The 47,086-nt window shown below is 66.4% G+C and carries 41 protein-coding genes and 2 pseudogenes; 18 read left to right on the top strand and 25 right to left on the bottom strand.

The genetic code is table 11. The annotated features are described in order from the left end of the window. Nucleotides 1-310: 310 nt before the first annotated feature. Nucleotides 311-748: a hypothetical protein gene (locus tag P7D22_RS11645; RefSeq protein WP_319934405.1), complete on the top strand. Its 438-nt coding sequence runs from the start codon at nt 311-313 to the stop codon at nt 746-748. A 573-nt stretch (nt 749-1,321) separates the two neighbouring features. Beyond that, a complete protein-coding gene (locus tag P7D22_RS11650; RefSeq protein ID WP_319934406.1) occupies nt 1,322-3,247 on the top strand; it encodes a mechanosensitive ion channel family protein in 1,926 nt (641 codons plus the stop codon). 222 nt (nt 3,248-3,469) lie between these two features. Here the strand turns inward: P7D22_RS11650 and P7D22_RS11655 are convergent, their stop codons facing one another. Continuing rightward, nucleotides 3,470-4,129 carry a sensor histidine kinase gene (locus tag P7D22_RS11655; protein ID WP_319934407.1) on the bottom strand — a complete coding sequence of 220 codons (660 nt, stop codon included), beginning with the start codon at nt 4,127-4,129 and terminating at the stop codon, nt 3,470-3,472. 786 nt (nt 4,130-4,915) lie between these two features. Between P7D22_RS11655 and P7D22_RS11660 the strand changes: the two genes are divergently transcribed. Genes P7D22_RS11660 through P7D22_RS11670 form a run of 3 tightly spaced genes read left to right on the top strand, consistent with a single transcriptional unit; the run spans nt 4,916 to nt 7,612 of the window. Further along, entirely contained in the window at nt 4,916-6,340 is a 1,425-nt protein-coding gene (locus tag P7D22_RS11660) for an alginate export family protein (protein ID WP_442916075.1), read from the top strand. Between the two features lie 10 nt (nt 6,341-6,350). Beyond that, a complete protein-coding gene (locus tag P7D22_RS11665; protein ID WP_319934409.1) occupies nt 6,351-7,037 on the top strand; it encodes a YoaK family protein in 687 nt (228 codons plus the stop codon). Beyond that, nucleotides 7,034-7,612: a hypothetical protein gene (locus P7D22_RS11670; protein WP_319934410.1), complete on the top strand. Its 579-nt coding sequence runs from the start codon at nt 7,034-7,036 to the stop codon at nt 7,610-7,612. Before P7D22_RS11665 ends, P7D22_RS11670 begins: the two co-directional genes overlap by 4 nt. On the opposite strand, the gene P7D22_RS11675 is transcribed toward P7D22_RS11670, so the two are convergent. The 8 genes and pseudogenes from P7D22_RS11675 to P7D22_RS11710 all read right to left on the bottom strand — a co-directional run bounded on the left by P7D22_RS11675 (nt 7,595) and on the right by P7D22_RS11710 (nt 14,721). Beyond that, nucleotides 7,595-8,080, bottom strand: a complete 486-nt coding sequence (locus P7D22_RS11675; RefSeq protein WP_319934411.1) for an alpha/beta hydrolase — start codon at nt 8,078-8,080, stop codon at nt 7,595-7,597. The two genes, P7D22_RS11670 and P7D22_RS11675, sit on opposite strands and share 18 nt — an antisense overlap. Before the next feature lie 173 nt (nt 8,081-8,253). Then, complete coding sequence (locus P7D22_RS11680) at nt 8,254-9,186, bottom strand: ring-cleaving dioxygenase (protein ID WP_319934443.1); 933 nt, start codon at nt 9,184-9,186, stop codon at nt 8,254-8,256. A gap of 129 nt (nt 9,187-9,315) precedes the next feature. After that, nucleotides 9,316-10,395: an alkene reductase gene (locus P7D22_RS11685; RefSeq protein ID WP_319934444.1), complete on the bottom strand. Its 1,080-nt coding sequence runs from the start codon at nt 10,393-10,395 to the stop codon at nt 9,316-9,318. Between the two features lie 34 nt (nt 10,396-10,429). Then, nucleotides 10,430-11,293: an alpha/beta fold hydrolase gene (locus P7D22_RS11690; protein ID WP_319934412.1), complete on the bottom strand. Its 864-nt coding sequence runs from the start codon at nt 11,291-11,293 to the stop codon at nt 10,430-10,432. Nucleotides 11,294-11,322: 29 nt separating this feature from the next. Next, the gene (locus P7D22_RS11695) at nt 11,323-12,378 is read right to left on the bottom strand and encodes an MBL fold metallo-hydrolase (RefSeq protein WP_319934413.1); all 1,056 of its coding nucleotides are present in this window, start codon (nt 12,376-12,378) and stop codon (nt 11,323-11,325) included. Between the two features lie 2 nt (nt 12,379-12,380). Continuing rightward, nucleotides 12,381-12,536 (bottom strand): annotated as a pseudogene (locus P7D22_RS11700) (DUF1427 family protein); the annotation flags it as partial. An 11-nt stretch (nt 12,537-12,547) separates the two neighbouring features. Then, the gene (locus tag P7D22_RS11705; protein WP_319934414.1) at nt 12,548-14,437 is read right to left on the bottom strand and encodes an amidohydrolase; all 1,890 of its coding nucleotides are present in this window, start codon (nt 14,435-14,437) and stop codon (nt 12,548-12,550) included. Next, entirely contained in the window at nt 14,434-14,721 is a 288-nt protein-coding gene (locus P7D22_RS11710) for a DUF1427 family protein (RefSeq protein WP_319934415.1), read from the bottom strand. Before P7D22_RS11710 ends, P7D22_RS11705 begins: the two co-directional genes overlap by 4 nt. A 183-nt stretch (nt 14,722-14,904) precedes the next feature. On the opposite strand from P7D22_RS11710, the gene P7D22_RS11715 reads away from it, so the two are divergent. Further along, a complete protein-coding gene (locus tag P7D22_RS11715; RefSeq protein WP_319934416.1) occupies nt 14,905-16,521 on the top strand; it encodes a Na+/H+ antiporter in 1,617 nt (538 codons plus the stop codon). A gap of 212 nt (nt 16,522-16,733) precedes the next feature. On the opposite strand, the gene lhpI is transcribed toward P7D22_RS11715, so the two are convergent. From lhpI to P7D22_RS11735, 4 genes are all read right to left on the bottom strand, one after another. Then, nucleotides 16,734-18,437: a cis-3-hydroxy-L-proline dehydratase gene (lhpI, locus tag P7D22_RS11720; RefSeq protein WP_319934417.1), complete on the bottom strand. Its 1,704-nt coding sequence runs from the start codon at nt 18,435-18,437 to the stop codon at nt 16,734-16,736. 48 nt (nt 18,438-18,485) lie between these two features. Next, the gene (locus P7D22_RS11725) at nt 18,486-20,051 is read right to left on the bottom strand and encodes an ABC transporter substrate-binding protein (RefSeq protein ID WP_319934418.1); all 1,566 of its coding nucleotides are present in this window, start codon (nt 20,049-20,051) and stop codon (nt 18,486-18,488) included. 104 nt (nt 20,052-20,155) lie between these two features. Beyond that, complete coding sequence (locus P7D22_RS11730; protein WP_319934419.1) at nt 20,156-21,082, bottom strand: alpha/beta hydrolase; 927 nt, start codon at nt 21,080-21,082, stop codon at nt 20,156-20,158. Between the two features lie 135 nt (nt 21,083-21,217). Then, nucleotides 21,218-22,366, bottom strand: coding sequence for an FAD-dependent oxidoreductase (locus tag P7D22_RS11735; protein WP_319934420.1), 1,149 nt, complete (start codon nt 22,364-22,366; stop codon nt 21,218-21,220). Nucleotides 22,367-22,445: 79 nt separating this feature from the next. Here P7D22_RS11735 and P7D22_RS11740 point away from each other — a divergent pair, with 79 nt between their 5' ends. Further along, the gene (locus tag P7D22_RS11740; protein WP_319934421.1) at nt 22,446-22,868 is read left to right on the top strand and encodes a MarR family winged helix-turn-helix transcriptional regulator; all 423 of its coding nucleotides are present in this window, start codon (nt 22,446-22,448) and stop codon (nt 22,866-22,868) included. Between the two features lie 287 nt (nt 22,869-23,155). On the opposite strand, the gene P7D22_RS11745 is transcribed toward P7D22_RS11740, so the two are convergent. The 5 genes from P7D22_RS11745 to P7D22_RS11765 form a co-directional block, all read right to left on the bottom strand. Then, nucleotides 23,156-23,776 (bottom strand): M15 family metallopeptidase, encoded by a 621-nt coding sequence (locus P7D22_RS11745; RefSeq protein ID WP_319934422.1) that lies wholly within the window; start codon nt 23,774-23,776, stop codon nt 23,156-23,158. An 834-nt stretch (nt 23,777-24,610) separates the two neighbouring features. After that, complete coding sequence (locus tag P7D22_RS11750; RefSeq protein WP_319934423.1) at nt 24,611-25,510, bottom strand: VOC family protein; 900 nt, start codon at nt 25,508-25,510, stop codon at nt 24,611-24,613. A 56-nt stretch (nt 25,511-25,566) separates the two neighbouring features. Further along, nucleotides 25,567-25,956, bottom strand: a complete 390-nt coding sequence (locus tag P7D22_RS11755) for a DoxX family protein (RefSeq protein WP_319934445.1) — start codon at nt 25,954-25,956, stop codon at nt 25,567-25,569. A gap of 124 nt (nt 25,957-26,080) precedes the next feature. After that, entirely contained in the window at nt 26,081-26,728 is a 648-nt protein-coding gene (locus P7D22_RS11760) for a hydrolase (RefSeq protein ID WP_319934424.1), read from the bottom strand. 646 nt (nt 26,729-27,374) lie between these two features. Beyond that, on the bottom strand, nt 27,375-27,740 hold the full coding sequence (locus P7D22_RS11765) for a winged helix-turn-helix transcriptional regulator (protein ID WP_319934425.1): 366 nt from the start codon (nt 27,738-27,740) through the stop codon (nt 27,375-27,377). A 328-nt stretch (nt 27,741-28,068) separates the two neighbouring features. On the opposite strand from P7D22_RS11765, the gene P7D22_RS11770 reads away from it, so the two are divergent. After that, entirely contained in the window at nt 28,069-28,785 is a 717-nt protein-coding gene (locus tag P7D22_RS11770) for a helix-turn-helix domain-containing protein (RefSeq protein ID WP_319934426.1), read from the top strand. A gap of 154 nt (nt 28,786-28,939) precedes the next feature. On the opposite strand, the gene P7D22_RS11775 is transcribed toward P7D22_RS11770, so the two are convergent. Both P7D22_RS11775 and P7D22_RS11780 read right to left on the bottom strand, forming a co-directional pair. After that, nucleotides 28,940-29,491 carry an AraC family transcriptional regulator gene (locus P7D22_RS11775; RefSeq protein WP_319934427.1) on the bottom strand — a complete coding sequence of 184 codons (552 nt, stop codon included), beginning with the start codon at nt 29,489-29,491 and terminating at the stop codon, nt 28,940-28,942. A gap of 162 nt (nt 29,492-29,653) precedes the next feature. Then, nucleotides 29,654-30,475, bottom strand: a complete 822-nt coding sequence (locus tag P7D22_RS11780) for an alpha/beta fold hydrolase (RefSeq protein WP_319934428.1) — start codon at nt 30,473-30,475, stop codon at nt 29,654-29,656. Between the two features lie 128 nt (nt 30,476-30,603). Between P7D22_RS11780 and P7D22_RS11785 the strand changes: the two genes are divergently transcribed. Beyond that, complete coding sequence (locus tag P7D22_RS11785; RefSeq protein ID WP_319934429.1) at nt 30,604-31,230, top strand: response regulator transcription factor; 627 nt, start codon at nt 30,604-30,606, stop codon at nt 31,228-31,230. A gap of 67 nt (nt 31,231-31,297) precedes the next feature. Beyond that, a complete protein-coding gene (locus P7D22_RS11790; RefSeq protein WP_319934430.1) occupies nt 31,298-31,660 on the top strand; it encodes a response regulator in 363 nt (120 codons plus the stop codon). A gap of 4 nt (nt 31,661-31,664) precedes the next feature. Here P7D22_RS11790 and P7D22_RS11795 read toward each other — a convergent pair whose 3' ends face one another. Further along, nucleotides 31,665-33,191, bottom strand: a complete 1,527-nt coding sequence (locus tag P7D22_RS11795) for a sensor histidine kinase (RefSeq protein ID WP_319934431.1) — start codon at nt 33,189-33,191, stop codon at nt 31,665-31,667. Between the two features lie 326 nt (nt 33,192-33,517). Between P7D22_RS11795 and P7D22_RS11800 the strand changes: the two genes are divergently transcribed. After that, the gene (locus P7D22_RS11800; RefSeq protein WP_319934432.1) at nt 33,518-34,105 is read left to right on the top strand and encodes a hydrolase; all 588 of its coding nucleotides are present in this window, start codon (nt 33,518-33,520) and stop codon (nt 34,103-34,105) included. An 11-nt stretch (nt 34,106-34,116) separates the two neighbouring features. Further along, nucleotides 34,117-34,617, top strand: a complete 501-nt coding sequence (locus tag P7D22_RS11805; RefSeq protein WP_319934433.1) for a MaoC family dehydratase — start codon at nt 34,117-34,119, stop codon at nt 34,615-34,617. Nucleotides 34,618-34,620: 3 nt separating this feature from the next. On the opposite strand, the gene P7D22_RS11810 is transcribed toward P7D22_RS11805, so the two are convergent. The 3 genes and pseudogenes from P7D22_RS11810 to P7D22_RS23480 all read right to left on the bottom strand — a co-directional run. Beyond that, entirely contained in the window at nt 34,621-35,367 is a 747-nt protein-coding gene (locus P7D22_RS11810) for a sensor histidine kinase (protein WP_319934434.1), read from the bottom strand. Nucleotides 35,368-35,921: 554 nt separating this feature from the next. Continuing rightward, a complete protein-coding gene (locus tag P7D22_RS11815) occupies nt 35,922-38,609 on the bottom strand; it encodes an ATP-binding protein (protein ID WP_319934435.1) in 2,688 nt (895 codons plus the stop codon). A gap of 990 nt (nt 38,610-39,599) precedes the next feature. Further along, a pseudogene (locus P7D22_RS23480) lies at nt 39,600-40,223 on the bottom strand (AAA family ATPase); the annotation flags it as partial. Between P7D22_RS23480 and P7D22_RS11825 the strand changes: the two are divergent. Further along, nucleotides 40,119-40,562: a hypothetical protein gene (locus P7D22_RS11825; RefSeq protein WP_319934437.1), complete on the top strand. Its 444-nt coding sequence runs from the start codon at nt 40,119-40,121 to the stop codon at nt 40,560-40,562. The pseudogene P7D22_RS23480 and the gene P7D22_RS11825 sit on opposite strands and share 105 nt — an antisense overlap. Nucleotides 40,563-40,934: 372 nt before the next feature. Here the strand turns inward: P7D22_RS11825 and P7D22_RS11830 are convergent, their stop codons facing one another. Further along, nucleotides 40,935-41,858, bottom strand: a complete 924-nt coding sequence (locus tag P7D22_RS11830; protein WP_319934438.1) for an AraC family transcriptional regulator — start codon at nt 41,856-41,858, stop codon at nt 40,935-40,937. A gap of 88 nt (nt 41,859-41,946) precedes the next feature. Between P7D22_RS11830 and P7D22_RS11835 the strand changes: the two genes are divergently transcribed. From P7D22_RS11835 to P7D22_RS11855, 5 genes are all read left to right on the top strand, one after another. Continuing rightward, nucleotides 41,947-43,431, top strand: coding sequence for a sensor histidine kinase (locus tag P7D22_RS11835; protein WP_319934439.1), 1,485 nt, complete (start codon nt 41,947-41,949; stop codon nt 43,429-43,431). Continuing rightward, entirely contained in the window at nt 43,424-43,822 is a 399-nt protein-coding gene (locus P7D22_RS11840) for a response regulator transcription factor (RefSeq protein WP_319934440.1), read from the top strand. Before P7D22_RS11835 ends, P7D22_RS11840 begins: the two co-directional genes overlap by 8 nt. Beyond that, the gene (locus P7D22_RS11845) at nt 43,819-44,511 is read left to right on the top strand and encodes a response regulator transcription factor (protein ID WP_319934441.1); all 693 of its coding nucleotides are present in this window, start codon (nt 43,819-43,821) and stop codon (nt 44,509-44,511) included. Before P7D22_RS11840 ends, P7D22_RS11845 begins: the two co-directional genes overlap by 4 nt. A gap of 488 nt (nt 44,512-44,999) precedes the next feature. After that, nucleotides 45,000-45,665, top strand: a complete 666-nt coding sequence (locus P7D22_RS11850) for a helix-turn-helix domain-containing protein (protein WP_319934442.1) — start codon at nt 45,000-45,002, stop codon at nt 45,663-45,665. A 128-nt stretch (nt 45,666-45,793) separates the two neighbouring features. Then, nucleotides 45,794-46,735: a pirin family protein gene (locus P7D22_RS11855; RefSeq protein WP_319934446.1), complete on the top strand. Its 942-nt coding sequence runs from the start codon at nt 45,794-45,796 to the stop codon at nt 46,733-46,735. The last annotated feature ends 351 nt before the right edge of the window (nt 46,736-47,086 follow it).

A 47,086-nucleotide genomic window follows, 5' to 3' on the forward strand; every position in this document is an offset into this window, starting at 1 on the left:
CGGTCTTCCTCGAAGGCCAAGAGGTTTCCGGAACCCGGATCGGTGACGGCGTGGCCCTGAAGGCGGTCGACGAACTGCCCGTGGATACGTCAGAAAGGTTGAACAGAAGATGGGACGCCGAAGCCGACGCGATGCCCCGCAAGCCGGGACGCCCCCGGAAGCGGCCAACCTAGTCTAGCCAAGCTGGTCACGGCGCCCCACGACGTGCTCGCCGGCACTGACGTCGGAGATGCCTCCTCCGCCGTCCGGTTCTCACGTGCTCCCATTCATCGGAGGTGGTCGCCGGACCTGTGGATTTGGGAATGACGCCGTGCCGCTCCATCAGCCCCACGTCACGCCACTTCACGTGATCCGCGCAGACGTCATCCACGAAGCGGAGGTGCCGGCGTTCCCGTGGCAATGCCCGGAACCGCATGGCGACTTGACCATCGCCGGTTCGACATTAGAACAAAACGCGAACAATTATGGTCTGGAGCAAGTCGACATGATCGAAGAGGGCGCGCGCGTGAAGCTTCGACCCGAGTCGTTGCTCGGGCGGCAACACCCGGAGATGCTGGGGACGATCGGCATCGTGGGAAGCATCGTCCGTGGATCGCAATGGCGCACCCTCGTTTCACGTCAGGGAGACGGGACGCGTGACGTATCGATGCACATCCGTTTCCGGGAGTTGAACCTCGTGGCCCTGAACGTGCCCGCGAACGACGTGGAAGCCGTGGACCACTTGAATCCTGAGCTCCAGGAGCATTGAACGAGCCGGGACGCGTGGCGGGCGTGGGCGGATGGCGTCGGCTTGCAGCCGGGACGTCATTGTCAAAACAGGGTTGGCCGATGCAGTGCGCCTTTCGCTGGCGGTTCGATAGGTCGGCTCGGTCGGATCCAGAAACGATGACTTCCATGAAGGGAAGCGAGGCATTACCGCTGGAAGTCGGCTGATCGTGCCGCATCAGGACAATTGGATGCGCTCTTGGTGATCTAAGATGCGTCGCAAGCTCGAGAGCCGAGCAGTCCTTCGATCCGAAGCCAAGGTTCTGAACGACGTATGTATGAGGATGCAGTCGCGTCGCACGAACTCACGCCGGCCAGCGCCCGCAGCTCGCGGATGCCGCTGCTCCTGGTGCTATGCCTGGGGCTGACGCCCCATCTCGGGCATGCGGCTCCGATCACAACCGAGTCGGGCGCCGCTTCGTCGGTTCCGGCCGGTGTCGTCGATCCAAAGGTCCAACAGCTCCTCGACCTGCTTGGAGACCCCGACGTGCGCCGGTACCTCGATCAGGGCCGAAACACGGAGCTTCGCATGCAAGCGGCGATGCCCGGGAAGGCCATGAGCGTGAGCCTCGCCGCACGGCTCGACGGATTGCGCAGGCATCTTGGCGACCTCCTCGATTCATCCTCCGAGTTCATCGCGCAGGCCCGGTCCTCGAAGACCATGGCGGTCGAGGCCGTCCGACGATCGAGCGGCGTCTACGCGACGCTCGCGGCTCTCGCGATCTTCATCGCCATGGGCTACGGCGTCCAAGGTTTGTTCCACGTCGCCGGCCGACCATTCCGACGCTGGCTCCTGGAGCTCAGGCTCGATTCGGTGGACGACAGGGTGCGGGCCGTCTTCGCCCGTTTGCTGTACGGCTTCGGCCTGCTCGCGTCCTTCGCGCTCGGGAGCATCGGCGCGTTCCTCTTGTTCGGATGGCCCGAACTCATCAAGGAAACCCTGCTCGCCTACCTGCTGGCGTTCCTGGGCGTCCGCCTCATCACCATCGTCGCTCGCTTCCTGCTCGCTCCCGGGGCCGAACGCTTCAGGGTTGTCCCGGTCGCCACCCGCACGGCTTGGTTCCTTTATCTTCGCCTCACCACCCTCATGACGTTGTTGTCGTTCGGTGGGGCCACCATCGGCGTCCTATCGCGTTTCGGACTGTCGCCGCTCGCGACGGAGTTCGGGCGCGACGCCCTTGGCCTGCTACTCGTGGGCGTCACGGTTGAGGCGGTCTGGCGACTACCCGAAGAACCGGGGCGCAAAACCGACGCCGACGATTCCGCGTACCACCGACGACGCTTGCGGGCACCGTCGTTGACGGTCGCCTCCGTGGCCCTTTGGCTATGCTGGGTCGTGCAGGCTCGGACGGCATTCTGGCTCTTGTCCTTCGTCACCGCCCTGCCGATCGCCATCGCCGTCGCAAAGGCATCGGTGCTGCACGTCCTCCGTCCCACGGGAGCGGAGGACGATGGGCAGATCCTTTCGCTGCAAGCGCACCTTTTCTCGCGCGGCGTGCGGAGCTTCGTGCTCGTGAGCGCCGCTCTCACCCTGGCCTGGGTGTTCGGCGTCGACATCATCTCCCTCACCATGGAGGACACGTTGACGACCCGCCTCGTGCGAGCGGCAGTCAGCGTCGCGGTGATCGGTCTCGCGACGGAATTCCTTTGGACGGCCATCCGCGCCGTGCTCGACCACAAGATGCAACGACCATTGGCCCATGGGGCGTCGGGTCCCGATGCCGGACACGCGGCGCGCCTGCAGACGCTGTTGCCCATCGTCTCCAACATGGCGCTCGCGGCATTGGTGCTCGTGGCGGCCATGATGATGCTGGCCGCCGTCGGCGTCCAGATCGGGCCATTGATCGCAAGCGCCGGCGTGGTGGGGGTCGCGGTCGGGTTCGGGGCGCAGACGCTCGTCAAGGACGTCATTTCCGGCATCTTCTACCTCGTCGATGACGCCTTCCGCATCGGCGAGTACATCCAGAGCGGCAGCTACAAGGGCACGGTGGAGAGTTTCAGCCTGCGATCGGTGAAGCTCAGGCACCAGCGTGGAGCGCTCTACACCATTCCCTTCGGCAGCCTCGGGGCCGTGCAGAACCAGAGCCGCGACTGGGTGGTGGACAAGATCGTGCTCAACGTGCCCTACGGCACCGACCTCGAGCGCGTGCGCAAGCTGATCAAGACCATCGGGGTCGAGCTGACGCAGGACGAAGAGTTCGGGCCCGACATCCTCGCGCCATTGAAGATGCAAGGCGTGGCGCAGTTCGGCGACTATGCGATCCAGATCCAGACCAAGATGATGACGCGCCCCGGCGACGCGCAATTCGCGGCGCGACGGCGGGCGCTGATGATGATCAAGCAGTCATTCGAGGCGAACGGGATCGCTTTGGCAGTGCCGCCCGTGCAGGTTTCCAGGGATGCATCCTTGGCTGCCGCGGCAACGGCAGCCCTGTCCGCGCCACACAGGGTAGGGCACGCGAATGATGACGCGGCTGACTGAAACACCGGTCGCGGGTCGACGCGTACATGGCGGCGTGGCCGGAGGAGGGGCCGATGAAGCCGCTGGAGAGCGACATCATGGGAGTCGTCGTGCTCGACTTAGCCCATGCGGCCGCTCGCCACGACGCCGTAGACGTGGCCGAACCTGACTTCCCGCAGCGATGCGGCGACCAAGTAGGCGATCGTTCCGGTCGACATGGGACGGATCCGGTTCGCATCGACGTCATCGCTTCAGCGATGGGTCACCGTCCGCCAGGCGCGGAACAACGGGCATGGCGAGTGTAACCTTCGTGCCCCGGCCAAGTCCGGTGTCGATGTCCAGCGTTCCGCCGACCGCTTCGACGAAGGCGCGCACGTTGGCGAGCCCATGACCGCTCCCGCCCGGCTTGGTCGTGAAGAAGCGCTCGACGACGGCACTCGCCACCTCCGGCGGCATGCCGGGACCCGTGTCCTCGACCGCGATGAGGACGACCGGCGCCCTGCCGGCGGTCGCCCCACCATGATCCAACGGTTCCGCGGCGCGACATGAGATCCCGATGGCACCTTGACCATTCATGGCCTGGATAGCGTTCAGCACGAGGTTGATGATGGCGTTCTCAAACCCGATCGGATCCGCCACGATGGACAGGTCGTCGTCCTCGACGTCGATCGCGAGCACGATGCCCTCGCCGCAAGCCTGACGACATTGGCGGTGGAGGTGCGTCATGGCCTCCAAGAGGCAGATCCTCTCGATGGCCGCCTCGGCATTTGGACGCAACGTGCGCCGCGCGAGCGTCGCACAACGCTCGAGGCCCAACCGCGCGAGGTCGAGATGCCTGGACGTCTTCGCATCGAGGGTGCCTTTGGCGACGAAGGCGAGGTTGCCAGCCACGACTTGGAGCAAGTTGTTCAAGTCGTGGACAAGAGCGCTTGAACGTAGGCCAACTTCGGCGAGGTCCCCGACGTGAAGGTTGCGTCCCGCCCCGGTCCCAATCACGAAAGCAGTCGAAGACGACATCTGCTTGCCCTCCAGCACATTGGCGTTACCGACCTATGCGTCAGGTCGGCGTTGCTTTGAACCATACGTCCGTATGCCACCCCACCGACCTTCGATCATCTCGTGGCCATGACGACTTCGCCGAAGCGACGCGGTGTTGGTCGGACTGACGCGGAGCGAGCATGCGCGGTCCCTCGAGCCATTGCAGATTTCCAAACGGGTACGAAGATCGAAGCCCACGCCCCGATCGGGCGAAGGCGTGCACGACCATCGAGGCCGTCAGCCCGGCTTGGACGCTTCCCGATCGCGGGCGATCCTGGTGCCGATCGTCAGTGATCAGGCGACCGGCCCCAGGATCGGAGCAGGATCGAGCCAGTGCGTGCAATCCACCCCCCGGCCAAGTCCAAGCGTTCGTGGGGCTCCTGGCGGATCGAGGCAAAGACCCTCGAGGAGGGTCGCGAAGATGCACCTTCCCGTTCGGGCCGTGCATGACGTGACCCGACGTACCATTCGATCATTCGGGTCCTGCGTCCAAACGTTCGCCGATTTCGACAAGAGCCCCATCATCGGCACAGCTATCCCTGCATCGTTCAACCGTGAGGAGAACGGGATCGTGGTGGAGTGAATAGTCGACCGAAGCTCGTGGCGCTCGGTCTTCCGACCTGGGCCAGCAAGGCCATGAGCCTTCCGCTGATGATCGGCTTGATCGCATGGGCGGTGCCGCAACCGGGGCACGCCGAAGACGCCGCGGCCACCAACGCCGGCAACCCGCCCGACGCGTCGCCGCAGGGCGCGGCGGCTCCATCCAGGCCCGTCATCAAAGCCAACCGGTGGCAGGAGGACTGGTCGGCACTCGCGAGCCCTTCCTTGCGCAAACGGCCGTTCGACGACCTCAAGTACGTCCCCCTGTTCCCGCCGGATCCGAAGAGCTACGTCTCGCTTGGGCTCACGCTGCGGGAGCGCTTCGAGTCGAACGACGCGCCCGGCTTCGGCATCGGCGGCGTCAAGGGCGACGCCTACCTCCTCGACCGCCTGCAGTTCCACGTCGACATCCGTCCGGACGAGAACTGGCAGGTCTTCGCGCAGTTCGAAGACGTGCGCGCACCTGGGAAGCGGACCATCACCTCCGTGGACGAGAACCCGCTCGACCTTCGCCTCGCTTTCCTCAGCTACACGAAGACCTTCGAGCCAGGCACCTTCAAGTTCCGTCTCGGCCGACAGGACTTCGCCTTCGACCTGCAACGCTTCGTCTCCTCGCGCGACGGACCGAACGTGCGGCAAGCCTTCGACGCCATCTGGGCCGACTGGGAAAGCGGCCCTTGGCGCGTCCTCGGCTTCGTCAGCCAACCCGTGCAGTACAGCTTCGCCGATCCCTTCGACGACGCCTCGAACCGCGACTTCCTGTTCTCCACCGCGAGGATCGAGCGCAAGGTGTTCGACGACGACGAACTGTCGGCCTATTGGGGGCGCTATCAACGCAGCAACGGCCGCTACCTGGATGGGTTCGGCGAGGAGCGGCGCGACGTCTTCGACGCCCGTTTCGCCGGCTCGGCGGACGGCTTCGACTGGGATCTCGAAACAATGGGCCAGATCGGTCGCGTCGGCGCGAAGTCGATCGAGGCCTATGCGGTCGGAACGCGCACCGGCTACACGATGGCCGACCTGCCCTGGACGCCGAGGATCGGCATCCAGGCCGACACGGCCTCCGGCGACCGGCACGGGGGTGACGGCACGGTGGGCACCTTCAACCCGCTCTTCCCCAACGGCTACTACTTCACGCTGGCGGGCTACACGGGCTCCGCCAACCTCATCCACCTGAAGCCGTCGCTCACGGTCGAGCCGGCCGCGGGTCTGACCCTGACGGGGGCGTTCGGCCTGCAGTGGCGGCAGACGACCGCCGACGCGATCTACGTGCAACCGAGCGTCGCGTTGCCGGGCACGCAGGGCCGGGGCGACCGGTGGACGGGCGCCTATGGGCAGCTTCGCGCCGACTACGTTTTCGACGCCAACACGACCGGGGCCGTCGAAGCCGTGCACTACGACGTCGGCGATACGATTCGGCGCGCCGGGGGGCGCGACAGCGACTATCTCGGCGTCGAAATGAAATTCGCCTGGTGAGGACACCCGCATGATCTCGAAACCGAGCCTCGGCACCCTCCTCAGCTTCAACGGCGGCTACGTCGACACGGCGGGGTTCCTGGCCCTGCAGGGCCTGTTCACGGCGCACGTCACCGGCAACTTCGTCACGTTCGGGGCCGCGATCGCGAATGGCACGAGCGGCGCCTATGCGAAGCTCCTCGCCTTGCCGGTCTTCTGCGTCGTCGTCGTCTCGACCAGGCTCGTGAGCCACCGCCTCATCGACCGCGGTTGGCCAGTGCTCACCATCCTCCTCACGGCCCAGACGGTCCTGCTCTTCGCGGGCGGAACCCTCGCGATCCTCCTCGGCCCGTTCGCGAACGCGGACACCGGCCCCGCACTGCTGACGGGCATGACGCTCGTCACCGCCATGGCGGTCCAGAACGCCGCCCATCGCGCCCACCTGGCCGAAGTGCCCCCATCGACCCTGATGACAGGCACCACCACGCAGATCATGATCGACGTCGCCGACCTCGCCTGCGGAAAGACGGACGCCTCGGTGGTGAGGCCACGGTTGGTCCGCCTCGCATCGAGCGTGGCGACCTTCGCGGTCGGATGTGGCCTTGCCGCGCTCCTCTACGCCGCGCTCGGCTGCTGGTGCTTCGCGATCCCGCCCCTCGTCATGCTCGTCGGACTCGTGATGAACGAGCCCATCCCCGCAAGGGTCCGCGCGTCGTGAGCGGCACGGTCCTTCTTTCCGCCATGGTCAGCATCGTCACCGGATACATCGGCTCGTTGCTCAGCACCGGCTGGCTGCGCAAGCAGGAGCGCCGGATTTACGGCTTGGCGCTCCTGGCCGAGGTCAAATCCATCCACCGCAGCCTGTGGCGCTACCAAACCCGGATGGAAGTCGTGACGGGATCCTCCGGATCGCGGTACAAGGACCTGCGCCTGGTGCTCGGCCTGTGGCGTCAGGATCTTTCGGTCTACGCCAACAACTCGGGCCACATCGGCCTCTTTTCGGCCCGCACCGCCGTCGAGATCATCGAGTTCTACCACCGGGTCCGCTGGCTGGAACTGCGCGTCGCGGAGCTGGACGCGGAGGCGTCGCCCGACGACGAGGTCCTCTCCCGGTGGCTTGCGGCACAGAACGAGGCCCTGCGCCTCGCCCGACAGCACAGCCGCTACCTCGGACGGCTGCTCCGTCGGGAAATCCCGGCGACGGCGGGCGAACGCTTCCGCGCCGTCAGGCGCGGTCGTTGGCGGCGTCGCGCGATCGGATCGCGTCGCCGCTTCCTACGCTCCGTCGGGTGAACCTTGGCGACCTAGGCCCGCGTTCCAACCACCCTCCGTTTCGGACAGCCAACGGGCGACCAGGTGCCCGTCGTCGGGGGTCAGGCCGTGCCCGGTCCTCAAGACCTCCTGGCGCACCCGTGCCCCGCCCAGTCGCAGGATCTCGGCGAGGCGCCTCGCATCCGCCACGGTCGCGATCGGATCCATGGCGCCCGAGAGGATCAGCACCGGCGCGTCGGGTCCGGGTTGCGCCACGTCCTCGAGCACCGTCATGGGGCGCAACAGGGCCGCCCCGGACAGGAGGCCCGGGTGGCGCGCGAGGAGCACGGCCGCGACGTTGGCGCCGTTGGAATAACCGACCGCGACCGGGGCCGCGAGGCCGTAGGTCCGTCGCGCGTCGACGACGAAGCGCGCAAGGTCGTCGGCGCCCCGACGAACCTCGTCGGGGTCGAACACGCCCTCGGCCCGTCGGCGGAAGAAGCGCGGCATGCCACGCTCCGTCACGTTCCCGCGGGGCGACAAGACCGCTGCCCCCGGCGCGACCGACGTCGCGAAGGAAAGCAGGTCCACTTCGTCTCCCCCGGTGCCATGGAGGAGCAGGAGGGGCGTGCGGTCGGGTACCTCGCCTGGGACGTACCGATGAACGAAGCCCAGGTCGGGGTTCATCCGGCCAACTCCGGCAACACCGCCTGGATCCGGGCCCGGTCACTCTCCAAGAAGGACGGCAGCTTGAGCGATTGACCCAAGGTCTCGCCAGGCTCGTCGACCGCGAACCCCGGCTGGTCGGTCGCAATCTCGAAGATCACCCCGCCGGGCTCGCGCAGGTACACGGAACGGAAGTAGTTGCGATCCTTCTGCTCGGTCGTCGCCAACCCATGGTCGTTTCGCAACTTGCGCACCATCTCGGCCTGCGCGGCGTCGTCGGCGGCCCGGAACGCCACGTGATGGACCGATCCCCCACCCTGGCGTCCACGCGGCAGTCCAGGTTCGACGCGGAGGTCCACCACGCCGCCAATGGCGACGTCGGGGGCGAGGAAGCGGGAGGTCGCCCCTTCCTTGCCGGCAGCGACGAAGCCCATGACGTCGGTGAGCACGCCAGCCGTCGGGGCGGCGTCGTTGACGAGGAGGGTGACGCCGTGAAAGCCCCGGAGGGCGTGTTCCGCCGGAACGCCGCCGTGCTCCCAATGTGGTTCCGCCCCTATGCCCTCGAGCCCCACGAGCGCGAGGCGCATTCCGTCCGGGTCGGTGAACGACAGCACGGATGCCCCGAAACGCCGGACGGGCGCCTCGACGGCGGCGCCGCCGTACCGGAGCCGTTCCGTCCACCAGGCGAACGAGCCCGCGGGAACCCGGAAGGACGTCTCCAGCGTCTCCCCGGCCCCTAGCCGTCCAGGAGAGACGCCGTCCCAGGGGAAAAAGGTCAGGATGCTGCCCGGGGATCCCGCGGCGTCGCCGTAGTAGAGGTGATAGGTGCCGGGATCGTCGAAGTTCACTGTGCGCTTCACCAAGCGCTGACCCAGCACCTTGGCGTGGAAGTCCAGATTGCACTGCGCGGGGCCGGAGATGGCCGTCACGTGATGGATCCCCTTAGACATGTCGTCCTCCAAGTTTTGAGCCGCCCAACCGAACAAGGCAAAGGTAGTCAAGACGTCCATCCACAGAACTGAGAATAGATCGGTGCCGTCGATCAAGAATATGGATGGATCGCCTCGTGCCGAGCATCATCATTCGGCTGCGACCGGATAATCGACGTAGCCTTCCGGCCCCTGCGTGTACCAAGTCGCCATTTCATCGGGGGCGAGTGGCACCCCTTTCGCCAGGCGACGTGGCAGGTCCGGATTCGCCAGGAACCCGCGGCCGAAGGCGATCGCGTCCGCTTGACCGGCTTCGACCGCGCGTCGGGCGCGCGCGCCATCGAAGTCGGAGTTCAGGACGAGCGGCCCCTGGAAATGCCGCCGGATCGTCGGATGGACGGGCGGGTGGTCCGGCTTGCCGCGCGTGCCATCCTCGGGTGGTTCGCGCAGTTCGAGAAAGGCGATCCCGATGTCCGACAACATGCCCGCCGCGGCGGCGAAGAGGCGTTCAGGATCCGGATCGTTCACGCCCTGGCTCTCGCCGTTCGGGGACAAGCGGACACCCGTGCGATCCGGCCCGACGACGGCGGCGACGGCCTCGACGACTTCCTGCAGCAGTCGGACGCGATGCGTGATCGAGCCACCATAGGCGTCGGTCCTGAGATTCGAGCTCGCCCGCAGGAACTGGTCGATCAGGTAGCCGTTCGCGGCATGCACCTCGACCCCGTCGAAACCGGCGTCGAGCGCGTTGCGCGCCGCGTTCCGGTAATCCCCGAGCAGTGCCGGGATCTCGCCGACAGCCAACGGCCTGGCTTCCACGTGCGGCGGCTTCCCACCATAGGTGTGCGCGTGACCGGGAGCCGTCGTGGCCGACGCGGACACGGGTTGCCCGCGTCCGGGCATGCTGGGATGGACGAGCCGCCCCATGTGCCAGAGTTGGCAGACGATGCGCCCGCCCGCGGCATGGACCGCCGAGGTCACCGGGCGCCAGGCCTCGACCTGCTCGTCGTTCCAGATCCCGGGCGTGTAGGGCCAGCCGAGTCCTTGCAGGCTGACGCCGGTGGCTTCGGAGATGATCAGCCCGGCGCTCGCGCGCTGCCGGTAGTATTCCGCCATGAGTGGCGTCGGCACGTGATCGCTGGTCGCTCGGGCGCGGGTCAGGGGCGCCATGAGCATCCGGTTTGGCGCGTCGATGGCGCCGAGGCGGATCGGGTCGAACAGGGAGGGCATGGGTCTTTCCTTGAGGTCGGGGAGGAGGGGGCCGTCAGCCCTTCCAGGGCTGCAGGAAGTCGAGGAGCAGGGCATTGACCTCCTCTGGCCTCTCCTCCTGCGGAAGGTGGCCACAACGCGGGATCGGCACCGCGCGAAGGTCGTCGGCCATCTCGGCCCAGACGGACCGCATGTCGAACATCCCGCCCACGGCTTCGAAATCGGCCCCCCAGAGCGACAACACGGGGCAGGCGATCTTCGCCTCGGCGTCGACGAGGTCCTGCGCCACGTCCTCGGCGCTGGCGCGGTAGTCCGCCATCGCGCCCCGGACGGCCCCCGGCCGACGGTAGGCCCGGACGTAGGTCTCGAAGTCCGCCCCCGTGATCGCCTGGGGGTCGTAGCACCAGTCCGAGAAGAAGTGCCGAAGCCACAAGTCCTCCCGTCCGGCGATGAGCGCCTCCGGCAGGTCAGGCACGAGATGGAAGAAGAAGAACCAATAGGCCCGCGCCTTCCCGGCATCCAAATCGCGCGCTACGATCCGGGTCGGCACGTTGTCCATTACGACGAGCCGGTCGATCAGGTCCGGATGGTCCTTGGCGAAGCGCGTCGCGACGCGGGCGCCACGGTCGTGCCCCACCAGCGCGACCTTCGGGACGTCGAGCGCGCGCATCAACTCGACGAGGTCACGCGCCATGGTGCGCTTGTCGTAACCCGTCGCGGGTTTGTCCGTCTCCCCGTACCCACGCAGGTCGGGAGCGATGACGCGGTAGCGCGCGGACAACGCCGGGATCTGGTGCCGCCACGCGAAGCTCGTCTCGGGAAAGCCATGGAGGAGGAGGACGGGCGGCCCCTCGCCCGCGTCGAGGTAGTGCTGGCGTATGCCGTTCGCGTGGACGGTGTGATGATGGATCGGAGACATGGCGACCCTTTCGGACGGTGCGACCCTGGTCAGGGCGCCGGAGGCGTCAGGACGGTGGTGTAGTTGGCGGGCACCCACATGAAGCGGTCGCCGTCGCGCCGGACGTGGCCGAGGCCCGGGAAGCCGATGTGGGCGGCGGCGACCCATTCACCGTTTCCGGCCGCCTCCGCGTAGAGCGCGTCGCGGGACCGCTCCGCCGATCGCGCGTCGCTGTCGTAGGTCACGGTCACGTCCGGCCGCGGGAACTGAACCGGTGCCACGTGCACGACGTCGCCCCACGCCAGGAGGCGCTGGCCCCGGCTCTCGACGAGGTAGGAGCTATGTCCAGGCGTGTGGCCCGGCGTCGCGATCGCGCGGATCCCGGGCAGGACCTCCGCGCCGTCCTCGAAAGTGGAGAACCGTCCGCCGTCCCGGTAGGGCTGCAGGGCCTTCCGGGCGACGCCGAACATGGGGAGGAGGTTCGCGGGCGCGTTCGGCTCGTGGGAGGCGTCCAGCCAATAGTCCGCGTCCCGGCGGCTGACCCGCACCGTGGCGTTCGGGAAGGCGGCATGGTCATCTTTGAGGATGCCGCCCACGTGGTCCATGTGCAGGTGCGTGAGGAGCACGACGTCGACCTGGTCCGCCCGATAGCCCGCGGCCAGGAGGTTGGACAACAGACGTCCACAGCAGGCCCCGTAGAAGGAACCCGCGCCGGCATCGATCAGCACCAACTGCTTCCCGGTGTTGACGAGGAAGCCGTTGATGGAGCCCTCCGGGGGTGCCTTCAAATCGACGGCCCCGAGGAGGGCGTCCGTCGTGCCGGGCTCCGCCTTCTCCAGGAGGTCCGCGCCGCCGGTCCCGTTCATCCGCTGCAGGACCGCGTAGGCCGGAAACCCGTGCGTGCCGTCGAGCAATGCCGTGACCTCGAAGTCGCCGAGCATGAACCGGTAGTAGCCCGGCGCCTGCGTGCGAAGCTGCGGCGCGCCGGCCATCGCGGGGAGTTCCGCGCCGAGCAGGGCGCAAATGGCCATGGGGACGACCCAGCCATGCCAAGCTCGCGACGAGAGGATCGTCGGAACGGCCTGGAACATCTTCGGGAACGCCATCACAATCCCCTGGCCAAGGCGACGACGGCCTCGCCCGCCAACATCCCGAGGAGGCCGACGAGCGCGATGGCAGGGGGTGCGGGGGAACGCACGCGAAGCAGGCTGTAGACGATGCCGGCCAGGACGCCGGCCCCGAGCGGGACGAGGTAGGTCTGCACGGTGGCCTCCCTCAAACGGCCCAGCAGGCGCATCCGAGCGCGCCCCAAAAGCCCTTGAGGTCGGAGATCGGCAGCCGGCTCGACCAGGCGGTCGCATGGTCGTGGCCGTGGAGACCGCAGGCGTCGGCGCAGCCACACGCCTGGGCCGCCATGCGCCGGAAGGCGGTCGCAGCCTCCGAAGGTTCCTCGCGCTCGCCCCAGGCCGCGTAACCGCCGAAGCGGCGCACGGGCGACCAATCGGGCATGGCGGGCGGGACGGGGTTGTCGTCGAGGTTCGCGAAGGGACCCGCGCCATAGACCACCTTCCCGCCCACCATCGTCAGGTCCGACGTCGTGTCGGCGATGTCCGCCTCGGCGCAGGAGAAGAAATCGCGGTCGGGCACCACGAGGTCGGCGAACTGACCGACCGCGATGCGGCCCTTCCGACCTTCCTCGTTCGAGAACCACGTGACGTTCTCGGTCCACATGCGCAGCGCGGTCTCGCGGTCGAGGCAGTTGCGCCTGGGGTAGAGCTGCATGCCCCCGACGGTCCGCCCGGTGACGAGCCAGGCGAGGGACACCCAAGGATTGTAGGAAGCAACGCGCGTCGCGTCCGTCCCGGCCGACACGTGAACGCCCTTCTCGAGCATGGTGGCGACCGGCGGGGTCGCCTCGGCCGCGCCGTGGCCATAGCGCTCGACGAAGTATTCCCCTTGATAGGCCATGCGGTGCTGGACGGCGATGCCGCCGCCGAGCGCCGCGACGCGGTCGATGTTCGCGGGCGAGATCGTCTCGGCATGGTCGAAGAACCAGTTGAGGCCCTGCAACGGCACGTCCTGGTCGACCTTCTCGAAGACGTCGAGCGCCCGCGAGATCGTCTCGTCGTAGGTCGCGTGGAGGCGCCAAGGCCAACGGTTCTCGGCAAGGACCCGGACGACGCCCTCGAGATCGCCCTCCATCCCGGGTTCCATGTCCGGGCGGGGCTGCCGGAAATCCTCGAAGTCGGCGGCCGAGAACACCAGCATCTCGCCCGCGCCGTTGTGGCGGAAGTAGTCGCTGCCCTGCTTGTACTTGGACGTCCGGGTCCAGTTGAGGAAGTCCTCCTTCTCCCCCTTCGGCTTCTGCGTGAAGAGGTTGTAGGCGAGGCGGACCGTGAGCTGGCCCTCGTCGGCGAGCTTCTGGATGACGGCGTAATCGTCCGGGTAGTTCTGGAAGCCGCCGCCGGCGTCGATCGCCCCGGTGACGCCGAGCCGGTTCAGCTCGCGCATGAAATGGCGGGTCGAGTTCAGCTGGTAGTCGAAGGGCAGCTTGGGGCCCTTCGCGAGCGTGGCGTAGAGGATCGCCGCGTTGGGCTTGGCGAGGAGCAAACCCGTCGGGGTGCCCGAAGAATCCCTGACGATCTCGCCGCCCGGAGGGGCGGGCGTGTCCTTGGCGTAGCCGCAGGCTCGGAGGGCCGCGCCGTTGAGGAGCGCCCGGTCATAAAGGTGGAGCAGGAACACCGGCGTGTCGGGCGCGACCGCGTTCACCTCGTCGAGCGTCGGCAGGCGCTTTTCGGCGAATTGATGCTCGGTGAAGCCGCCGACGACCCGCACCCATTGAGGCGGCGGGGTGACCGCCACCTGTCGCTTCAGCATGGACATGGCGTCGGCGAGGGAGCGCACGCCATCCCACCGGAGCTCCATGTTGAAGTTCAGGCCGCCTCGGATGATGTGGAGGTGGTTGTCGATGAGGCCCGGCAGCACGCGGCGGCCGCGCAGGTCGACGACGCGCGTGCCCGGGCCGGCAAGGGGGAGGACCTCGCGGTCGTGCCCCACCGCCGAGAAGGCGCCGTCCTTGATCGCCACGGCGCTCGCGGTCGGGTTGGCGCGGTCGAGCGTCGTGAAAAGCCCGCGGTGCAGGATCAGGTCGGGGGCATCGGTCATGATCTTCGTTCCTGTGTGGGGGCCAAGGTGGGCGCTGTCCCGCGGGCGTGCCGGCCCGGAAGGTCGCCGAACACGTGGAGAGGGGCGCCTGCGGCCCTGCAGGCCGCCGCGAAGCTGGTGCCGCCCAGGAGGCGGCGGCCGACCGGCAGGACCTGCTCGCCGAGCAGGATGCCGAGGAGGCCCACCAGGGCCACGACGGGCGGGGCGGGAGAGGCCACGCCGAGCATGCCGTACAGGAGCCCCACCACCAAGCCGGCGGCAAGCGAAATGGCATAGGGTTTCACCGGCACCTCGCAGCGGGACGACGGGTCACCTATGCCCCCGATGGGGTGCGGCGGGATTGAACGTTGTCGCGGGCTTTTGGACGTTTCGACGCCCGTCCACGCCACGCTTTGGTGCGCGTTTCGAACAAGACCCGTGCCTTGCGCGCCTCCATGGAGGAGCACCGCCGCCCGCCCGGGATGACCATGTCGCCGACCGCAACCTTCCAGTTCATCCTCGTGCTCCTGGCCGTCGTCGTGCTCCTCGAACGGATCGCGCGGCGCTTGGGACTGCCGCCCTCGGCCCTGCTGGTCCTCGCGGGCGTCTGCCTCGCATTGGTGCCCGGGGTACCGGAGGTGCACCTCGACCCCGACCTGACCCTCGTGCTGTTCCTGCCGCCGCTGCTCTTCTCGGGCGCCTACTTCACGGTCTGGCGCGACTTCCGGGCCAACCTCCGCATCATCATGCAACTCGCGGTCGGGGCCGTCGCGTTCACGACGCTGGTGGTGGGCGTCGTGACCCATTGGCTCGTGCCGGGCCTACCCTGGGCGGCCTGCTTCGCGCTCGGCGCGATCGTGTCGCCGCCCGATGCGGTGGCGGCCAAGGCGGTGCTCCAGGGTCTTCCCCTGCCAGGCCGGCTCGTCACCCTGCTCGAAGGCGAGAGCCTGGTGAACGACGCCGCCGGCCTGGTGCTCTTCCGTTTCGCGATCGCGGCCGGGATGACGGGGATCTTCGACCCGTGGCTCGCCGTGGGCACGTTCACGCTCCTGGCCGTCGGCGGCGTCGTGGTCGGCCTCGCCTTCGGGTGGATCACGTCGCGGGTGCTCGGCCTGTTGCGGGAACCGCACCTGAACATCGTCGGCGGTTTCCTGGCCGCCTGGGCATCCTACGTGCTCGGCGAGCACCTGCACGTCTCCGGCGTGCTGGCCACCGTAACGGCCGGGCTCGTCATCGGCTGGCGCCAACACGAGGTCTTCGGCGCCCTGACGCGGGTGCAGGCGAACGCGGTCTGGTCCGTGGTGGTCTTCGTGCTCGAATCCCTGATCTTCATCCTGATCGGACTGGCCCTGCGCAACGTGCGGGACCGCCTGGGCGCCGCGGGCGTCGATCCCGCCGCCCTTCTTCCCGACATCGCCGTGATCGTCACGGCGCTCGTCATGGCTCGGTTCGCCTGGGTCATGACGTCCACTTACCTCGTGCGCTTCCTGTTCCCCGCCGTGCGACGGCGCGATCCCTACCCATCCGTCGCGGTGCCGATCGTGATCGGCTGGGCCGGCATGCGCGGCGTGGTGAGCCTGGCCGTCGCGTTGTCGATTCCGGACAGCTTCCCTGGACGAGACTTCATCATGGCTGCCACCATGGCCGTCATCCTCGTGTCCATCCTGCTCCAGGGCACGACCCTACGACCGCTCATCACCGCCCTGCGCCTGCAAGGCTTCGCCCTCGAGCGACAGGGCACGCTTTCGGAAGCACAAGCTCGGATCCAGATCGCTGAAGCGGAGGCCCACGCCCTTGCCGTCCATTCCCGGCAAGCGGATGGCCGGGAGCTCCACCCCCGTCTCGTCGAACAATACCGACACCGCGCCTCGATGGCGACGCGCTACGTCGAATCGAGCGGGCGTTTGGCGGACGACCGTCGCGCCCACTTCGAGGCCGTGATGGTGGCCAACGCGGCGGGCCGGAGACGTTTGCTGGAGCTGCATAGGAAGGGCGACGTCCACGATTCCGTCCTGCACACCCTCGAAGCCGACCTCGACCTCGAAGAGATCGGCGCACAGCGCATTCTCGAAAGCCAGGGTTTCGCGCTGGAGACCGGAACATGAGTCGTGAAACAGACGGGACGGATCACCCATCTTCCAACGGCTCATTGGAGCCGAAAGGCAGCAAGCGTGAAAGCGCCGTTCGCGGCATCGAGCGCTTGCGAGTCTCCGGAGATCGACTGCCACCGAGAGACGCGACGGCCGTGTCGATGCGCTTGGACGCTGCCTGCTTCATTAGGCCCGTGTCCCATCAGGGATTTAATCCAAACAGTCCGCTATGCCTGCCCCTGAAGCCAATCCGGCAGGCGTGAGGCCGCTTGACCCGAAACCAACGCCCCAACGCAATCGGCCAACGTGCCGAGCCGTACGGTGCAACCGGACAATCCGGGGCCGTAATGAGCGTACTTCGCCGACGTGGTGATGACGCTCACCGCGTCCACCGGGAACACGGGACGCGAGATCGAGCACCAGCACAGATCCGATATCAACGTCACGCCGCATTTCGTGAGGCGCGCCCGTGTGCCCTCCGCTTCGGCCAAACCCATCACCTGCCGTCCCACGGTGACGATCGCGGTCACGCGAGGATGACGGCTTTTTCCGCCCAGCGCTTCGGCCAGGGTCCGGCACTCCTCGAGCGACGCATGGGGGCTGCCGATCGCGACGAGATCAATCGCTTCTGGCCCGGCGTTCAACCGCCGCCAACCCTCCGCCAGGTCGTTAGGCGTGATGGCGATGCGCGGCGCGGTCGGCAGGGTTGCGGCATCGGCTTCTGGCGTAACGCCCTCGATGTGCAGCATGGGGGCCGCGGCGGTGGTGCCGAAAGCGGCGCACAGCGCCTTCAAGTCGTCCCGCGAGGGGGACGCCTTCTCGAGCCCTCGCAGGAGCGGAACGCGATCGCGCGCGGCATGGCCCGCCAGGTAACCGATCAGCGGCCATGCGGACGCGTCGGCTCCGTCCGGCAGATCGACGTCGATGATCAGCCGGGCGCGACGTTCCGCATCCAGGTAAGGGCCGATCAGGGGCGCGCGGCCGGTGAGCGCGATGCAGAGGTCGAGGAAGTCCGGGTGCTTGGCGGTGCGGGCGCCCAAAACGGAGTTGGCGAAGATCACCGCGTTCGACTCCGACCAGCCAATGGCCTCGTCCCTTTCCGGAACGTCGTCCAGGAGGTAGGGGGCACAGGTGAAGGTCGGACGACATCCCATCCGCACATAGGCATCGGCCAACCGCATCGCGGGCTCTCCGAAGGCGGTGCACACCCCTTGGGCTCGCCAGTTTTCCCGGTCGACCGAGATGGCGTTAGTCGTGGTCGGAATGCAGACGCGCCCGCCCTTTGCCTCCATCGCCTCAGCGAAAGCGAGATTGGCGGGACCGGCATAAATGCAGCCATCGATATGGGCGCGACGCACATCGATCAATTCCGCGGCACCCTGCTGCCGCGCCATGGCCACCAGGATGCGCATCGCCTGAGCCGCGGCCTCGCCGGCCTCTCCGTTCAGGAGAGCGCGGTCGCGGACCGACAGGACGAGGTCAGTTCCGAGCGTGGGCGACAGCGGGATCTCCACTCCCTCGGACTGCACCAGAGTGTCCGTGATCCGCGCCTCCTTGGCGCGCGCCAACATCGAGAAGGCTTGCGCCGATAGGCGCAGGACCGGGAGGCTATGGCCGAACATCTCGACGGCGACGAGCGCACCGAGCGTTGCCACGTCTTCGGGTTCGGTGAAGACGAGCGCGGCCGGGGCGCGGCCCGCGAGGGCTAGGTCCAGGAGCACGCCGGAGCCCGAGCAGGAGCCACGGCTCGTCGACATCAGGACGATGGCCCCGCAGAGGTCGACGCCGCACTGGGGATGGTGGGCATCGACGATGCTGCCGCTCGCTGGGTCGACCCCGCCCCAGAAGCTCAAGGGTTCGCTCAGACAGACGATGCGGCCCTGCGCAAGGCCGCCCAGGATCCGCCTGCCAGTTGCTGCTGTGGGTGTCATCATAGTTCGACCGCGTAGGCGGGCAGAACGAAGCCCATGTGCCGTGGCTCAGGATGTGAGCCATACCTTCTCGCCGATGCGCTGACCCATGAGGTCGAAGAGCGGATGAGGCCCCATGCCCCTGACCTTCGGGCCGCCGGCCTCGAGATAATCGATGAACATCGGAATGACGGCGCCTCCATCCTCGGAGATCATCTTCTGCAAGTCGAAGTACATGGCCTTGCGCTTGCCGCCATCAGCCTCCGTCCGGGCCGCGAGAAGGATGCGGTCGAACGCGGGCCGCTTCCAGAAGGTCTCGTTCCAGGCCGCATCGGACTTGTAGGCGATCGTGAGCATTCCGTCCGCGGTCGGGCGTCCGCCCCAATATGAGGCGCAGAACGGCGCCTTCATCCACACCGATCCGAAGTAGCCGTCGGCCGACTTGCGTTCGACCGTCATGTCGATCCCCGCCGGCTTGCCGGCCACCTGATACAGGAGGGCGGCATCTGTCGCGCCCGTGAAGGCGGCGTCCGACACCGCGAGCGTGACCGGCAGGCTGGACAGGCCGGCCTGCTTCAGATGGAAACGCGCCTTGTCGGGATCATAGGCGTGTTGCGGCAGGTCGGCCGCGAAGAACGGGCTGGAGCGCGGGATCGGGTGATCGTTGCCGACCACGCCATAGCCGTGCAGCACCGTGTCGATGATCTTCTGCCGGTCGATGCCGTATTTGAGGGCGAGCCGTACGTTGTTGTCGTCGTAGGGCTTGTCGGTGACGTTCATCAGGAAGGTGGCGTGCTGGCCCGCGGAATTGCGGATCACCTGCAGGCCGGGCCGGCGCGCCACGAGATCGACCGTGCGCGCGTCCATGCGGTTGATGACGTCCACCTGGCCGGAGATGAGGGCGTTGGTGCGCGCCGTGGTGTCGGCGATGCAGCGGATTTCGATGGCGTCCACGTGGGCGCGGCCCGCCTTCCAATAATCGCCGCGCTTCCTGGTGATGGAGCGAATGCCGGGCTCGAAGACCTCCAGGGTGTAGCCACCCGTGCCGACGGGCTTCATCCAGTCCGACCAGCCGTTCGGGACCACGAAGAAGTGGTAGTCCGACAGGAGGTAGGGCAGGTCCACGTTGCCGCTTGAGAGCGTGATGGCGATCTGGCTCGGACCCAGCTTCCTGATGTCGACGATGTCCTCGAGCGTGGCCTTGGCAGCCGACTTTGTATCCCCGCGATGCAGGTTCAGCGAATAGATGATGTCGTCGGCATCGAGCGTCTTGCCATTGGAGAAGGTCACGCCCTTGCGAACGTCGAACACCCATTCGGCGAAGCCGGGCTTGGCGTCCCAACGTTCGAGCAACTCTGGCACCGGCTGGTTGTGCTCATCGATTTCGATGAACCCGTTCATCACCTGATAGGCCAGGTTGACCGGCACCCAATCCGTGATGGTGCGTGGGTCGAGGCTGTCGGAGGTCGCGCCGCCCGACATGCCGAGCCGCAACGTGCCCCCGGAGGTAGGGGTGTCGCCGGCGGCCCATGCCGTTCGCCACGGCGCGAGGGCCGCGGTCGCACCGACGGAACCGGCGCCGCCGAGCAGGGTCCGACGGTCGAGGCCGCCACGGAGTGAACCGGACTGAGTCACGTCGCCATCTCCCCCGCTTCATCGCGGTCCACGAAGCGTAGCGGGTGCGCGAGCCTCGGCGCAATGCCCGGCGACCGAGGCTGCCTCAACGACGACAGGGCGCTTCAGGCACCCAGCCGGGCCGACAGGAACGCGCACATCCGGGCGAACGGCTCGGCCATGGCGGCGGCGCGATCCATTGCCCGCAAGGCACCATGCACCAGACCCGTCCCGGGTAGGAGCATGACCTCGGTTCCGAGCGCCTGAAGCCGGCCAGCCAGCATCGTGCAATCGTCCCGAAGCGGATCCACCTCGGCCGGCAGGAGCACGGTGGGCGGCAAGGCGGACAGGTCAGGCTGGTCGAGGGGAAAAGGCGATGGATCGCCGTCCCGGCCTAGATAAGCCGACCGGTACAGGCGGACGTCGTCGAGCGTGAGCATGGGCGCTTCCGCCCACCGCGTGCGGGCCGGCTCGGCGGGCTCGAAGCCGAGCGACGGATAGATCAACGCGAGGGCACGCAGTCGGTCCGGCCAAGCCTGACCGAGCCTGAGGGCCGCCGCGCAGGCGAGCGTCCCGCCGGCGCTGTCTCCCATGAGGACGAGGCGCGTCGGGAGAAGGCCTTCCCACGGCGACCGTCGTTCGAGAACAGCCTTGGCCACCGCCAAAACGTCATCCAGGGCCGCGGGATGCGGGTGTTCCGGCGCAAGGCGGTAGTCGACGGCGACCACCGGAGCGCCGGCCGCGTCCGCGATGCGCGCCACGATCCCGTCGTGGCTATCGAGCGAGCCTAGTACGAAGCCGCCGCCATGCGCGTAGACGACGACTCCGTCCACCAGCGTGCGTCCCGGTCGGTAAAGCCGCAGCGGAATCAGACGGTCGGCGAGGACGAGCGCATCGTCATGGCTCGTGATCCCCGAAGGCCGTTGGACCGCGAAGGTGCTTGCGTAAGCTTCGTAAAGGCGGCGCTGATCATTCAGGGGGCGCTGCGCCGTATCGGACGGATAGAACCGGTCACTGTCGGCCACGAACCGCGCGATGTCGGGATCAATCATATGTCCCTCAATGCAATCACTGCCCGAAATCCCCGGGAGTGGAACTGCTCCTTGAGCATCGGAAGCGCAAGCAACCGACCGCGGCATTCTCCAGCATGCGAACGTTCGCCGACCTGCCGCGGGCGTGTTCCCCGTTCACGTGTTCTCCGGCGTCGTTGGGTAAGATCGAGCTGCAACGCGCTCACGGTAGTGGTCGAGAACGGCATCGACGCCGTGAGGCGATAGCACGCTGTTCAGCCCGGCGCTCGCACCTTCCGCGGCGATGGCGGCGCGCGCCAGCATGGCGGCCTCGTAGTCTTCGACCGCTCCCCACCCGTGGTCGGAGGCGAGTGCATCGGCAAGGTCGACGGCGTCCGCGAGCGCGAGGTTCACGCCTTCGCCGCTGAACGGCGACATGAGGTGCGCGGCGTCGCCGAGAAGCGTGAGGCCGGCACGACTGGTCCAGCCGTGGCCGATCGGGAGCGCGTAGAGCGGCCGCACCGCGATGAAGGCTTTCACATCGATGAGCGCCGTCAACGAGGGTGCCCAAGCCGCGAAGGCCTCGCGAAGCATGGCGCAGACCCCATCCGGTGCGGTGGCCATCCAGGGCCGCGCAGCCGCCTCGGGCATGCGAAGCCCGGCATAGCCGCGAATGTGACCATGGCCGTTCCGCTGGGCGATGAGCACGCGGTTGTCGCCAACCGCGAACATCTTGCCGCCGCCTACCAGGGCATCGACGTGCAGGTGCGTCACGGCCCCGTAGCCGAACTCCACCATCGTTACCCCCTCGTATCGTGGCGCGGTGCCCGTCAGGAGCGGCCGGACGCGCGACCAGGCTCCGTCCGCCCCGACAACGGCGTCGAAGCGCTCAGTCGCGCCGTTGTTGTTGACGTCCACCTCGGAACTGGACAGCGGGGTTATCTTGCCGATCCTGCTTCCCCACCGCACCGTTCCCGGGTTGAGGGCGTCGAGAAGGATCTGACGTAGCGCCGTCCGGTCGATCTCGGGTCGGTCGTCGTTGGCACCATCCCGGTCGAAGAGCAGCGTCCCGTGCTCGTCATAAATCCGATCACCCTGATCCTCCGGTCGCGCCGCGGCCTGGAACGCCGCCTCGAGGCCCGCAAGCCGCATGGCGCGCTGTCCGGTCTCGGCGTGGAGGTCGAGGGAGCCACCCTGGGGGCGTTCTCCTGCGTGAGCGTCGCGCTCGAACACGGTCACGTCGCCGCCACGGCGTTGCAACAGCCGCGCCAGCATCAGCCCACCGGGGCCGCCACCGACGATCGCGACGCGGAGCCTGTTTGTCATGGGAAGCTTCTCCTGATAGATAGCGACCTATACACATAACATAGGAACCTATGCAATGGGAGATGCGGAATGGAACCCTATGACCGCGCCGGGCCACTACTTCAGCCGGATCGCTCGCGGGCTGACGCGCGTCGGCGATGCCCGCCTCCGCGACCTAGGGTTCGCCACGGCGCAACTTCCGGTCCTCTCGATGCTGAAGGATGGGGTCGCGCGGTCGCAAACGGAGCTCGCGCGCCTTGCCAAGGTCGAGCAGCCCACCATGGCGCAACTCCTCGCGCGCATGGAGCGGGACGGCCTCATTCACCGAAACCCCGATCCGGCGGACCGACGGAGCAGCCTGCTCTCGCTCACCGATGAAGCGCGTGCCAAGCTTCCGGCCGGCCAAGCCGTTCTGAGGCAGGGGAACGTGGACATGACCGCTGGGTTGTCGCCCGACGAGATTGCGGCGCTCGTCAGCCTCTTGCGACGCGTGCTTACGAACGTCGAAGCCATGGAGCGGTAAGATGCGCGTCGGGCGATTGTTCTGAAACACCCGATACGAAGGAGGCGTGTGCCCAAGAGCAAACCCTCATTCGTATCCGGCGTTCTGGCAGCTTGACCCTTGAAAGACCTTTACGAGGTCCGCTTCCTGGAACCCCGTTCTACCTCTGTCGTTTCGTCTTTCATTTGTTCGTCTGGGTAAGGTCATTTGGACCGGTGAGTAGGGCCGAGTCCAACTTAGAATAGACTTGCCTGTTCAGCTGAATCGAACCCTGTACGAATCAGCTGCTCGTCTTGCTTGAGCAAGATTTATGCGAATACTTTCCCGTTCTCAAACAGCTGCTCAATCTCAGCAACGTCTCTATGACCGGTGGCTAGTTGGAAATGTGGCTGGTCTTTGAAGCTGTGCCAATCTCCTCCCCACTCAAGACCTTCCACGGAATTTTTGATGCTCGCTGCTAACTGCGTATACACCAGTGACTGTTCGTGAGTGTCTCCGGTGTTATATACGGCGTGATCAAAGATACCAACGTCCCACGCAATCCCAAAATTGTGATTACTGCGTCCACCTTTTGCATGAGTAACGATGGGACCCTTTGTCGTTCGGCCCTTGGCATACAGCTCGTTCTGCTCCCCGTATGTTCGGGTTCCAGAGAGGATTTTATGTTGGAATGGAAGTTTGGCGGCTACATTCATGAACTCCCGGCATTTTTGCTGAGCCTTTGGAAGGAGCGTTGCAATGTTTGTCTCGCTACGCGGATCGAACGATCCTAGCCGTACTTTTATCTTCTCGTATTCATCGTTCAGTGATTGTTCCGCCTCGTCCACAGCATGGCTCCACTTCCCATCCATTGGACCTTTGTAATGCCCAGCAATCGTAGCGAACCGCTGGAGAAAGAGGATATCATTTTCAAATAGGTGAAAACTCATGAAATTCTCCTGAGTCTGGCAATTCAGTGTTCAGTGGCAAGTTCGCTCAAGAGCGGCCGCCTCCTAAAACTATTCTTCAATCGCGGTTTGTCCCATGGCCTCCTCTACCGAGGCATTTGGCCTCCATTTCCGCTTTCTCTCACGACCTCTCTTGGCCTCGTAACGCGCCTACAATAGCCGGGAGTATGTGGTCTACAAGGTGGCGTTTGTCGTAAGGGTGCGCGGGTTAAGCAGGCGATCTGGAATGTGCACGTGATTGCTCAGCAGCCCAACATCGTTAGCTGTTCGCGGGACGGGAGCGTACCGACAGTCCGCCTTGCGTCCGGTTTCGGCGATGCTGTCTCGGATGATTGCGGGCTGGCCTTTGTATGAAATGGGGGGATCCGGAACTAACCCTTCGCGTCCGTACTGCAGTCAAGACAGGGCATTCGTCGCGACCAGTTCCGGCAGGGCGTCCCGCCAGCAATCAATGCCGCGCTTCTGGTGGGCGATGAAGGCGCGCACCGCCGGGCGCCGCTTCATGGCGACGGAGGACGACTGACAGGTCGGAGGTGCCAGTCGTGCCGGTAGCCCGAATGCCGCGGGAGCGCGGCTCACCATCAACGCCAAGATCGTCTTCGACGCGACCTACGTGGCAAGCTGCTACACGACTGCAAGCCAATCCGGCGCACGGTGCCGCTCCCCGCACGTACGCAGGAACCAGCAAAGGCGGCGAGGTCCGATCCGAGCAGTTCACCCCGTCGCAATCGGAACGGACCAAGCGGAATCCGGAATGGTCACAACGCGTGCCGGAGTCGGGCGGACCTTGGGAAAACGGGGCGGCCGACTCCGTGGCTAAGGCTTGTCGGTTGCCGCATGGATTTCCGCGACGTACCCGCCCGGGAACTCGACCATCGCTGACTGTCCGCCGTCGGCTGCGATCGGCTCTATCAGGATGGCGACGCCGGCGGCCCTGGCCTTTGCCAGCGTTCCGGCGAAATCGTCGACCGCGTAGCCCGTTGTCTCGCGGCCATAGGGATAGGGAAGGTGTCCGTCGGTCACGGCCACCCGCATGCGGCCGAAATCGGAGGTGAGCGTCACCCGCCGGTAGGTCGCTCCCGGAACCCCGATCTCCACGCCCGGCGCGTCCCGCACGTCGCCAGTCACGGTTCCGTGCGTGAAAGCCGCGAAGCTGCGGATGAAGGCATCCGCGCGATCCGCCGACACGTAGACGCGGTTGTCCGGCACGTGGAGGAAGGCTGGATAGGACGGCGGAGTCGTATGCCAGTAGATTTGCGTGTTGACCCCGCCGGGCCATTGGATGACGGCGTCGCGTCCGATCGGATCGGGGAAGGGCGTGACGATGACGTCGGCTCCCACCGCACGGGCCGCGGCAACGGCCTCATCCATGTCGGTGACGAGATATCCGGTGCGTTCCTCGCCGAACGGATGGGGGATCGGAGTCTTGAAGCCGAACAGCGAAACGGTTCCAACCGGAGTCTGGAGGAGTTGCGACGTCGTGCTGCTGGGCGTGGGGGTCACGTCGGCGACGACCTGCTTGGTGGTTTGCCCCCCGAACGTGGCGATGAAGCTCCCCACGAAGCGGTCCACGTCATCCGGGGCGACGTAGACGTGCGTCGTGTCGTATTGGGGCGCGACCGCCACCGCGGGCGTCGCCTGCGCGTCGCCCGCTCGCGCGACCGTGGTCAGGAGCGAGACCGCGGTGGCGGCCAGCAGGATCGTGCGAATCAGCATTTGACGGGTCCATGTTCGAATGACGGCGCCGGGATCCGGGGCCTTCGCCGAGCCGGCTAGGAAACCTTCGACCGGGCCGCCGTGGTGACGAGGACGAACGCCGCCGCGATGGCGGCATGTTCGAGGAAGGCGTTGAACTCGGAGACGGCCTCGCTGCCGTCGAAAAGCCAGAAACGATGGGCGATGAAGGTCGTGAGCACGGTGAAGATGCCGAGGGCACCAGCACCTAGCCAAATCCTCCGCCCGGTGATCACGAGGGCGGCCCCGACCAACTCCGTGACCAACACGAGGGCGTTGAACAACCAAGCCGGGGCGAGGCCACTGTGCGCCATCTCCACCTCGCCAGCCTGCCAGTCCACGAGTTTGTAGATCCCCGCCGCGAGGAACGGGGAGGCAAGGCACAAGCGGGCCAAGGCTTGGACCACCGGATGCGAGAGAACGAGCATCACGGGCCGGGGAACGTCCGAGCGCAGGGGCTGGAAGGAAGCTCCGTCCCCGGAAGGCGCCGAGGATGCGGCCCCCCCGGAAACTTCGACGGAGGGATGCGACGCGCGCATCGGATCGGATGACTCAGGCCGGACCGGCTTCCGAGGCATGCTCACCGAGAGCCCACTTGGAGAAGCGAACCTGGATCCCGTAAGGCGTCAGATCCTTCAGGATGCCCATGACCCCCTCGTAGGTGCCGGCCCGCGCCCAGTCCTGCTGGAGCTCGAAGACGAACTGCAGGGTGGTGATCGGGACGGCACCCGCCTGCACCATGCGCTGCATGGCACGCTCGTGCGCCTCGGGGCTCGTGTCGCCGCAGGCATCCGCCACGACGAAGATCTCGAATCCTTCCTTCAGCATGTCGAGCGTCGGAAAGTTGACGCAGGCGCCCGTCCATAGACCCGCCAGCACCACGCGCTTGCGCCCCGTGGCCGCCACGGCCTTGCGGAAGTCGGCGTTGAGCCAGGAATTGATGGACGTGCGGTCGATGACCTCCTTTCCCGGATAGATCCCCTCGGTCACCTCGGGCATGAACGGCCCGGAGAACGAGTCCTTGGCCACCGTCGTGATGATGGTCGGAACCTCGAAGAGCTTGGAGACGCGCGCCAGGACCTGGACGTTGTCGACGATGACCTTGCGGTCGCCGCTCTGCACGCCCTGGAACATGGCGGGCTGGAAGTCGATGAGCGCCAAGGCGCAGTTGGTGGGCGTGAGCATTTCCTGGAACGACATCGCAATCCTCATCTCGTGAGTGTGAACGTCACGCCGGTCGGCGGGACGTGATTCGATCGGGTCGGCATCAACCGATGCCGAGGGCGGCGGCTATCCCGAAGACGCAAGGGCATCCTTCGGCGCGGCGCGGTCGAACGCCCGAGCGCCGACGCGTCGAGATCGGCTTCGAGCCGGGCCCGCCACCGATGGCGATCACGCCCTGGTCGGTCCTGGCCCGCTCGCCTGTGCATCACCGCTTGAGGATTGGATACCGCTGGAGGCGGTGGCCGGCTTGGCGCTTTCGATGGCTTGTTGGATGAAACGACGCCCTTCCGGCGACCAGGGTGGCCAGGCGTCCGCGAGAAAGCGGATCAGCGCCATTGCCGCCCGGGTGCCGGCGCATGGGAGAGCCATCGCAATGTGTTGGCGTCGTAGCGCGGCCACCCGGCCCAAGCGATCAAAAGCACGCGACCGGGGCAGCCCACTTGCTCGGCCATGCCCACCCAGCAAGGCGGCCCGAGTGCACGACGTGAATGAAGCGGAGCCACGACGCGCCATCATGGACGGCCTGGCGCTTGGATCCCATCCCGCCGTCCTCGCGTCCGTTGACCGTTTTGGCTTCGATGGCCCCCTCGAGGTCGATCGCCCTTGGAAGTCGGCGGCCAGGTCAGCGAGCGGTACCCGCGTCGCCTACGTTGAAAACGCCCAGGAGTCCGGAATGGACCGACGAAGCCTCGCCTTCCCTCAGGACGGCGTCGAGTTTCCTGCCGACGGGAGTCAACGCGTACTCCACGTGCAAGGGTGACGTGGCGACCACGCGCCTCTCCACGACGCCAAGATCCTCCAGGTCCTTCAAGCGAAGCGACAGGACGCGAGCGGAAACCCGACCTTGCACCAACCTTCTGAATGCACCGAAGCGGATGGCGTCGGCTTGACCAAGCAACCGGACGATGTCGGCCACCCAGGCCTTCGCCATCGTCCGCAACAGTCCGTTCATTGCGCAGGATGGAACCAGTTCGGTCTCTGCGGTCATGGGTAGTTACCTCTTGGTTACTAATGGTGCGGCGAGACGCCAGACATTATGACTTCGACGTTCCGGCATTTGAAGCTTTTCGCTTCCGGCGATCGAGGAGCCCCGCATACCGAAACGCATCCAAACCGGCCCGCTCGGAGACGGCGAAAGAGAGGGCACGTTCGGAGACCGCCTCGGGCGATGCTTCGGACTGGACCGACCGCAGACGATCAAGGTTGAGACGGAATCGCGCGTCGAGATGGCGGCGACGCGCATGAGGAGCGCCCAGCCGCTGGAGGGATCCTCGATCCCTCCCCCACGCGAGAGGGCGTACAGCCTTGCATTCTACTTGCGCGACAGCGCCGATCACGAGCTTTGGTACGCGGGGAAGCGCGTCTACCAAGGTGGTTATGCAAAGGGTGCGGTGAGCCTGATCGACCTCGATGCCGAGCCCGTCGCCCGCATCGGCAATCCCTTCGATATCCTGCAGTTCTACCTGTCCCGATCCTGCTTGGAGGAAGTCGCGGACGAGCATGGGGGACGGATCGCGACGGAACTGGCATGGCCTCGCGGTGCCCCGGACGAGACGGTCGGCACCTTCGCCAAGCTTCTCATCCCCACGCTGGAAGGGCGCTTCGCGAATCCATTGTTCGTCGACCATCTCATGCTGGCGTTCAGGACCCATGTGGCGCATGCCTACGGAGGTCTCGCCTCGAACCGCCTCCGGACGGCGGGTGGCCTCGCGGCATGGCAGGAACGCCGCGCGAAGGAGCTCCTACGGGAACGGTTTGCTGGGGACATGTCCATCGCCGAGGTGGCACGCGAGTGCGGGTTAAGTCCCAATCACTTCACCCGCGCGTTCAGACGTAGCACCGGCGTTCAACCACACCGGTGGTTGTCGAAGCTCAGGATCGAAGAAGCGCAACGCCTGCTCAGGGACGCCGATTCCAGCTTGGCCGACATCGCCTTGGCATGCGGATTCGGCGATCAGAGCTACTTCACCCGCGTTTTCACTCGCATGACCGGCATGTCACCGGGTGCTTGGCGTCGTGCCGCCAAGCTGTGAAATGGGTTCGTCGTGAATTTCAGGTGCGGAAGAAGCCAAGCCTTCAAGGCCACGCTGGGCGATGAGGCTGCGAGCTAAATCCGATCTGTGCAGGCTTTCGTGAACATGGTCCTTCGACCTGGTGGTCATGGATGCTGCCAAGTCTGCACCTACTTCAGGCCATCTTCCGCCAGGTCCGACGCCAAGCCAAGGGCGTGTCGCCAACCGTCCGGCGGAACAGCCGGGTCAAGTGGGCCTGATCCGTCATCCCGCACGCGCAGGCGATCTGGCCCAAGGTGTCGCTGGTGCCGAGCATCATCTTCTGCGCTTGGCGGATGCGCTGCCGGATGACGAAGGAATGCGGGGTCTCGCCCACACTGGTCTTGAAGGCGCGGCAGAAATGGCTGGCGCTCAGTCGTGCGATGCCCGCCAGGGCATCGCACGATATCGAGCCTTCGATGTTGTCGTCGATGAAGCGGCGCACGCGGGCGAACTGCCAAGGCGTCAACCCTCCCTTGACGGCCGCCTTTCCGGCATCCGCGGGTGCGTCCGGCAGGATCGCGGGAGCCTGATCGGCCGCGCCCTCGAGCAATGCGGCGATCCGGTCGAGGTACGACCGGGCGAGGTGGGGGTCGACGTCGAGCGAGTGGCGCGCTCCCATGACGAGCTCGGAAAGCATCGGCATCGGAGGGGCGACGGGGGAGGATGGGGTGATCTCATGCAACATGGCCGGTGTCCTTCATCCGGGGACGTGCCGACCTTGTGCCCGTTCGTCCGGCTTGCAGATACCGAACGTGGGGTCACCGGAACTGTGCCTTGGCCATAGGCACCCCCTACCGAAGTAGGGGGGCCGATCGCGGCGGCGCGGCTCCACCTTCGGGCTTGGCGATCAGGCGCGCAAGAAGGCGAGCAGATCGGCGTTGTAGCGATCCTTGTGCGTGGTCGTGAGCGCGTGGGGCGCACCCTGATAGACCTTGAACTCGGAATGGGGGATCAAACGGTGCGCGGCCTCCCCCGCGGCCTTGATGGGGACCACCTGGTCCTCGTCGCCGTGGACGATGAGCGTCGGCATGGTGAAGGCGGCCATGTCCGGACGGAAGTCCGATTCGGAGAACGCCCCGACGCAATCGTAGGTCCCCTTGATCCCACCCGTCAGAGCGATCTGCAGCGTCTGCTTCAACACGCCGGCGGACACGACGCCGGGATGCTTGTTGGTGCCGTAGAAGAGCGCGTTGAAATCGTCGAGGAACTGCGGACGATCGTTCAGCAATCCCGCACGGATGCCGTCGAACACCTCGGGCGGCGTGCCGTCCGGGTTGTCTCCGGCCTTGATGAAGTAGGGGGTGACGGCCGAGGTCAGACAGGCCTTGGACACCCGGGCGCCCTTGGACCGCGCGACGTAGCGCGCGACGTCTCCGCCGCCCATCGAGAAGCCGACGAGCGCGACCTCCCGCACCTCCGCCGCCTCGAGCACAGACGCGATGTCGTCTGCGAAGGTGTCGTAGTCGTAGCCGCTCCAGGGCTGGCTCGACCGACCAAAGCCGCGGCGGTCGTGCGCGATGACCCGGAAGCCGTTCGAGGCGAAGAACAGCATCTGCTGTTCCCACATGTCGGCGCTCAGGGGCCACCCATGGCTGAAGAAGATCGCCGGGCCGGTCCCCCAGTCCTTGTAGTAGATCTGCGTTCCATCCTTGGCATTGACGTAGGCCATCGCTAAGCTCCTGTCGCGACATCGGTCGGGTCGACCCCGACCACTGCCTAGAGGGGGTCGTCGACGCACGCTTGTACCGTCCGCCCTCGATTTGCCGATCCGCGTCCAAAGTCCGAGGTGCAAGAGCCGTGTCCGACCCGTCCGCACTGGTCATCGTGGTGGATGACGATCCGCTGGTCTGCTCCGCGCTCGACAGCTTGTTCCGCTCGGTCGGCTTGCGGACGCGCGTGCACGCGACGGCTCGCGAGGCGCTCGACGTCGGACTTCCCGACGCCGCCGCCTGCGTGGTTTGCGACGTGCGCATGCCCCAGGTCGGCGGGTTCGAGTTCCAGGCGGCCCTGGAATCGCAGGGGTCCGACGTGCCGGTCGTGTTCATGACCGGCCACGGGGACATACCGATGAGCGTCAGGGCCATGAAGGCGGGTGCCGTCGATTTTCTCCCAAAGCCCTTCCGCGACCAGGACATGCTGGATGCGGTGAACGCCGCGCTCGAGCGATGGCAGGGCCGGCGCGCCGCGGGTGCTGGCGCCGCCGTTGCCCGCGAGCGCTACGGAACCCTGACGCGACGGGAGCGCGAGGTGATGGAGGGGGTCGTCCGCGGCCTCCTGAACAAGCAGATCGCCGCCGAGCTCGGGATCGCCGAAATCACGGTGAAACTCCACCGCTCCAGTCTGATGCGCAAGTTGGAAGTGCGTCGCGTGCCCGAACTGGTCCGGATCGCCGACGCGCTGACGGCAGGTGAACGCCCAACCTAAACCAGCGTATAGTCTAGCCGCGGAACTTCGCTTACCGACATCATGGATCGTGAAATGGGATGGTGGCATGGGCGCCAGGGTCATAGCCGTCGTCGATGACGAGCCTTCGGTACGCTCCGCCACCGCAAGCCTGCTACGTTCGATGGGTTACGCGTGCGTGACGTTCGGCGGTGCGCGCGACCTCGTCGAAACGACGTTCCAGGGCTTGGATTGCGTGTGCAGCGACATCCAGATGCCAGGGATGTCCGGCATGGATTTGGCCGAGCATTGCGCGTCCCATCCCGGCGCGCCTCCCCTTCTGCTCATGACTGCGTACTACGACGAGCACGTCGCCTCGGCTTGCCGGAAGCTCGGGGTGTGCGCGGTGTTGGAGAAGCCGCTCGACGCGGACCTCCTCATGGAAGCCATCGAGCGCGCACTCCTGGCCTGACGCGTCAGGCGGTCGTCGTGACCTCGCCGTCCGTAGGGGTTCCGGGTGCCCGATGCAGCGGCAGGATGATCTCGACGCTGGCGCCCCCGTCGACGCGATTGCTGAGCGTGAGCGCGCCATCATGGCGGTGAACCACCATCCGGCAGATTGCAAGTCCAAGCTCAACCTCCGATCGCTCCGAGGTGTAGAAGTTCTGAAATGCGTCGGCCAGGACCGCTTCGCTCCATCCTTCCCCCCGGTCGCTGAGGCGGACGCGCACCCTCGAGGCCTCGACATGCACGTCGAGGTCGACGAGGCGATCCACGGCCGGCGTTCCGGCCATCGCACGCACGGCGTTGCCGATGAGGTCGACGAGCACCTGCTTGAGGAGGATCTCGTCTCCGAGAACGTTGACCGGGTATAGCGGCACGTTCAAGCGTACCCGCGACCCGCTTTCAGCCACCTCGTGCGCCACCAACGCGAGCGCGGATGGTATCAATTCGGTGAGGTCGATCGGGGAGGGGTCCAGCGGGAGGCTACCTGCGAGGCCACGAACGCGGTGCATCACGCCTCGCGCGCACGTCATCGCCCGACCCAGCCCCTGGAGCGCCTGATGCGCCTCGGCCAAGTCCGGTTCGCTCCTGTTCAGCCAGCGACCCGCCGCGTCGGCGTAGCTCTGGACCGCCGACAGGGGTTGGTGGATCTCATGCGCCAGCGTCGCCGAAAGCGCGCCAAGGGCGCTCGTCCGCCTCACCCTCGCCAACTCCTCGCGCGTCCGGACCACTTGCGCCTCGAGCCGCTTGCGCTGGCTCACGTCGAGGACGCTGCCCGGCACGCGGTCGAGGCTCGCGTCCGGGCCCAGTCCGAACGTCACGACGATGTCGATGGGATCGCCCACGAATGGGACGACCCGGGTCTCCGCCTGGAATAGCGGACGCCGCTCGTCGATCGCCAGTATGCAGTCGGAGAAGCTTTCGTCGGTTTCCGGAAGGAAGCCGGCGAGATGGGAGAAGAACATGTCCTTCGAGGGCACGCCCATCATCGCCAACGCCGTGGCGTTGACGTCGGTGATCCGGACCATCCTGCGCGCCGCGATCACGAAGGCGGGGTGTTCCGCCAAGTAGGCCTTGAGGTCGCTCACGCCTTGGGAACGCAAGTCCGCGACGGCTTGCGCGACGGGGGTGAAATCATGCTCCCAGATGGCGATCGCGAGCGTGTCGAACACCCGGCGATAACTCTGTTCACTGGCGGCCCCGGACATCTCGACGTCATAGGCGTGCAGGAGGAGGATGGTGGCGATGATCAAGATCGTCAGGTTGATCGCCGCGTGGGCGCCAGCGAGCGGCCCCGCCCCACGAAGGGCGTAGACCGCATAGCCCACGACCGTCAGGGTGCCGCAGGCAAGGGACCAGCCAACGATCGTGGAGCGATGCGTGGCACGTCCTCCACCAACCGCGATCAAGAGGACGAGGACGTACAGGGCCGCCACCGAGAGGTCGGCTTTGGTGAAGGCGTCGAGACAGAAGATCGTCATGCCGAGCGCGGCCGCCATGGCTCGCTGGACTAGCGGCTCCGGGCGCTGAGGCGGGACGGAGAATGGGCCGAGCTTGAAAGCGCGCTCGATGATGGCCGACTCGGGAAGCATGGGACCGGATTTCAAGCTTGATTGAGGACCGGCAGAATCCGGGAGCCCGCAATTTTGACGGCGCGGGGCCGGCTGTCGAGCGGTTCCGGTCAGCCTTGATTGGAATGCTGCGCCTTTCTGCAAAACGACGCGGGCTGCTACAAGAACGATGACCGGAGCGGACCTAGGCTGAACTCGTCCATCAGAGGCCCGCCATGCCCAATCCACCGCTCCTGACACCATCCGATTGCTTGTTGGTCCTTGTCGACCAGCAGGCCGGACTGGCCTTCGCGGCCGGCTCGGCCGACCGACAGGTCCTCAGGAGCAACGCCGTCGCCGTGGCGCGGACGGCCAACGCCTTCGGGGTCCCGGTCGTGGCCAGCACGTCCGCGTCGAAGGTTTACAGCGGGCCCTTGATGCCACCGCTTCGTGCCGTGTTGCCGGAGGTGACTCCATTCGAACGACGCAACATGAACCTTTGGGAGGACGAGGCGACGAGGGCGGCCATCGTCGCGGCCGGTCGACGCACCTTGGTCGTGAGCGGGCTGTTGACCGAGGCTTGCGTCAGCTTTCCCGTCCTCTCGGCGCTCGTCGAGGGTTATTCGGTGCACGTGGTCGCCGACGCCTGTGGCGGCCTCACGACCGCCAGTCACGAGGCAGCCCTGCGACGCATGGAGCAGGCGGGGGCCGTCATGACGTCCTGGCTGCAATTCCTCCTCGAACTGCAGCGCGACTGGACGCGTCACGAGACCTACGAAGCGGCACGCGGAATCGTTGTCGACCATGGCGGCGGCTACGGCATCGGCCTCGACTATGCCCGTGACATGATCCATCCAACCTGAGGAGCCGTCCCTTGAGCCTGCCGTTCGATCCAACAGCATGGCACGTCGTCCCAGAGCGCACCTTCGATCAATTGAACGTCGGAGAGGTGTTCCGCGCCCCGAGCCGGACGGTGAACGATGCGCATGCTTCCGCCTTCCAGACGGTTTCCTGCGACAACCACCCGATCCACTACGACGTGGGTTACGCGAAGCGCTTCGGCCACCCGGCCCCCGTCGTCCACGGTTTACAGGTCCTCGCCTTCACGGCTCCGGGTGCGACGTTGCTGCCTCATACCTTCGGGGCGATCTTCATCGCGTTCACGGGGCTGTCCGTGGAATTCCTCAAGGAGGTCCACGCCGGCGACACGCTCTACCCCGCGCTCGAGATCGCTTCGTTGAAGGCCATGGGGGACAAGGGCGAGGTCACGACCAAGGTCACGGTCCACAACCAACGTGGTGAGGTCGTGCTCTCGGGAAGCCATAGTTACCTGCTGCATACCGGGCGGATTGTTCCCCCAGGTCAAGCGGCTTGATCGTCAGCTCGCGCCGGTCCACGGCACGTCGTCGGACGTCGAATGCGGTTGCCTACCGATCGGGTGCTGGTGGAGGGGCAACGTCACCGAAAAGCGGGCTCCCCCTAAACGTGGAGAACCGTCCACGACGATGTCGCCATCATGATCCCTGACCACGGACTCGCTGATCGGAAGACCCAAGCCGAGACCGTCCTCCTTCGTCGTGTAGAAGCTCTGGAACACGTTCCGCACCTCCTCGGGGGCGATGCCGGAACCACTGTCCTCGATTTCGAGGGTCACGAAGGAGGCGGATGCGGTCCCCACCGTGATCAGAACCTGCCGGAGCGCCTTCCCCCCAGTCGCCTGGATCGCGTTCATGAGGAGGTTGAGCACCACCTGCTGTAATTGCGACGGATCGGCCCAGACCCGTGGATCGTCGGGCGCCCGGTGAACGCTGCATCCTATCGCGCCCGCGTCGAACTCCGACCTGCAGAGTTCGACCGTCTGTTCGACGATCTTGTTCAAAGAGGTGGCCGAGCGACTCGACGATTTGCCGGAGACGACGCCCTTGACCCTTTGCACGACTTCAAAGGCCTGACGTGCGATCTCGCTGATCGCCGTCAACGCGGTCCGCACCTCGTCGAGATCAGGCTCGTCCCGGTCCAGCCATCGCAGACCCGCTTCGCCAAAGGTCGCGATCGAGGACAGAGGTTGACTGACTTCATGGGCGATCGAAGCGGTCAGGGTCCCCAAGGTGGCGGCCCGCGACATGCGAGCGAGATGGGGGGCTACCTCGGCGCTATCACCTCCCTGGTCCCCGGACCGCGCGTCACGTCCCGGGACATCGACCTGACGAAGACCTATCCGCATGTCCAAGCTGGACCTCCTTCGCCGGTGAAGGTCGGTGGCAGACCGTGCGGGATCCTCCATGGGGCTTCATCCGGGGTCACCAGATCCCCGCGCCCAAAGCGCCCGGTCAAAACGAAGCTGGGGTGGAGGTCCGCTTCCAAAGCATTCGATCGTTCGATGATCTTGTGACCATCATGCGCAGGAGGTTTCAATGTGTCTTCCCTCGGCCACCGCGCGATCCGCACTTTCCGGAACGTACGCGCTCTCAGCCCGACGTTGCTTCGAGCACAGGGTAGGCCTTCGGCGGTCGCCGTTCTTGGACTTTTCACGCTTGCGATGCGATGCGGTCTTCAAGCAGCGACGGCTCGTTTTGTACGAAATCGCTGTGCCGCGCCTGGGCCTCCGGCTTTCCCACGATTGTTCATCGAGTGTCACGCCCCGGAGCCCAGGCGTTCCGCGCACGCGTTGCCGGGGGCTCAGGGGGACGGGGACGGAACCACGGCCAGGACGAACGAGAAGGTCGTGCCAGCCGCATCCGAGGAAACCTCGAGCTTGCCGCCATGGGCTTCGACGATGGACCGGCATATGGCGAGGCCCATGCCCATTCCGTCCGCCTTGGTCGTGAAAAGGGGATCGAAGATCGATGCCAGGATTTCGGGCTGGATGCCCGGCCCATTGTCGGTGACCCCGATCCGGACCCCGGCATGCTCGAAGGCCGTCTTCACCCGGATCCGGCGGCCGCGTCTGACGGTCGCCGCGAGCACGTCGACGGCGTTGTTCACGAGGTTGAGGATCACCTGCTCGAACTGGATGGCATCGCCCCTGACGACCGCACCTTCGGCTTCGAGGTCCAGCGCCAACTCGATGTTCCTCACCCCCACCTCCGCCTCGAGCAACGTGACCACGTGGCGCACGGTCAGGCCGATCTGGAATTCGGCCATCACGGGTGACGTCTGCCTGGCCAAGGCGCGAAGGCCACGGATGATCTCCGTCGCGCGATCGACCCCGGCGCGCATGCTCCGGACGCCCTGCAAGGCCTCGTCGAGGTCGGGCACCTCACGGGAAAGCCAGCGCACCGTCGCGTCGGCATGGGTCGCGATGGCGGAAAGTGGCTGGTTGACTTCGTGAGCCACGGACGCCGCAAGGCCACCCAGCACCGTCAGTTGGGCGGTGCGCCCGAGTTCGGCGCGCGCCGCCCATAGCGCGGCCTCGCTCGTCTCCCGCCGCCGGTTCTCCTCCACGAGCTTCCCGTAAAGGTCGGCGTTCTCAAGGGAGATGGCGGCCTGGGAGGCCAGCAACTCGATCATGGTGGTCCGATCCGTCGTGAACACGTTGCCGGTCAGCCGGTTCTCGAGGTAGACGAGCCCGACCAACATGCTCCGCTTCAATAGAGGGACGCAGAGCACGGATCGTGTCGCCCTGACCGCGCGGTCGGCGGCGTGCGGCCCCTCATGTTCGTTGCGTCCGTCGGCCACCATCAACGCCTTGCGCGTCTTCGTGACGACGTTGAAGACCGTGGGCGGGACGACCCGGCCGACGTCGACCGCCCCCGATCGCTGAACGTCGACGGCTCCGCCCGATACGGCGCCGGTCGCTTCGACCACGGCCTGGTCGTCCCGGAACATCACCAATGCGCCGTGGCTGGCCCCCGCATGGACGATCAGGTCCGTCACGAGCGAGCGAACGAGCGTGTCGAGCACGATCTCCTCCGACATCGACTGCGACACGCGGAGCGCCAGCGCCAAATCGATCGATCGGGGAGCCGGTGGGGCAGAGGCATCCAGGGGCAGACCATGATGCGTCGTCAGCCGGTCGGCCTTGCCGTGCGCGGCCCACCGTGCGTAGCATCCTCGTGCGAGGTCGAAATGCCGCCTTGCCCCCTGGGCCAGCCCAAGTCCGGCAAGGTGACGTCCGGCCAACTCGTGCGCCAACGCGCGTTCGTGGCCAAATCCCGACGACTCCGCGGCATCCGCCGCTTGGTCATAAAGCGCCATAGCCTGCAACGCGTCGCCCGAAACGCGCGCCTTTTCCGCATCGATGAGGAGGAGCTTGTTCCGGAAGGTGCCCGGGTTCAGTTCGGCCCATCGTGCGAAGCGCTCACGGATGGTCAGGATCTCCTCGACCGACGTGTCCCGTCCCTCGCCGGCTCCCGCGATCGCGAGGGCCAGGAAGAATGAGCACCAAGCCGTGTCAATGTGCGCGGCCATCAAGGGAATCAGGTCGGCCGCCTCGCGAAGGAGCGGGAGGGCATCCGACGGACGGCCGTCCCAGAAGACCCCGATCCCATCGTAGAGCCGAACCCAGAAGCGGGTCGAGGTGGCGACGATTTCGTCGCCGTCGTGCACGACGACGCCTCCATGGCCGGTGAGCGACCTCACGAGCCTCCGCTGCGCCTGAAGCAACAGTTCGATGTCGCGATATTGGAGGTCCTGAGTGATGGCGATCGCCGGCGTGACGGTCGCTTCGATCTCGTCCAGGCGTTCACCGACGATGAGTAGGTCGGATACCAAGTGGTTCCGCGCGTAGCAGGTCATGCCGACGTCGCCCGCCGCGTGACCCACCCGGATCGCTTCGTGGATGCGGGAAAGCGAATAGGACATCGGCCGCGTCCAGGCACTGACCTGATCGAGGGCGACGAGCGTCGCCGTGCGCTGGGCATCGTAGCCGTGCCGTTCGACGAGCGCGGTCGCCACCTCCGCCCAGGCCTGCCCGTCCTCGTAGTCCTCGTAAAGGGACGCGATCATGACCCCGAACCAAGACAAGCCGTAAGCCGATTCCTGCGTGGTGCCATGGATCAGGGTCAACTCGACCATCTTGGCCATGTGCAGGAAACGCAGGCCGTCGGGCGTGAAGATCGAGGAGATCAGCGTCGACAGGATCGCCATCGCGCCTGCGATCCTGGTGTCGGTCATCACCGGCAGTTCGGACAGGCCGGCGATGGTGCGCTGACCCAAGACCTCCTTCACCGTCGCGTAGGCGCGGTCGAGTTCCATCCTGGGCTGGCCGCGCTCCAGGCGTATTCCCAGGGCATCGAGGCCCATGAGCGCGGCCGTGATCGCCCCGTCGTAGTCGGACCGGAGCGTCAGCATGACTGCCTGGAGGCGACGGGCGGTCGCACGCTCGACGTCCGACGGCGCATGTTCCAGAAGGAGGTCGATCTCCACCGATGCCGCCGGAAGCGACGCCGTGGCAAGGAACAACTCCGCGCGCAGAATGTGGATTTGGCAGGCGAGCGCTGGATGAAGGCACCACCATTCCCCATCGGCGAACGTCGCCGCGCGGTCCAGGTAACGCAACGCCCGGTCCACGCCGCCCGATCGACGCGCCGTCGTGGCGGCCGCGACGAGCGCGCCGGCGAATGCGACGCGATCGCCCCCTGGAAGTGGCCCCACGCCCGCGAGCTCGATTTGATTGGCTATTTCGAAGGAATCGCCGACGGTCGGTTGGAGGTTCTTGGCCAGCAAGGCACGAGCGATGCCGGCGTGCTCGCCCCGGCGTCGCTCCTCATCAAAGAGGGAATAGGCCGCCTCGAACGTTCGATCGTGCCCGAAGGCGTAGGCAAGCGCCTCCTGCTCCTCCACAAGGAAGCCCCCTTCGACGAGCGACCGTGCGATGGGCTTCGCCTCGTCGAGGGCGCCTCCCATCAATCCGTGCAGGAGGTCAAACGGGACGCGCCGCCCGATGCATGCCATCCGGGCCAGCAATTCTCGATCCTCGTCGGACAAGCGCTCCAATCGGGTCGCCATGACGTCGTCGTCGTCCTCGGATCGGAACGCGCGATCGGTTTCGTCCTCGTGCCAGGACCACCGCCGCGTCCCAGGGTCGCGGACTATGCTTCCTTCGTCGAACAGGGTCCTGAGGGCTTGGTGGATGGCGAACGGGTTCCCGGCCGTGCGACGTTTGACCAGCGCGACGAGTCGTCCGACGCCGTCGATCCCTCCGGGAAAGGCCGAATTCACGAGGGCAGCGGTGGCACCGTCGTCCAACGGAGAAAGCGTGAGGTCCGTGACCGGCATCGCGGCGGCGCGCGCGGCCTCGATCAGGGAACGCGGGGCGAACGGCTTCCCATCGTCGGCGTCACGGAAGGCGCAGATCAGGCACAAGGATTCCGGAGCGGTCGCGACGAAGGCGTCAAGGACGTCGCGCGACGAACCATCGAACCATTGAAGGTCGTCGATGAAGAGGACGAGCGGCTTGGACGGATCGAGGAACGCAGCCAGGGTGCGCAGGATCGCACCTTGGGTCCGCACCCTTTCGAGCTGAGCCGGAACGTCCGCGATCGGACTGACCGATCCGAAGACGTGCAGGGATTCCGGGACGAGGTCGACGATCAGCCGTTCGTGCCCATCCAGTGACGACGCCAATCTGCTTCGCACCGCGTCGAGCACGCCGGCGCCTTGCGCCACGACGTCGTTCATGAGGCCGCGCATCACCTGCGCGATCGGCGCGTAAGGGTTGTCGCGTTGCAGCTTGTCGCTCTTGGCGCTTGCCACGGTGACCGAACCGGCCATCTCCCTCAACACCCGTTGCACCAAGCTCGTCTTGCCGACGCCGCCCCCTCCGGAGATCAACAAGACCTCTCCATGCCGGGCGTCTGAGACCCGACCCAGGACCTGCCGGAGCCGAGCGGACTCCTTGGATCGACCGAACAGGGCGCCCTGGTTCGTGGCGCGATGAGGCGCGTCGCCCGCCGCCGGATCGAACCAAGGGATTTCGCCGGCCCGGCGCCATTCATCTCGGCAGGACGTCAAGTCGATGCGCAGGGTCTCGGCCTGCAAGTAGCGTTCGAGGGGATCCTTCGCGAGAAGGCGCAGGACGATGGCATCCAGGACGGGAGGGACGCCCGGTCGCAAGCGAGCGGGATTGGGAGGGGCGACCGCGAGGTGAGCATGTCGCCATTCCGCGGCCCCTTCGGCTACGAACGGCAGACGGCCGGTCAGGAGTTGGAAGAGAGCGATTCCGAAGGCGTAAAGGTCGCTGCGTTGGTCCCACGAGGCCGCATCGCTGCGGAGCCATTCGGGCGAGGCATAAACGTAGGACTCGTCGACGGAACCCAAGACGGGCATTCCATTCCGGGCCGGGGAAGCCAGGAAGCTTGGCTGGACGCCGCCACGTAAACGGCCGCTCGCGTGCAAGGCCACCAGATCTCCGGCTTCGTCGACGGCGAGGTCGAGGACGACCTCGATCGGCAAACCAACGTGGCTCGACTGGTCCATGGCGACAATTATCGTCCCCTCAAGGGTCCCCGCAAGTCCCGGCGGTCCGAGCCTACGCCGGCATGGCGGAGCAGCATGGGAAGGCCATCCCCCCTGCCGAGACTCGCATCGACCTCCCCTTTGAAGGTCGGATCAAACACCGACATGAGCGACGTCCCCGCGAATCCCGCGGAATGCAGCACACCCGAGTGGGTCATGAGCCCTCGAGGATCGGCGTCGGCGGCACGGAGGGCGATGCGACGGGTTCGTCGAACGGAGCACGTGACGCCGACGTCAAGCGCCGGTTCCCGACACGAGCTTCCGGAATTCCCCAGGGGTGCACCCAACCACCCTCTTGAACGCGGTTCCGAACGCAGCCTGGCCAGAGAAGCCGGAACGGAGGGCGATTTCGCTCATGGAAGTAGAAGGCTGGGCGAGGAGCTTGCGGGCGCGTTGCAACCTTTCGGCGCTGACGAACGCGTGGGGCGTCTTGCCCGTCGCGCGTTTGAACGTCCGTGCGAAATGAAACGGACTCAAACATGCGATCTCTGCGATCTCGGAAACGGTCAAGTTCCGATCGAGGTTGTCTTGCATGAACTCGATCGCGCGCCGGATGCGTGCCGGGCAACGGATGCCTTCGTCGGCGCCCGATGGAAGGTCGGGCCCATCATGCCCATGGGCTTGGGCGATGCGGGCGGTCAGGGTGAGCGCGGCGGCTTCCACCATCATGCGTCCGGCGGAACTTTCCCGGAGCAACTCGCCGAGGATGACGAGGCCGACCTGACGGATCAGCGGATCGTCGACGTCGGCCAGGTAGCGGACCGCGTCGGCCCGGACGCGGGCATCCCCGTACGCGTCCGCCAACGACGCGAAGCGATCCGACGGAAGGTAGATGTGGAGCACGTCTTCCAGCGGCGCGGAGATGTTGATGTCGTCCTCGCCGACGCCGACCGGGCAGAGCCAGATCGTTCCCGCCTCGACGGCGGTCCTCTGCCGGATCCCGGCACCCTTGCGGCTCACGAAAGCGCCAGGGCACCTGCGCGTCGCGAGGGTGACCTCCATCTGGGTCGGCACCATCGCCGGCAGGTCGCCGCCCGGATGCGACCTGAGCTCGGCCGCGACGCCGCTCCAGGCCCGTTCCCGGGAGGACGCGAGCAAGCCGGCGTTCGGGAACTTCCGGGAGCCATGCCGATGCAAATCCATGCGGCCATCGTCCAATCCGGCGAACCGTCCCGCCATTATACAGGTGTATCGAAGACGGGGCCGCCTTGACCCCGATATGGATGGATTCATTCGGATGGCCGGCATGAACCAGGTATTCTCGCGGTGGCCGAGCCTCGCGCCGACCTCGCGGAAGGACGCCGATGCCGGGGTTGAACGGCGCTTGCCGGCGTGGATGCGTCAAGCTCCGCCAAGCAAGCGCTCCGGCGGCCCGACGCTTTCTCCCGCCGCGGCCCTCGCCGTGCTTGGATCGGTGGCGACGACGTTGGGGGGCTACGCGGCGGCCGCCCTGTCGCTTCCATGGGGCATGGCGTTCGGGGCCTTGGGTGTCGCGGCAGCCGCATGCTCGGTCATGTGGATCCTGCGGCTGCGGAACACATGCGACCTGAGCGAGGCGCGAGAGACGGCCATCTTCGAACGAGCCGGGATCTCCATGTGGCGCGAGGATTGGACCGCGGCCGCCAAGGCCGTGATGGCCCTGCGTCTCGCAGGCGTGGAGGACCTCGAGAGCCACTTCGCGAGCCGCCCGGACGCACTCCGGGCCATCCGGGCGTCCGTCATGATCAAGGACGTCAACTCCTTCACGCTCGAGGAAACCGGGGCGCCCAGCAAGGCCGCCTATCTCGGATCCCTCGACCGGCTTCTCCCCGACACGGATCAGACCTTCGTGCAGTGGCTCGTCGCGTTCGGCCGGGGCGACCGGTTCTTCCGATCGGAGGCTCACGTGACGGGTGCGGACGGGCAACAAGTCGACGTGCTGTTCACGGCCATGCTGCCCACCGACCTCACGGGCTTCGGAGACATCTTGGTGACCTCCTTGGACATCACGGCCTTCAAGAGGGCGCAAGCGCAACTAGTCACGGCCGAGACGCAACTCGCGCGCCGATCGCGGGTCGCCACGGTCGGTGCGCTGAGCGCGTCCATAGCGCACGAGGTGAACTCCCCCCTGACGGCCATCGTGGCCAACGCGCAAGCGGCCCTGCGTTGGCTGCGTCGCCCCGAACCGGATCACGCCGAGGCGATGCTCGCGCTCGAGGACGTGGTTCGGGCCGCGACCCGCGCACGGGACGTCGTGGCCCGGACGCGATCCTTCATCGGCAACGCCCCCCACGCCCCCGAACCGCTCGACCTCGTCGAGGCGGCCAGGGATGCGAACCTGCTCGTCGAACGGGACATGCGGGAACTGGGCGCGACGATCCACCTGGCTCCCGAGGAGGGCGTTCCGCGAGCCCTCGCCGACCTCGTCCAGATCCAGCAGGTGTTCGTGAACCTCTTCCTCAACGCTGCCCAGGCGATGGCCGACGTCCCCGGTCCCAGGGACGTCTCCGTGGCCATCCAACGACGGGGAACGATGGTGGTCGCGGCCGTGAGCGACACGGGACCGGGGATCGCGCCCGACCGACGCGGGACGATCTTCGATCCGTTCCACTCGACGAAGCCGGGCGGCATGGGAATGGGGCTCGCGATCTGCCGCAACTGCATCGACGCCAACGGGGGTGACATCTGGGTCGAAGCCGCTCCGGGCGGCGGAGCGGCGTTCCACTTCGCCGTGCCGACCTCGGATGGCTGAAGCGTTGCCGAAAGGGCACGCCGTCGCGATCGTGGACGACGACCCCGCGATTCGGGCGGCGCTGGACCGTCTGACGCGCTCGCTCGGTTTCCAGCCCATCCTTTTTGAGAGCGCCGAGGCGCTTCTTTCCGACTTGCAAGCCGGCGTCCCCGGCTGCATCGTCACGGACGTGCAGATGCCAGGCCTCGGCGGCCTGGATCTCCTGAAGGTCTTGATGGATCGCGGAGTGCGGGTTCCGGTGATCGTGGTGACGGCCTATCCCAGCAAAGCGAGCCACGAGCGCGCACTCGCCCTCGGAGCCTTCGCTTATTTCGCGAAACCATTCGAGGCCGATCATTTCGAACGGTGCCTTCTGAACGCGTTCGGAGAAACGGGAACGTCGCGGCGATGACCGCGCCCGTCCGACGCGGGGAAACCATTGGGATCACGGACGAGCCAGGGCCGGCATCCGGTCAATTCCCCCTCGGGACGGTGCACATCGTCGACGACGACGAGGTCCTCAGGACCGCCCTGGTGCGCCTCTGCCGTTCGGCGGGCTTGCACGCCATCGGCCATGCAACGGCGTCCGAGTTCCTCGATGGCCAAGCCGTGGGCCGCCCCGCCTGCATCCTCCTCGACGTGCGCTTGGGAGAGCAGAATGGCCTGGCGGTTCAGGATGCGTTCCGGGAAGCGGGCGGAACCGTGCCGGTCGTGTTCCTGACGGGCTATGGCACGATTCCCATGACCGTCCGAGCCATGCGGAACGGCGCGACGGAGTTCCTGACCAAACCCGTCGAAGACGACGTGTTGCTGAACGCGCTACGCCGCGCCCTCGCGGCAGACCTCCGTGCTTCGGAGGACGAGCGCGCGCATGCGGAACTAGGCCAGCGGCTCGCCTCGCTCACGCCGCGTGAGCGGGACGTGTTGGGCTGCGCCATCGGCGGACTGATGAACAAGCAGATCGCGGCGGAGCTCGGCATCACGCAGATCACGGCCAAGGTTCACAAGCGTCACGTGATGGAGAAGATGAGCGCGCGATCGCTCCCTGACCTCGTCCGGATCGCTGGCCGCCTCGGCATCGAGGCAACGAGACGCCGCTGATCCCGGTCCGGGATCCGGACGGCCCGAAACAGCAGAATAGAGGAAATCTCCAGCAAGGCGGCGAAAGACGCATGCCCATCCCACGTCGATGATTGGGCGCAACGGGAGGTTGAAGGGTGGGCTGCCGACTCGAACGTGACGCTTCTGGTTCTGCCATCTCCGATGCCGTTCGGGTCGGCGCCGAGACAACTTCGGCTGCACGGGGCCCGTCCCGCGTCCGGCGCGGACTCAATGGCGTTCACATCGCACGACATTTCGGCGTCGAAGCGAGATCGACGATGGACGTGCGGCGTCCTGGGGGCAGTGGCCTCGTGCTGACCCGCCTCCGCGGTTGGGTGGATAACGATTCCCGGACCGCTCCGCTGAAGGAGGAACCTGCCTTCAGCATCGTCCTGCAATTGCAGGACCTGTCCCATCACGACCTCCACGTTGGTGGACGGCTCGTCCATACCGGGGCCGTCCCTGCCGGGGCCGTCAGCGCCCTCAGCTTGGCCGACTTCCCGAGGTCGAGGATCGGCGGCGCCTTCGACGCGCTGCAATTCTACGTTCCGGAGGTCCTGTTCGACGAACTCGCGCAGGAAGACGGCCTTTCGCGACCCAGGCGTTTGCGGTGGCGACGTGACGAGCCCGACCCCGTCGCGGCGTCGCTCGGGGCCTTGTTGCTGCCGGCGCTCGACGACCCGGCGGAATGGAGGACGATGTACGTGGAGCACATCGCACTGGCGTTCCTTTCCCACGCCGCCCTGCGATACGGCGACGGTAGGGCGGCAGGCCCCGCGGAGCACGGCGGCTTGGCTCCCTGGCAGGAGCGCCGCGCCAAGGAGATGATGCGCGCGAGCCTTGGGACCAGGTTGACGATGACGGAGGTGAGCCGGGCCTGCCGCCTGTCGACGACCTATTTCGCCGCCGCGTTCCGGCGGAGCACGGGATGCGCCCCACATCGGTTCTTCTCGGAGATGAGGGTCGAGGAAGCCAAAAGGCTCATGCTCGCCACGAACCTTCCCCTCGCGGACGTAGCGTTGCTGTGCGGTTTCGGTGACCAGAGCCACTTCACGCGGGTTTTCTCCAAGATTGGCGGGATGAGCCCTGGAATATGGCAGCGGATGAACCGCATCCAACGATTCCTCGCGCCGAGCGACGCCAACACGAGGTGACGTGTCACAAGAAGATCGCCGCTGGCGCCGATCGAACCGACATGTCCCGTCTGGATGACACGACCATCCCGTGCGGGCTTGGATGGCTGCCCGATCGGGATCGCGGTCGCGCAATCAGGAGAGATGGGATGAGTTGGCATGGTGTCGACGACCCGGTCCCGGGAAACGCCTTCAGCTGTGATGCGTTGGAGACCGTGATCGTGCCGCGATCGCGCGACCTCGGCTCCTTCGCCGTCCGTCGCGCCCTACCGTCGAACCAACGCCAGATGGTCGGGCCGTTCATCTTCTTCGACCAGATGGGCCCGTCGGAGTTCCTGCTCGGACAAGGCATGGACGTTCGCCCGCATCCCCACATCGGACTTTCGACCGTCACGTACCTCTTCGACGGCGAGATCATGCATCGGGACAGCCTCGGCACGGCGTTGCCGATCCGCCCGGGCGAATTGAACTGGATGACGGCGGGTAGGGGCATCACGCATTCGGAGAGGACGGGGGAAGGCCTGAGGCACGCCGGTTCGAAACTGTTCGGGATCCAAAGCTGGGTGGCTTTGGCGGCCAGGGACGAAGAAAGCACCCCCACGTTCGAACATTATGACGCGTCGGCCCTGCCGATGATCTCCGGAGAAGGCAAGTCGGTGAGATTGATCGCCGGAACCGCGTACGGTTCCGTGTCCCCCGTCAGGACGTCGAGCCCGATGTTCTATGCGGACGTGCAACTCGAAGCTGGCGCCAGCCTGCCCATCGACGCCCAGCATGACGAGCGCGCCATCTACACGGTCTTGGGTGCCATCGAGGTCGCGGGCGATGGGTTCGGTCCGGGTCAGCTTCTGGTGTTCCGGCCAGGCGATGCGATAACGGTACGCGCGACGACGGCCTCCCGCTTCATGCTCCTCGGCGGGGAACCGATGGATGGACCCCGCCACGTCTGGTGGAACTTCGTTTCGTCGCGCCCCGAGCGCATCGAACAAGCCAAGGAGGATTGGCGGCAGGCGCGGTTCGACTCGGTTCCGGGAGACGCTGAATTCATTCCACTCCCGGATCAATCTCCGCCGGTCGTCCGATATCCTTGATGCATTGGGGGTGACGACACGCACACACGACGTTCGGGTGGATGGAACGCCCCAGGCACCGCTCGGAGCCTGCTGGATCACGCGCATGGGCGTGCACGCCCTTGCGTTGCTGCACCACGTGATCAGGATAGGCGATGGCAAGAAGCACGAGAAAGTGCCGATCTCTGTCACCGAAAATCGCGGATGTCAGGCAGGGCTGAGGGAGCGCGTCAGGAGTCCGCGTTAGGGTAGGAGGAGGGGAAATGGGAACGAAGATCCCATCGGACGAAGCGCCGGTCTATGGATCGCCAAGCGATGATCCACTTCTTCTGCCTGGACCTACCGCAGTCGGATGCCTGCTTCGTGAAGGCC

It is taken from the genome of Lichenihabitans sp. Uapishka_5 (assembly GCF_033947565.1).
GTDB lineage: Bacteria > Pseudomonadota > Alphaproteobacteria > Rhizobiales > Beijerinckiaceae > Lichenihabitans.

Excerpts from the sequence above, each read along its gene's own strand:
- P7D22_RS11650 (WP_319934406.1), top strand. The coding sequence starts at position 1,322 with ATGAGCGTGAGCCTCGCCGCACGGCTCGACGGATTGCGCAGGCATCTT.
- P7D22_RS11705 (WP_319934414.1), bottom strand. The coding sequence starts at position 14,437 with ATGACCGATGCCCCCGACCTGATCCTGCACCGCGGGCTTTTCACGACG.
- P7D22_RS11740 (WP_319934421.1), top strand. The coding sequence starts at position 22,446 with ATGACCGCGCCGGGCCACTACTTCAGCCGGATCGCTCGCGGGCTGACG.
- P7D22_RS11690 (WP_319934412.1), bottom strand. The coding sequence starts at position 11,293 with ATGTCTCCGATCCATCATCACACCGTCCACGCGAACGGCATACGCCAG.
- lhpI (WP_319934417.1), bottom strand. The coding sequence starts at position 18,437 with ATGACACCCACAGCAGCAACTGGCAGGCGGATCCTGGGCGGCCTTGCG.
- P7D22_RS11660 (WP_442916075.1), top strand. The coding sequence starts at position 4,916 with ATGATCGGCTTGATCGCATGGGCGGTGCCGCAACCGGGGCACGCCGAA.
- P7D22_RS11780 (WP_319934428.1), bottom strand. The coding sequence starts at position 30,475 with ATGGCCTACGTCAATGCCAAGGATGGAACGCAGATCTACTACAAGGAC.
- P7D22_RS11745 (WP_319934422.1), bottom strand. The coding sequence starts at position 23,776 with ATGAGTTTTCACCTATTTGAAAATGATATCCTCTTTCTCCAGCGGTTC.
- P7D22_RS11810 (WP_319934434.1), bottom strand. The coding sequence starts at position 35,367 with ATGTCGCGGGCCGCCACCTTGGGGACCCTGACCGCTTCGATCGCCCAT.
- P7D22_RS11795 (WP_319934431.1), bottom strand. The coding sequence starts at position 33,191 with ATGGCGGCCGCGCTCGGCATGACGATCTTCTGTCTCGACGCCTTCACC.
- P7D22_RS11840 (WP_319934440.1), top strand. The coding sequence starts at position 43,424 with ATGGCTGAAGCGTTGCCGAAAGGGCACGCCGTCGCGATCGTGGACGAC.
- P7D22_RS11675 (WP_319934411.1), bottom strand. The coding sequence starts at position 8,080 with ATGCCGCGCTTCTTCCGCCGACGGGCCGAGGGCGTGTTCGACCCCGAC.
- P7D22_RS11715 (WP_319934416.1), top strand. The coding sequence starts at position 14,905 with ATGTCGCCGACCGCAACCTTCCAGTTCATCCTCGTGCTCCTGGCCGTC.
- P7D22_RS11695 (WP_319934413.1), bottom strand. The coding sequence starts at position 12,378 with ATGGCGTTCCCGAAGATGTTCCAGGCCGTTCCGACGATCCTCTCGTCG.
- P7D22_RS11845 (WP_319934441.1), top strand. The coding sequence starts at position 43,819 with ATGACCGCGCCCGTCCGACGCGGGGAAACCATTGGGATCACGGACGAG.
- P7D22_RS11750 (WP_319934423.1), bottom strand. The coding sequence starts at position 25,510 with ATGCTGATTCGCACGATCCTGCTGGCCGCCACCGCGGTCTCGCTCCTG.
- P7D22_RS11735 (WP_319934420.1), bottom strand. The coding sequence starts at position 22,366 with ATGACAAACAGGCTCCGCGTCGCGATCGTCGGTGGCGGCCCCGGTGGG.
- P7D22_RS11730 (WP_319934419.1), bottom strand. The coding sequence starts at position 21,082 with ATGATTGATCCCGACATCGCGCGGTTCGTGGCCGACAGTGACCGGTTC.
- P7D22_RS11825 (WP_319934437.1), top strand. The coding sequence starts at position 40,119 with ATGAGGCGCGTCGCCCGCCGCCGGATCGAACCAAGGGATTTCGCCGGC.
- P7D22_RS11790 (WP_319934430.1), top strand. The coding sequence starts at position 31,298 with ATGGGCGCCAGGGTCATAGCCGTCGTCGATGACGAGCCTTCGGTACGC.
- P7D22_RS11685 (WP_319934444.1), bottom strand. The coding sequence starts at position 10,395 with ATGCCCTCCCTGTTCGACCCGATCCGCCTCGGCGCCATCGACGCGCCA.
- P7D22_RS11680 (WP_319934443.1), bottom strand. The coding sequence starts at position 9,186 with ATGTCTAAGGGGATCCATCACGTGACGGCCATCTCCGGCCCCGCGCAG.
- P7D22_RS11775 (WP_319934427.1), bottom strand. The coding sequence starts at position 29,491 with ATGTTGCATGAGATCACCCCATCCTCCCCCGTCGCCCCTCCGATGCCG.
- P7D22_RS11835 (WP_319934439.1), top strand. The coding sequence starts at position 41,947 with ATGAACCAGGTATTCTCGCGGTGGCCGAGCCTCGCGCCGACCTCGCGG.
- P7D22_RS11665 (WP_319934409.1), top strand. The coding sequence starts at position 6,351 with ATGATCTCGAAACCGAGCCTCGGCACCCTCCTCAGCTTCAACGGCGGC.
- P7D22_RS11855 (WP_319934446.1), top strand. The coding sequence starts at position 45,794 with ATGAGTTGGCATGGTGTCGACGACCCGGTCCCGGGAAACGCCTTCAGC.
- P7D22_RS11755 (WP_319934445.1), bottom strand. The coding sequence starts at position 25,956 with ATGCTCGTTCTCTCGCATCCGGTGGTCCAAGCCTTGGCCCGCTTGTGC.
- P7D22_RS11765 (WP_319934425.1), bottom strand. The coding sequence starts at position 27,740 with ATGACCGCAGAGACCGAACTGGTTCCATCCTGCGCAATGAACGGACTG.
- P7D22_RS11760 (WP_319934424.1), bottom strand. The coding sequence starts at position 26,728 with ATGTCGTTCCAGGAAATGCTCACGCCCACCAACTGCGCCTTGGCGCTC.